This window comes from Caenibacillus caldisaponilyticus (assembly GCF_002003465.1).
GTDB classification, from domain to species: Bacteria; Bacillota; Bacilli; order Bacillales; family Sporolactobacillaceae; genus Caenibacillus; species Caenibacillus caldisaponilyticus.
Genome location: NZ_BDDQ01000033.1, coordinates 1 through 57,671 on the forward strand (window position 1 = coordinate 1; position 57,671 = coordinate 57,671).

The 57,671-nt window shown below is 54.4% G+C and carries 50 protein-coding genes, 1 tRNA gene, 1 pseudogene and 1 other annotated feature; of the genes and pseudogenes, 16 read left to right on the forward strand and 36 right to left on the reverse strand.

All coding sequences use genetic code 11. The features are described 5' to 3' along the window. From CCB157_RS10380 to CCB157_RS10390, 3 genes and pseudogenes are all read right to left on the reverse strand, one after another. Positions 1-1,353: pseudogene (locus tag CCB157_RS10380) on the reverse strand (IS1182 family transposase); the annotation flags it as partial. A gap of 253 nt (positions 1,354-1,606) precedes the next feature. Beyond that, a complete protein-coding gene (gnd, locus tag CCB157_RS10385) occupies positions 1,607-2,506 on the reverse strand; it encodes a phosphogluconate dehydrogenase (NAD(+)-dependent, decarboxylating) (protein WP_077615833.1) in 900 nt (299 codons plus the stop codon). Between the two features lie 246 nt (positions 2,507-2,752). Then, entirely contained in the window at positions 2,753-4,006 is a 1,254-nt protein-coding gene (locus CCB157_RS10390) for an MFS transporter (protein WP_077615834.1), read from the reverse strand. Between the two features lie 178 nt (positions 4,007-4,184). Between CCB157_RS10390 and CCB157_RS10395 the strand changes: the two genes are divergently transcribed. Next, a complete protein-coding gene (locus CCB157_RS10395) occupies positions 4,185-4,466 on the forward strand; it encodes a hypothetical protein (protein WP_077615835.1) in 282 nt (93 codons plus the stop codon). A gap of 55 nt (positions 4,467-4,521) precedes the next feature. Here CCB157_RS10395 and dat read toward each other — a convergent pair whose 3' ends face one another. After that, positions 4,522-5,370, reverse strand: a complete 849-nt coding sequence (dat, locus tag CCB157_RS10400) for a D-amino-acid transaminase (RefSeq protein ID WP_077615836.1) — start codon at positions 5,368-5,370, stop codon at positions 4,522-4,524. A gap of 268 nt (positions 5,371-5,638) precedes the next feature. On the opposite strand from dat, the gene CCB157_RS10405 reads away from it, so the two are divergent. Further along, complete coding sequence (locus tag CCB157_RS10405) at positions 5,639-6,223, forward strand: hypothetical protein (protein ID WP_077615837.1); 585 nt, start codon at positions 5,639-5,641, stop codon at positions 6,221-6,223. Positions 6,224-6,338: 115 nt separating this feature from the next. Here the strand turns inward: CCB157_RS10405 and CCB157_RS10410 are convergent, their stop codons facing one another. From CCB157_RS10410 to CCB157_RS10435, 6 genes are all read right to left on the reverse strand, one after another. Further along, positions 6,339-7,175 carry an SGNH/GDSL hydrolase family protein gene (locus tag CCB157_RS10410; protein WP_077615838.1) on the reverse strand — a complete coding sequence of 279 codons (837 nt, stop codon included), beginning with the start codon at positions 7,173-7,175 and terminating at the stop codon, positions 6,339-6,341. Further along, positions 7,172-7,486, reverse strand: coding sequence for a hypothetical protein (locus tag CCB157_RS10415; protein ID WP_077615839.1), 315 nt, complete (start codon positions 7,484-7,486; stop codon positions 7,172-7,174). The genes CCB157_RS10410 and CCB157_RS10415 overlap by 4 nt, the downstream gene beginning before the upstream one ends. 159 nt (positions 7,487-7,645) lie before the next feature. After that, on the reverse strand, positions 7,646-7,789 hold the full coding sequence (locus CCB157_RS10420; protein ID WP_369688672.1) for an FbpB family small basic protein: 144 nt from the start codon (positions 7,787-7,789) through the stop codon (positions 7,646-7,648). A 57-nt stretch (positions 7,790-7,846) separates the two neighbouring features. Further along, positions 7,847-8,395 carry a GNAT family N-acetyltransferase gene (locus tag CCB157_RS10425; RefSeq protein WP_158077281.1) on the reverse strand — a complete coding sequence of 183 codons (549 nt, stop codon included), beginning with the start codon at positions 8,393-8,395 and terminating at the stop codon, positions 7,847-7,849. Positions 8,396-8,568: 173 nt separating this feature from the next. Continuing rightward, entirely contained in the window at positions 8,569-10,254 is a 1,686-nt protein-coding gene (locus CCB157_RS10430; RefSeq protein WP_143287009.1) for a thiamine pyrophosphate-dependent enzyme, read from the reverse strand. Between the two features lie 31 nt (positions 10,255-10,285). After that, entirely contained in the window at positions 10,286-11,458 is a 1,173-nt protein-coding gene (locus CCB157_RS10435) for an LL-diaminopimelate aminotransferase (protein WP_077615843.1), read from the reverse strand. Positions 11,459-11,730: 272 nt separating this feature from the next. Here CCB157_RS10435 and CCB157_RS10440 point away from each other — a divergent pair, with 272 nt between their 5' ends. Both CCB157_RS10440 and CCB157_RS10445 read left to right on the forward strand, forming a co-directional pair. After that, positions 11,731-13,230: an aldehyde dehydrogenase family protein gene (locus CCB157_RS10440; protein WP_077615844.1), complete on the forward strand. Its 1,500-nt coding sequence runs from the start codon at positions 11,731-11,733 to the stop codon at positions 13,228-13,230. 108 nt (positions 13,231-13,338) lie between these two features. Further along, positions 13,339-14,505 (forward strand): saccharopine dehydrogenase family protein, encoded by a 1,167-nt coding sequence (locus CCB157_RS10445; RefSeq protein WP_077615845.1) that lies wholly within the window; start codon positions 13,339-13,341, stop codon positions 14,503-14,505. 352 nt (positions 14,506-14,857) lie between these two features. Here CCB157_RS10445 and CCB157_RS17320 read toward each other — a convergent pair whose 3' ends face one another. The 3 genes from CCB157_RS17320 to CCB157_RS10460 all read right to left on the reverse strand — a co-directional run bounded on the left by CCB157_RS17320 (position 14,858) and on the right by CCB157_RS10460 (position 17,982). Next, entirely contained in the window at positions 14,858-15,160 is a 303-nt protein-coding gene (locus CCB157_RS17320; RefSeq protein WP_143287010.1) for a DUF5316 family protein, read from the reverse strand. Positions 15,161-15,457: 297 nt separating this feature from the next. Further along, on the reverse strand, positions 15,458-16,648 hold the full coding sequence (locus CCB157_RS10455; protein ID WP_077615847.1) for an acyl-CoA dehydrogenase family protein: 1,191 nt from the start codon (positions 16,646-16,648) through the stop codon (positions 15,458-15,460). A gap of 143 nt (positions 16,649-16,791) precedes the next feature. Beyond that, positions 16,792-17,982, reverse strand: a complete 1,191-nt coding sequence (locus CCB157_RS10460; RefSeq protein ID WP_077615848.1) for a CaiB/BaiF CoA transferase family protein — start codon at positions 17,980-17,982, stop codon at positions 16,792-16,794. A 631-nt stretch (positions 17,983-18,613) separates the two neighbouring features. On the opposite strand from CCB157_RS10460, the gene uptA reads away from it, so the two are divergent. The 3 genes from uptA (at position 18,614) to CCB157_RS10475 (ending at position 21,942) form a co-directional block, all read left to right on the forward strand. Continuing rightward, complete coding sequence (gene uptA / locus CCB157_RS10465; RefSeq protein WP_077615885.1) at positions 18,614-19,180, forward strand: undecaprenyl phosphate transporter UptA; 567 nt, start codon at positions 18,614-18,616, stop codon at positions 19,178-19,180. A 62-nt stretch (positions 19,181-19,242) separates the two neighbouring features. Then, positions 19,243-20,613: a dipeptidase gene (locus CCB157_RS10470; protein ID WP_077615849.1), complete on the forward strand. Its 1,371-nt coding sequence runs from the start codon at positions 19,243-19,245 to the stop codon at positions 20,611-20,613. Positions 20,614-20,751: 138 nt separating this feature from the next. Further along, positions 20,752-21,942, forward strand: coding sequence for an MFS transporter (locus CCB157_RS10475; protein ID WP_077615850.1), 1,191 nt, complete (start codon positions 20,752-20,754; stop codon positions 21,940-21,942). 231 nt (positions 21,943-22,173) lie between these two features. Here CCB157_RS10475 and CCB157_RS10480 read toward each other — a convergent pair whose 3' ends face one another. The 3 genes from CCB157_RS10480 to selA all read right to left on the reverse strand — a co-directional run bounded on the left by CCB157_RS10480 (position 22,174) and on the right by selA (position 27,199). Next, positions 22,174-22,503 (reverse strand): CHY zinc finger protein, encoded by a 330-nt coding sequence (locus CCB157_RS10480; protein ID WP_077615851.1) that lies wholly within the window; start codon positions 22,501-22,503, stop codon positions 22,174-22,176. A gap of 326 nt (positions 22,504-22,829) precedes the next feature. Continuing rightward, positions 22,830-25,565, reverse strand: a complete 2,736-nt coding sequence (gene acnA, locus CCB157_RS10485; RefSeq protein WP_077615852.1) for an aconitate hydratase AcnA — start codon at positions 25,563-25,565, stop codon at positions 22,830-22,832. Positions 25,566-25,804: 239 nt separating this feature from the next. After that, positions 25,805-27,199: an L-seryl-tRNA(Sec) selenium transferase gene (selA, locus tag CCB157_RS10490; RefSeq protein ID WP_077615853.1), complete on the reverse strand. Its 1,395-nt coding sequence runs from the start codon at positions 27,197-27,199 to the stop codon at positions 25,805-25,807. Positions 27,200-27,300: 101 nt separating this feature from the next. Between selA and CCB157_RS18240 the strand changes: the two genes are divergently transcribed. From CCB157_RS18240 to CCB157_RS10505, 3 genes are all read left to right on the forward strand, one after another. After that, positions 27,301-27,426 (forward strand): hypothetical protein, encoded by a 126-nt coding sequence (locus CCB157_RS18240; RefSeq protein WP_274519634.1) that lies wholly within the window; start codon positions 27,301-27,303, stop codon positions 27,424-27,426. Then, entirely contained in the window at positions 27,406-28,425 is a 1,020-nt protein-coding gene (selD, locus tag CCB157_RS10495) for a selenide, water dikinase SelD (protein WP_238594668.1), read from the forward strand. Before CCB157_RS18240 ends, selD begins: the two co-directional genes overlap by 21 nt. A 418-nt stretch (positions 28,426-28,843) precedes the next feature. Next, the gene (locus CCB157_RS10505) at positions 28,844-29,380 is read left to right on the forward strand and encodes a GNAT family N-acetyltransferase (protein ID WP_077615855.1); all 537 of its coding nucleotides are present in this window, start codon (positions 28,844-28,846) and stop codon (positions 29,378-29,380) included. Positions 29,381-29,465: 85 nt separating this feature from the next. On the opposite strand, the gene selB is transcribed toward CCB157_RS10505, so the two are convergent. From selB to CCB157_RS10535, 6 genes are all read right to left on the reverse strand, one after another. Further along, positions 29,466-31,373 carry a selenocysteine-specific translation elongation factor gene (gene selB / locus CCB157_RS10510; RefSeq protein WP_158077282.1) on the reverse strand — a complete coding sequence of 636 codons (1,908 nt, stop codon included), beginning with the start codon at positions 31,371-31,373 and terminating at the stop codon, positions 29,466-29,468. A 335-nt stretch (positions 31,374-31,708) separates the two neighbouring features. Further along, the gene (locus tag CCB157_RS10515) at positions 31,709-32,044 is read right to left on the reverse strand and encodes a DUF3147 family protein (RefSeq protein ID WP_077615887.1); all 336 of its coding nucleotides are present in this window, start codon (positions 32,042-32,044) and stop codon (positions 31,709-31,711) included. Positions 32,045-32,064: 20 nt separating this feature from the next. Further along, positions 32,065-32,427, reverse strand: coding sequence for a DUF3147 family protein (locus tag CCB157_RS10520; protein WP_193432288.1), 363 nt, complete (start codon positions 32,425-32,427; stop codon positions 32,065-32,067). Positions 32,428-32,775: 348 nt separating this feature from the next. After that, a complete protein-coding gene (locus CCB157_RS10525) occupies positions 32,776-33,900 on the reverse strand; it encodes a YyaL domain-containing protein (protein WP_077615857.1) in 1,125 nt (374 codons plus the stop codon). Next, entirely contained in the window at positions 33,881-35,098 is a 1,218-nt protein-coding gene (locus tag CCB157_RS10530) for a glycosyltransferase family 4 protein (RefSeq protein WP_077615858.1), read from the reverse strand. The genes CCB157_RS10525 and CCB157_RS10530 overlap by 20 nt, the downstream gene beginning before the upstream one ends. Next, the gene (locus CCB157_RS10535) at positions 35,095-36,138 is read right to left on the reverse strand and encodes a nucleotidyltransferase family protein (protein WP_077615859.1); all 1,044 of its coding nucleotides are present in this window, start codon (positions 36,136-36,138) and stop codon (positions 35,095-35,097) included. The genes CCB157_RS10530 and CCB157_RS10535 overlap by 4 nt, the downstream gene beginning before the upstream one ends. Before the next feature lie 378 nt (positions 36,139-36,516). On the opposite strand from CCB157_RS10535, the gene CCB157_RS10540 reads away from it, so the two are divergent. Next, entirely contained in the window at positions 36,517-37,752 is a 1,236-nt protein-coding gene (locus CCB157_RS10540) for a Gfo/Idh/MocA family protein (RefSeq protein WP_077615860.1), read from the forward strand. A 430-nt stretch (positions 37,753-38,182) separates the two neighbouring features. Here the strand turns inward: CCB157_RS10540 and CCB157_RS10545 are convergent, their stop codons facing one another. From CCB157_RS10545 to CCB157_RS10560, 4 genes are all read right to left on the reverse strand, one after another. After that, positions 38,183-38,797, reverse strand: a complete 615-nt coding sequence (locus tag CCB157_RS10545) for a response regulator transcription factor (protein WP_274519633.1) — start codon at positions 38,795-38,797, stop codon at positions 38,183-38,185. After that, on the reverse strand, positions 38,794-39,897 hold the full coding sequence (locus tag CCB157_RS10550; protein WP_158077283.1) for a sensor histidine kinase: 1,104 nt from the start codon (positions 39,895-39,897) through the stop codon (positions 38,794-38,796). The genes CCB157_RS10545 and CCB157_RS10550 overlap by 4 nt, the downstream gene beginning before the upstream one ends. Before the next feature lie 2 nt (positions 39,898-39,899). Continuing rightward, entirely contained in the window at positions 39,900-40,736 is an 837-nt protein-coding gene (locus CCB157_RS10555) for an ABC transporter permease (RefSeq protein WP_077615862.1), read from the reverse strand. Positions 40,737-40,855: 119 nt separating this feature from the next. Further along, positions 40,856-41,500 carry an ABC transporter ATP-binding protein gene (locus tag CCB157_RS10560; protein WP_077615863.1) on the reverse strand — a complete coding sequence of 215 codons (645 nt, stop codon included), beginning with the start codon at positions 41,498-41,500 and terminating at the stop codon, positions 40,856-40,858. Between the two features lie 311 nt (positions 41,501-41,811). Further along, positions 41,812-42,020 (forward strand) — a binding site (T-box leader). Positions 42,021-42,253: 233 nt separating this feature from the next. Here CCB157_RS10560 and CCB157_RS10565 point away from each other — a divergent pair. Next, positions 42,254-43,255 carry a tryptophan--tRNA ligase gene (locus tag CCB157_RS10565; protein WP_077615864.1) on the forward strand — a complete coding sequence of 334 codons (1,002 nt, stop codon included), beginning with the start codon at positions 42,254-42,256 and terminating at the stop codon, positions 43,253-43,255. Between the two features lie 249 nt (positions 43,256-43,504). On the opposite strand, the gene CCB157_RS10575 is transcribed toward CCB157_RS10565, so the two are convergent. From CCB157_RS10575 to nagA, 6 genes are all read right to left on the reverse strand, one after another. Beyond that, positions 43,505-43,984: a flavin reductase family protein gene (locus CCB157_RS10575; protein ID WP_077615866.1), complete on the reverse strand. Its 480-nt coding sequence runs from the start codon at positions 43,982-43,984 to the stop codon at positions 43,505-43,507. A 461-nt stretch (positions 43,985-44,445) separates the two neighbouring features. Beyond that, positions 44,446-45,399 carry an L-lactate dehydrogenase gene (locus tag CCB157_RS10580; protein WP_077615867.1) on the reverse strand — a complete coding sequence of 318 codons (954 nt, stop codon included), beginning with the start codon at positions 45,397-45,399 and terminating at the stop codon, positions 44,446-44,448. A 316-nt stretch (positions 45,400-45,715) separates the two neighbouring features. Further along, a complete protein-coding gene (locus CCB157_RS10585) occupies positions 45,716-45,982 on the reverse strand; it encodes a phosphocarrier protein HPr (RefSeq protein WP_077615890.1) in 267 nt (88 codons plus the stop codon). Positions 45,983-46,044: 62 nt separating this feature from the next. Beyond that, on the reverse strand, positions 46,045-46,770 hold the full coding sequence (locus tag CCB157_RS10590; RefSeq protein ID WP_077615868.1) for a GntR family transcriptional regulator: 726 nt from the start codon (positions 46,768-46,770) through the stop codon (positions 46,045-46,047). Positions 46,771-46,789: 19 nt separating this feature from the next. Then, positions 46,790-47,521, reverse strand: coding sequence for a glucosamine-6-phosphate deaminase (gene nagB, locus CCB157_RS10595; RefSeq protein WP_077615869.1), 732 nt, complete (start codon positions 47,519-47,521; stop codon positions 46,790-46,792). Positions 47,522-47,558: 37 nt separating this feature from the next. Next, positions 47,559-48,797: an N-acetylglucosamine-6-phosphate deacetylase gene (nagA, locus tag CCB157_RS10600; RefSeq protein ID WP_369688673.1), complete on the reverse strand. Its 1,239-nt coding sequence runs from the start codon at positions 48,795-48,797 to the stop codon at positions 47,559-47,561. 393 nt (positions 48,798-49,190) lie between these two features. On the opposite strand from nagA, the gene nagE reads away from it, so the two are divergent. Beyond that, positions 49,191-51,152: an N-acetylglucosamine-specific PTS transporter subunit IIBC gene (gene nagE, locus CCB157_RS10605; RefSeq protein WP_077615870.1), complete on the forward strand. Its 1,962-nt coding sequence runs from the start codon at positions 49,191-49,193 to the stop codon at positions 51,150-51,152. 399 nt (positions 51,153-51,551) lie between these two features. Here the strand turns inward: nagE and CCB157_RS10615 are convergent, their stop codons facing one another. Next, positions 51,552-52,145, reverse strand: a complete 594-nt coding sequence (locus CCB157_RS10615) for a GNAT family N-acetyltransferase (protein ID WP_143287011.1) — start codon at positions 52,143-52,145, stop codon at positions 51,552-51,554. A 270-nt stretch (positions 52,146-52,415) separates the two neighbouring features. Between CCB157_RS10615 and CCB157_RS10620 the strand changes: the two genes are divergently transcribed. From CCB157_RS10620 to CCB157_RS10630, 3 genes are all read left to right on the forward strand, one after another. Then, a complete protein-coding gene (locus tag CCB157_RS10620) occupies positions 52,416-53,420 on the forward strand; it encodes an acyltransferase family protein (RefSeq protein WP_238594666.1) in 1,005 nt (334 codons plus the stop codon). Positions 53,421-53,568: 148 nt separating this feature from the next. Continuing rightward, positions 53,569-53,664 (forward strand) — tRNA-Sec (locus CCB157_RS10625). Between the two features lie 515 nt (positions 53,665-54,179). After that, positions 54,180-54,614 carry a DUF2621 family protein gene (locus CCB157_RS10630; RefSeq protein ID WP_077615874.1) on the forward strand — a complete coding sequence of 145 codons (435 nt, stop codon included), beginning with the start codon at positions 54,180-54,182 and terminating at the stop codon, positions 54,612-54,614. Between the two features lie 123 nt (positions 54,615-54,737). Here CCB157_RS10630 and CCB157_RS10635 read toward each other — a convergent pair whose 3' ends face one another. The 3 genes from CCB157_RS10635 to mnmH form a co-directional block, all read right to left on the reverse strand. Further along, positions 54,738-55,208 carry a CcdC family protein gene (locus CCB157_RS10635; protein ID WP_077615875.1) on the reverse strand — a complete coding sequence of 157 codons (471 nt, stop codon included), beginning with the start codon at positions 55,206-55,208 and terminating at the stop codon, positions 54,738-54,740. Positions 55,209-55,402: 194 nt separating this feature from the next. Then, positions 55,403-56,233 carry a M15 family metallopeptidase gene (locus CCB157_RS10640; RefSeq protein ID WP_077615876.1) on the reverse strand — a complete coding sequence of 277 codons (831 nt, stop codon included), beginning with the start codon at positions 56,231-56,233 and terminating at the stop codon, positions 55,403-55,405. A gap of 45 nt (positions 56,234-56,278) precedes the next feature. Further along, positions 56,279-57,358: a tRNA 2-selenouridine(34) synthase MnmH gene (gene mnmH, locus CCB157_RS10645; RefSeq protein WP_077615877.1), complete on the reverse strand. Its 1,080-nt coding sequence runs from the start codon at positions 57,356-57,358 to the stop codon at positions 56,279-56,281. Positions 57,359-57,671: the final 313 nt, after the last annotated feature.

A 57,671-nucleotide genomic window follows, 5' to 3' on the forward strand; every position in this document is an offset into this window, starting at 1 on the left:
TCCCATTTTTGGTTATATTGTATTCTTCGATGATGTCCTTCTTTTGCTTTGGTACATTGGGAACGGAACGGACAACCTGAACAGTCTTCACATTCGTAGACTTTAAATTCTCTGGTAAAACCGTTTCGGTCTGTGCGATGAGACCAATAACGGAACGTCAATTTTTGCCCGTTCGGGCATGTAAATGTATCGTCTTCCGCGTTGTATTCCCAATTGATGACGTTAAAAGGATTCTGCTTTTCTTTCTTTTTCTTCTCTTTTCGGTATGTATTGTAAGTGATGAGTGGTGTGCGTTTCCGATTCTCTAGAACATCTTTATAATTTTGTTCACTCCCATAACCGGCATCTGCGACGATATAGTTAGGGAGTTTGAAGAAGTGTTTCTCGATGTGATCCAGAAATGGGATGAACGTACGTGTATCCGTCGGATTAGGAAATACATCATAAGCGAGCGCAAATTGTCCTTCTGTCGCAATCTGTACATTATAACCCGGCTTAAGTTGACCGTTCTTCATATAATCATCTTTCATTCGCATAAAAGTGGCATCGTGATCGATCTTTGAGTAACTGTTACGTTCGCCGAAATTTCATGTCGTTTTGGTATTTTTGTTTGCGCTCCACAAAATCTTGAAACTGCTTGCGATATTGTTTCGGTACTTTGCGCTCTGAGCGAAGTTGTTTCCTTTCGTTTACATCTTCACTTGCTTCGATTTTTTTGTCATATTCTTCAACTTTTTCATCAAGCTTTTCAACAACCTCGGCGAGTTCTTGGATAGATAATTCCACTAAGTTTTCTCTTTCGATTTCTGGAATAATCTCTTTTTCTAATAATTCATCATACATTTGATTGGACTTTTCGACCAAAGCCGCACTGTATTTTTCAACGGCTTTACGCCAAACAAAGGTAAATTTATTGGCATTGGCTTCAATCTTGGTGCCATCAATAAAAATGGCTTCGTCGTCAATGAGTTTTTCTTTCACGAGCTGACAACGAAATTGCACGAAGCACTGGCGCAATAACTCTTGAACCTCGGGATGAACGCGGAAACGATTGATCGTTCGATAGCTTGGCTCATAGCCTTGTGCCAGCCACATCATCCGAACACTATCTTGGAGGAGGGCTTCGATTTTTCTTCCAGAAAATACGGATTGGCTGTAGGCACACAGAATAATCTTCATCATCATACGAGGATGATAGGAAGGACGACCCGTATCACGCAGGAAGGCTTCAAACGCTTCATCAGGAATCTGTTCGATGAGGTGGTGAATATGAAAGGCGATGTCATTTTCTTTTAATTTAATTTCTAAATCTAGGGGCAAAACCACTTGATTCATGTTATAATATTGAAACAAAAGGATACCTCCGATAAGTAAATTGGCTATATTTTAATTTTATCAGAAGGTATCCTTATTTGACTTCTGAAAACCAATAAAAAAGAGTGGTACCTTCACCAACATGTTTTGGTGGGTACCACTCTTTTCAATTTAGCCTACTGGGTTTTGTCCCAGCCTCTTTTGACTTTCATTCAGTTTTCAACCTCTTTGGGCAACCTCCCGCTTTACCGAAAGAAAACGATCCGCACACGCCGTGGCGCGCTGTTACGGCTCAGTTTTCTTTCTTCACGACTTCGTGCCCACCGAATTCATTACGCAACGCGGCGACGACCTTCCCTGTAAACGTGTCTTCTTCAAGCGACCGATAGCGCATCATCAGCGACAAGGCGATGACCGGTGTCGGAACTTGCAAATCCAACGCGGTTTCCACCGTCCATTTCCCTTCTCCAGAAGAATGCATCACCCCGCGGATGCTTTCGAGTTTCGGGTCTTTGGAAAACGCGTTTTCCGTCAGCTCCATGAGCCAACTGCGAATGACCGAACCATGATTCCAAACGCGGGCGACTTTTTCATAATCGAAATCAAATTCGCTTTTTTCGAGGACTTCAAAGCCTTCGGCGATGGCCGCCATCATGCCGTATTCGATGCCGTTATGTACCATTTTCAAGAAATGGCCGCCTCCCGGCTGTCCCGTAAAATGATAGCCGTTTTCGACCGCCGTGTCTTTAAAGAGCGGTTCGACAAGCGAAAAAGCTTTTTTGTCGCCGCCAATCATGTAACAGGCGCCATGGCGCGCACCCGACACGCCGCCGCTCGTGCCCGCGTCGATAAACGCGATGCCCTTCGCCTTTAAGGCTTCATATCTTTGCAGCGACTTCTTGTAATTGGAGTTGCCGGCTTCGATGACAATGTCGCCTTCCGAAAGCAGCGGGACCAAATCGTTCAACACATCGTCCACAAGGCCGGCGGGAACCATGAGCCAAACGATTTTTGGATTTTCCAGTTTTTCCGTCATTTCCTTCAGGGAATAGGCTCCGGTCGCCCCGTCCGCTGCCAGGCGGTCCACCGCCTCTTTATTAATATCATAAGCCACGATCTCGTGGCCGTGATCCATAAAATTCAGGCCGAGGTTATAGCCCATTTTTCCGAGACCGACTAATCCAAGTTTCATCAGCCTTCTCCTTTCTGTTCCATCCAGCGTTGTCGTCTGATATATTGGCGCAGCCGCTTTTTCCGCATCGCTCCGGCACCGCGCGCATCCAACGGAGCCATCCGCCGGCGACGGACGAGATGTGCTATGAACGATCCGGAAGATGGCCGATCACGCGGTCCCCCGCTTGCAGAGCCCCTCTAGAAAAGATGGCTCCAGCGGGCCAACAAAGCTGCGGTCTCTGACGCGGCGGCCTATTCTATCATATCATATTGGCTTTAATTTGCCTTCATTGGAAGGTCGCTCAGCAGGGGTTTCCTCTCCTTTATCCGATGACCCCGGCCGGATGGCGAATAAAGATAGCAATAAAGCGGCGGCGGCCGTTGCGGCGGCGACGAGAAACATGATCGGCACCGACACTTTCATGAGCGTGGCAAAAAGCGGCGGACCGACCGCCACGCCGATATAGCGCATGCTGCTGTACAAACTCGAGATCGTGCCCCGATTTTCCTTCTCAATCCCCTCCGTCACAAAGGAATCAATGCTCGGCAGCGTGACGCCGATGCCGATCCCGCCGATGAACAAATACAGCAAGAACAACCGGACGCTCGGTTGAAAGCTGAGCAGCACCATCGACGCGGCGAGGACGCCCATGCCGGATAGCGTCATCCATTTCATCAATCGTTTATTTTTGCCGATTTTCGTGCCGGTGATCAGGGAAGCGCCCGAGATCGCCACTAACGGAATGGCGATGACGAATCCTTTGCGGACGCCGTTAATGCCGTAATCGCTCTCGAGAATTTCCGACAAATAAAATAGCGTGCCGAACAAGACAAACATGATGATGCCGCCGATGACAAAAACCGCGATCAACCAGTGAGCCTTTTGTTTAAGAACGGCAAAGGTCTCGGCAACAAAGGCTCGGAACGGTTTCGGTTGCTCGTCCCTAGGCGGCACATCGACGGAATAACCGACCATGGCGATCGCAATCAAACAGAGGACGGGGATCGCCAAAAAAGGGGCATACCAGACGATCGCAGCAAAAAGCGAACCGAGGATGGGGCTGAGCACTTTGCCGAACGTATTGGAAGTCTCCAAAATGCCAAGCGCTTTGCTCACCGCTTTTTCATTATTAAAAAGATCCCCGATCAAAGGAATGACGACGGGAAAAGCCCCCGATGATCCGATGCCTTGAAGCAAGCGTCCGAGTAAAATGAACCAATACGGGTGCGCCAAAAACATGGCCGCCACCCCCGCGATGAGACCGCCAAGCCCCGAGAGCACCAAGCTGGGAATGATGACTTTTTTTCTCCCGATGCGATCTGACAAATATCCGGCGATCGGAATGAACACGATGGCGACGACGGAAAACACCGTAATAATCAAGCTGGACTGAAAAGGGCTGATGTCGAGTTTGTTTTGAATGATGGTTAACACCGGGATGAGCATCGAATTGCCGAGGGTCATGATCAACGGGATCGAGGCGAGCGCAGCGACCTCCATCGTTTTGTTTTCTTCCATCGGACATCCTCCAGCACAAATTGGATTTGGTTTAGTTTTCAAACATCCGCAACGGTTTATGCACGCACGGCAAAGGAAGAATCCGCCACGGGCACCAAAAACCTTTACGTTTCGGATGCTGCGCGCCGCGTCAAATTATAAAAGCCGGTATGCACTCAGAAAGAAAAGGAGGACGCACATGGTCAGTAGCGATCAGCTGCAATCGAAGAAAAAATTGAAACCGCTGCAAGAAACCCAGCAATACTTACAGGCCGCGCTCCAATCGGTCATCCATGCCCAGGCAATGGAAAACAACCGCGCTCACCAAGAAACCGCGCAAAACATACAAATGGCCCAACAAACGCTGACGGAAACGTTGCAAAACCTCAACGACGACGCGGAAAAAAAACATGTGGAAACCGCCCAGCAGCAACTTTTAAAGGCCCAACAAAAACTTCAAGAAGCCAAACAAATATTTTGATCAAATAAAAAAACCGGCATTCTATGCCGGTTTCATTCCATTTGCCCGCCGCTTTTTAAGACGACCGGTTGGCCGTTTCCCGAATCGCCGCTTCAAAGGCTTCTTGAAGTCGGCGCGTCCATGGGCCGACGGATCCGTCGCCGATCGGCCGCCCATCCACCGCGACGACCGGCATCACCTCTTGCGTCGTGCTCGTCACAATGAGTTCCTCCGCGGCCAGTAATTGCTCGACCGTGACGGCTTCTTCCTTGGCGGGCATATCGAGCTCTTGCATGATCCGCAGGACGGAGCGGCGCGTGATTCCGTCCAAGATCAAATGGTTCGCCGGATGCGTAAACCAAACCCCGCCTATTAAAGCGAACACATTGGAAGCGCTCCCCTCGGTCACCGTCTTGCCGCGATGGAGAATCGCTTCGGCACACCCTTTGTCAAGAGCCTCTTGTTTGGCCAACACGCTGCCCAAAAGGTTTAAAGATTTGATATCGCAGCGCAACCAGCGAATGTCCTCGGTCAAATGCGCGCGGATGCCTTCTTGCAACGCCTGAAGCGGGCGGTCCAACGTTTGCGTATAGGCGGTCAACACGCTATGGGCATTCTTCGGGAAACCATGGGTTCGCGGCGAGGCGCCGCGCGTGATTTGCAGATAAACAATGCCGTCGCCGAGCGCATTGAGGGTGATGAGGCGGCGAATCTTATCGGTGAGTTCATCGATTCCATACGGCGGCTCCAGCCGAATTTCCCGCAGGCTGCGGGCGAGCCGCGCCATGTGTTCATCAAGCAAAAAAGGCGCCCCGCCGTAAACGCGGATGACCTCATACACGCCGTCGCCGAACTGATATCCCCTGTCTTCGATGTCCACCGTCGCTTCGGTTCTCTCCACGAAGCGATCATTCACCAATATCATGACGATCCTCCTCGTCGCATCGCCGTCCCGCCGACACCGGGGCGTGATGTCATTAAATGCTTAATTCGCATAATCATGATTATTTTATCACGTTGCCGCCGCCATGGATATAAAATCTTTAAAAACCTTCCCATTCTCCCATATTTTCCGTTTTTCTTCCTTTTTGTCCCGCAAACTTTGGCAAGCTAATCTAAATCTTTCTTTACTTATATTAAATTTTGAATTATACTTTAGCCGTATGTTTACCATTTCAAGGGGGAGATCGTGTATGAATAGGTCCGTCAAAGGACTGGCGCTGTTCGTGATGGCGCTTGCGCTCGTCTTCGGCGTCGTTGCCTGCAACGACAGCTCCAACGGAAAATCGGACGACAAAAAAACGGAAGCCAAAAAAGAAAACAACACGGATAAGAAAAAACAATTGGCCGGCGAGCTCAGCAATTTTGCCTTTGATGTTCAAACAGCGATTTCGCAAGCTTATGCGCCCTATGCGGTATTGGACGGCTATGCCGGCGCTGAGGGCGATGCTTATGTCGCCCAAGACGTCAAAGACGCTTTCGCGCAAACGAAAGATTCCGCTTCGGCGCTTGACAACGTAACCGTTCCCGACTCGCTGTCGGATTACAAAACGGATCTCGAAGCCGCGTTAAAAGATTTGAAGGATTCCTTTGCCAAACGCGCGGAAGCCGCCGCGGCCAATGCCAATGTTAAAGACGGCAAAGCCTTGGCTGATGCCGTGACGAAAATCAGCAGCGCTGCGCAACCGTCGTTCGATTCCTTCCAAACGAAATTCAACGACGTCGCGAAAAAATTGGGCCTTGAACCGATGGATTTCACCAAAGCGCTGTCCAACTAAGCAAAAACCACCGCGCCTCTGCGCGGTGGTTTTTCTTTGCATGCCCGACATGGGGACGATTCATAGGAGATGAACGTCCCCCAGGCCGTTTGACTTGAATGCCAGCCAACACCGGCTACTTTTTCTCGATCACCTTGACCAAGCGATCGGCGATCAATTGATACCCTTCGGCGTTCGGGTGAAAATGATCGTCGGACAAAACATCCGGGACCTTCCCTTTAAACAGATCATAGGTCGGGATAAAGACCGTATTCGGATAAAGCTCGAGCACGGTCTTCGAACCTTGATTCCACTCGTTGATGATCGCCTCGATCTGATCGTTCAACTCCGGAAACAGATCCTCAAAAGGATTATAGAGGCCGATGTAATAAAGGGTGGCCCGATCGTTCAAATCCCTGATCGCCTTAAGGATTTTGTTTAAATTTTTCAGGTAGGCGACGCGGCGGTTTTCAAAATCGTCAAGTTGAACGGTCGTCAAATTTCGTTTCAACACATTGACGAGATCGTTGCCGCCGATCGTCATGAGGATGATGTCGGAGTTTCGAATGTCTTCTTGAACGTCGTTCCGGCTTAAAACCTTTAGCAGATCATCGGTCGTGTCCCCTTTGACGCCGTAATCCTTAAAAGACAGCCGGGACACCCAATCGGAGTGTTTCAGCTTATCGGCGGTCCGTCCCGCATAGCCCTCTTCGTTCGCATCGCCGACGCCCATGGTGAGCGAATCGCCGATCGCCGTCATGTGGAGGGAGATTTGTTTGGGCGGCAGCACCGTTTTGAACGTTTCATATGATTTTGCCCCGCGATCGACGAACGGGAGCGCATCGTGGAAAAAATAAATTCCGGTGCCGATGAGCAAAACCATGGCGAGAATAAGGAACCCGACGATGATGCGCTTTCGCTTTGATTTCGCCCTCCGTTTCGCTTCGCTGAGCCTTGTTTCGTGAAGCGTCATTCCCGGATTTCCTCCAAACGAAATCGATGAATTTGGTCCGTGCAACCTTCCGCACGCAAAATGTCCAATTGTTTTTTTCCCATTAAATCAAAATGGGGGTAGCGGTTTCGCTTGTCGATCCACTGCGGCTTCAATCCGTATTTTTTGCCCCAACGGATCAGTTTTTTCAAATTGCTGCAACCCGCTTTCGTCACCGTCCGGTATTGAGGAAAGCGGGGATCGTACCAATAATGGGTGAGCAACGCCACTTCCCCTTTTTCGACGCGCTCTTTCCACTTTTTTAATTCCTTCGGTTGTACCCCGAAAGCCATGCAGAAACTCATCTCCAATGATTGCGTTCCCGGTTCCGCGAGTCAGCTCTGCGGACCCGCCTCCATTTTACCATATCACTTATTTCGCCCGGATCCAAACCGTTTTTCTTTATGAAAGAAAAACAGCGGCAAGACGCCGCTGTTTTCGAGTCCGAACGGTCACGATTTCGATGTATGTTTTTTTTCAATTTTGGACTCGATTTTTTCCAACGCGATATTATCTTTTAATATTTCAGACTTATTTTTGGTGATTAATTCTTTGAAAGAAAGTCGCTTTCTCATGTTCATCCCCTCTTTCACCATCTATTATACATAACATTATGACCAAATGACCAGTCAATTATTACAAAAGTATGAATTTTAATTGACTCCACGGCGCCATTCGTGTTGCAATAGGCCGTATACTTTAAGATCGATCCAGCGACCGCCCCATCGTTCCCACTCGCGCAACCGGCCTTCCATGACAAAAGGACCGCGTTGCACCAGCTTTTCCGCGTCATGATTAAACGGCGACACCATCGCGGTCAACCGATGAAAACCCATGTTTTCAAAACCGAAGCGGATCAAGCGGTACATCGCTTCCGTCGCCAATCCCTTGCGGCGATAAGGCTTCAGCATTTCGCCGCCGATCTCCGCGCGGCGGTGATGCCAATCAATCTGGTGAAAACCTGCCGATCCGATAAAATGCCCGCCATCCTTTAAAACAACCGCCCAACGCATCGAACGGGCATCCGGCGCCAAATGCGTATAAGCATCGATCAGCCACTCGGCTTCGCTAAGATGTTTCATCGTTTCGCCGCCGTCAAATTTCATCGTTTCCGGGTCTGAAAAAAGTTTGAAGACGGCGGGCACATCCGCTCTTTGAAATGGCCGGAATACAAGGCGTTCTGAAGAAAACACCGGTAGCATACGCGCTTCCCTCCCCGTCTTATAATATGACGACGGCGCCATGTGGGAACGCCCCATGTTCGCCTTTCACCGTCCATGGGAAATGGGGCGAGGACGGAGCCTCGTTTTGGGGGATGCAAAAAAAATCGGCCGCTGATTCGGCCGATGTCCTTATCGCATCCTTCCGGCGATCTTCAAGGTTTTATTGAAGAAGCCCGCAAACCGGACAACGTCGCGTTCACGGCGATCGCGTTCGGATCCGTCTTGACCTCGATGAGAACGGGAGCGGTGAGCGGGTGGTCGACGAGACGCTCCAAGAACCGTTCAAACGCCTCCGATGAAGTGACGCGATGGCCATCCACGCCCAAGGCGCGGGCGGCGCCGGCAAAATCGACTTCGCTCAAGCCCGTGGCCACGACGCGTCCCGGATAGCGCATTTCCTGATGCATGCGAATGGTCCCGTACATCGCATTGTTAAAGACGAGCGCCAGCACCGGGATGCGATAATGGGCGGCGGTCGCCAACTCCTGCATCGTCATCGCGAACCCGCCGTCCCCCGAGAACGACACGACCCAGCGATCGGGGTGGGCCAGTTTCGCGCCGAGGGCGGCGGGAAATCCGTAGCCCATCGCGCCGGACGTCGGACCGACATACGTCTGCGGCTTGACGAACGGATAATACGTATGCAACCAGCCGGCGAAATTTCCGGCGTCATTGGCAATGATCGTATCTTTAGGCAATAACGCGCACAATATTTTCATGATGCGTTTCATATTGCAGCCGGACGGATCATCGTCTTCCGGTACATCCGTCAAGGCGGATGCTTCTTCATAGGCCCGGCGTCGTTCGCTTGTCCAATTTTTCCACTTGGACGGCGCTAGCTTGTCGCGTGCGGCAGCGCGTAAGGCTTCAAGCGCCGCGCGGGCGTCCGCGCCGATGCCAACGGCCACTGGAAAGACTTTACCGATCGCCTCCGGATCGATGTCGATGTGAATCAATGTTTGTCCGCGAGCGAGGATGCTGTAATCTTGTGTCGTCACTTCTGAAAGCCGCGTGCCGACCGCGACGACGACATCCGCATTTTGAAGCGTTTTCAAAATCGGGGATGGCGTCCCGAGCCCGACGTGCCCCACATAATGCGGATGATCGTTCGGAATCACGTCATGGCGGCGAAACGCCGCCAACACCGGAATCCCGGTCGCATCCGAAAACCGTTGCAAAGCGGTTTCGCCGGCGCTTGCCTTGACCCCGCCGCCGGCGATGATGACCGGCCGCTCCGCGCGACTGAGACAGTCGATGGCCCTCGCGATGTCCTGCGGGGATGGATGCGGCCGCAACGGTTGCGCCGCTTCGGCGAAGGCCGGCTCGATCTCAACGGGCAACAGATCTTCCGGAAACGCAAGGACGACCGGACCGGGACGGCCGGTTATCGCCGTACGAAACGCCCGCTGCACGAGTTCCGGCACGCGCTCCGGATCCCGGACCTCCGCCGCCCACTTGGCGATCGGGGCAAAAAAACGTTCGACATCCATTTCTTGAAACCCTTCGCGGCCGTAAAACCTTCGGTGCACTTGTCCGAGAAACACGACCATCGGCGTGGAGTCTTGGCGGGCGGTATGGACGGCGATGCTCAAGTTGGCCGCGCCGACTCCCCGCGTCGCCATGACGACCGCCGGACGGCCGGAAGCTTTCGCAAACCCCTCGGCCATAAATGCCGCACCGCTTTCGTGCCGCGCCGCAAAAAGTTGAATCGTCGGATGCTGATAAAGCGCATCCAAAATCGGCAAATAACTTTCCCCGGGGACACAAAAAGCATGTGTCACTCCTTCGATTTCCATACAGCGAACGATCGCTTCCGCTGCCGTCATCCGTTCGCCCATCCTCATCACCTCTCCTTGTGCCTCCATGACATCACGAGCGATCGGTCACCCGCCGGATGCGTTCGGCCGCTTCAACGAGCCGTTCGTCCGGAACGGACAAGGAAATTCGGCAATACCCTTCCCCATTCGGTCCGAACGCCGAACCTGGCGTCAAGATCACGCCGGCCTCTTCCAGCAATTTTTCACAAAACGAGGCCGACGTTTCGCCATCGGGGACTTTGGCCCAAAGGAAGATGCTCCCTTTTGGTTTTTGCAGCGACATACCGATCGCTTTTAAGGCTTGAATCATGACGTCGGCCCGCTTTTCATAAATCGCGTTCCTTGTCGCCAAAACGCTCAGATCGCTCGTCAACGCGGCGGCCGCCGCTTTTTGGATCGGCAAAAATTGCCCGGTATCGACATTGCTTTTCACGGTTTTTAACAGCTGGATCACGCGGCGATTGCCGACGGCGTATCCGATCCGCCAGCCGGTCATGTTAAAGGCCTTCGACAAAGACCCGAATTCGACGGCGACGTCCTTGGCCCCTTCCGCTTGCAGGACGCTTGGCGCTTGATAATCCCCGAACGTCACGAGGTTGTAAGCGGAATCATGAACGAGCCAAATGCCGTGTTCGGCGAAGAAGGCGACGGCCTCTTCAAAAAACGCGAGATCAACCGTCGCGCCGGTCGGATTCCCCGGATAATTTAAAAACGCCAGTTTCGCCCGTTTTAACACGTCCTGCGGGATGTCGCGAAAATCGGGGCGAAAGCCCAATGCTTCACGAAGTTTTAAGTCATATATGCGGCCGCCGGCAAGATGCGCGGCCATCCGGTAAACCGGATAACTCGGATCGGGAACGATCACGGCATCCCCGGGATCGACCATCGATAATACGAGATGAGCTAGCCCCTCTTTGGATCCGATGAGCATTAACACTTCCGTATCCGGATCGAGATCGACCTGGAATCGGCGCCGGTAAAAAGTGCTCACCGCTTCGCGAAATTCCCGGGTTCCGTCAAATGGCGAGTAGCGCATGTTGGCCGGGTCGTCCAATTCTTTGATCAAACGCTCCTTAATGAAGCCCGGTGTCGGCAAATCCGGATCGCCGATGCCGAGATCGATGATGTCCAGGCCCTGTTCGACCAAGGCCTTTTTCTTGGCTTGAATTTTAGAAAACGTATACGGCGGCAACGCCTCCGCCCGCTTGGCGGCAGGATGTTTCACGAAAACTCCCCCGTTTCAGATTGGCAAATCCTCTTTTTGCATGGAGATCCATACCCCCATTATATGGCACCCTACGGGAGTTTCAACTGATTTTTTGAATAAATCTCCTTTACTGAATTGACGTTCGCTTATCGATTTTCTGATAGATATTGATTCGGGGCGGCAATTATCATATAATGGAAATGTTCATATTGTTGCTCAATAGACAATCTTAAGAATCCATTTTTTGTAAGCGTTTTCTTATATTTTGTCGAAGGAGGGGCTTTTATCACATGGATGTCACCGTGAAAGCGACCGTCTACAAAAATTACATCAACGGGGAATGGAAAGCGAATCCCGACGGAGAAAAGGTGGCGAACATCAATCCGGCCAACGGTGAGGTGCTCGGTTACGTCACTTTATCGACCGAGCGCGATGTGGACGAAGCGGTCCGCGCTGCAAAAGAAGCGCAAAAATCTTGGGCGAAAGTGCCTGCCCCGAAACGCGGCGAATATCTTTTCCGCATCGGCGAAATTCTGCGCGAGCGAAAAGAGGCGCTCGCCCGCCTTTTGACGCAAGAAATGGGCAAAGTGATCGCCGAAGCCCGCGGCGAAGTCCAAGAGGCGATCGATATGGCCTATTTTATGGGCGGAGAAGGCCGCCGTCTCGCCGGGCAGACCGTGCCGTCGGAGCTCCCCGATAAACACGCGATGAGCTTGCGCGTTCCCGTCGGGGTCGCTGGACTGATTACACCGTGGAACTTTCCGATCGCGATTGCCAGTTGGAAGATATTTCCCGCTCTCGTCGCCGGCAATACGGTCGTTTGGAAACCGGCGACCGACACGCCGGCGCTCGCTTATGAATTCGTAAAAATTTTCGAGGCCGTCGGCCTGCCCAAAGGCGTCGTCAATCTCGTCTACGGGTCGGGCGGCACGGTGGGGCGCGCCATGGTGGAACACCCCGGCATCGACATTATTTCCTTCACCGGCTCCACGGAAGTCGGCAGCGAAATCAACGGGCGCGCCGGCAAACTCTTAAAGCGCGTTTCGTTGGAAATGGGCGGGAAAAACGCGGTCATCGTCATGGATGACGCCGACCTCGACCTCGCCGTCGACGGCATCATTTGGAGCGCATTCGGCACCGCCGGCCAACGGTGCACCGCGTGCAGCCGCGTCATCGTTCATCGCAACGTGAAGGCGGAATTGGAAGAACGCCTTGTCCGGCGCGTGGAAAGCCTGAAAATCGGCGACGGCCTCGATGAATCCGTCGATATCGGTCCGGTCATCAACGAGAAAGCCTTAAAACAAATCGAAGCCTACATGGACGTCGCCAAAAGCGAAGGGGCCGTTTTGTTGTGCGGCGGCCGCAGAGCCGAAGGCGGAGCGCTCGACTCCGGTTATTATTTTGAACCGACCATCTTCACCGATGTGACGCGCGACATGCGCATCGCAAAAGAAGAAATTTTCGGCCCGGTTCTCTCGATCCTCGCGGTGGACAGTCTCGATGAAGCCATCGAAATCAACAACGAAGTCAACTACGGCTTGTCGAGCGCGATTTTTACCCGAGACACGAATCAAACCTTCCGGGCCATGCGGGAACTGGATACGGGCATCGTCTACATCAACGCCGGGACGACGGGAGCGGAAATCCACCTCCCCTTTGGCGGCACCAAGGCGACGGGCAACGGCCACCGCGACTCGGGCATTGCCGCGCTCGACGTCTTTACGGAATGGAAAAGCGTTTACGTCGATTACAGCGGCAAACTGCAACGCGCGCAAATCGACAACAATTAAAACTTAAAGACGGAAAGGCGTTCAATCGGCATCGCCGGATTGAAAAATTGGGTCTTCAAGCGGTGCCCGATCTAGCGAAATCATCTTTGACAAGGAGGAATGGTTTTTATGAAAGTTGCTGTATTGGGAGCAGGTTTGATGGGAAAAGAAGCCGCGCGCGACCTCGTGAACAGCCCTGGGGTTGAACAGGTCGTCATCGCCGATATCGATCTGGCAAAGGCGGAACAAGTTTGTCACACTTTAAACCGTTCCAACATCAGCCCGGCGAGCGTCGATGCCAGCAATGACGCGCAGCTCAAGGATTTCATGAAGGACTTCGACGTCGTCGTCAACGCCCTGTTTTACGCTTTCAATGAAAAAGTCGCCCGCACGGCCGTCGAAGTCGGCGTGCATTCGGTCGATCTCGGCGGCCATATCGGCCACGTGACCGAAAAGGTGCTGGCGCTGCACGATGAAGCCGTCCAAGCCGGCGTCACGATCATTCCCGATCTCGGCGTCGCCCCCGGGATGATCAATATTCTGTCGGGTTACGGCGTCAGCAAGCTCGACCGCGCCGAAACGATCAAACTGATGGTCGGCGGCATTCCCGTCCGGCCCGAACCGCCCTTCGGATACAACCACGTCTTTTCCATTGAAGGCGTTTTCGACCATTACACCGACCCGTCGCTCGTCATCCGGGACGGAAAGAAAATGGAAGTTCCGTCGCTTTCGGAAATCGAAACCGTTTATTTCGAAAATTTCGGACCGCTCGAAGCCTTCCATACCGCCGGCGGCACATCGACGTTGTCCTTATCCTATCCGGATTTAAAAAACTTGGAATACAAAACGATCCGTTACCCCGGCCATGCGGAAAAATTTAAATTGCTCGTCGATCTCGGTTTAACTTCACGGGATAAAACGGTCGAAATCGACGGGCGGCCCGTCAGCGTGCGCGAGGTGATGCTGAAAGTTCTCGACCCGATCCTCGACCTCGGCGACAAGGATGACGTCGTCCTGCTCAGGGTCATCGTCTCCGGCGTCAAAGGCGGACAACCGCAAACGCACATCTTCGAAATGACGACTTATAACGACAAAGCCAACCGCGTGACCGCCATGGCGCGCTCAACGGCTTATACGATTTCGGTGGTCGCCCAGATGATCGGTTCCGGAACGATATCCAAACGGGGCGTCTATGCTCCGGAAAACATCGTTCCCGGTGACCTCTATATTAAAGAAATGGAAAAACGCGGCGTCATCATTAAAGAAAGGGTTGAACAATCCGTCGCGGTCGGTTGATCTCATCGAGGCGTGCGCAAAGCCCGACGCCAAAACCCGACAGCGGCTCAGCGCTTCGGCCCGAACTCCGCGGGCGGACCCGGCCTCGCCCCGCGGGGTCGGGCTTTACCGTTTTCCCTTTCCCATCACATCTTTTTAATGGGAAGAACGATAAAGCCATGCGGAGACGAAAACTCCGTTCGCGCGGTTTCCGTCCAATTTTACTCCCGCCGACGGCGGAACGCAACGCTTCGAGCGTCGGCACTACCTTTGCCGCTCTTCGCCATAAAAAGAAATGCCGATCACCCGCGCTCAGCCCGCAAAAGCGCAGGCGAAAGGCTTTAAAATCTTCGCGGCGATCGCCGGTTCTCGGTTACAGGGCATTCGGTCCGGTCAGATAAAGGAAAACAGCCGCGGCACCCGCCAAATTCGGCAGGGCAAACAAGCACGTGCGCACCGTCCATTTCCAGCGCATGTGCTTTTCTTTTTCGGGTTCGTCCGTTTCTTCGGCGCTTTGATCGTGGACAAACGCCCGCGAAAACGCTCCGCTCAACACAAGACAGACGAGGCCGAGTCCGCCGGCGAAAGACATCGCCATTTTTAAGTCACCTGCGACGATGGCGCTGAACAAAATGAAGAGAAACAGGACGACGCCGTAAAAAAAAGATTTCAACAACGCGAGACACCCCTTTTTCGACCTCACAACGAAGCGCGGGAACGGTTTGTTTTTCGTTATTGTACCACAGTCGGACATGTAAAAATGATGAAATCCGCCACAAATGGCGGATTCCAAAAAATGGTTACCTTCGACTCTCTTCTGTACGACGCGATGGCGTTTCCCGTTGCGGAGACCGCACATTCGAACCGTTGGCTCCAGGTGCCGGGTGTCGCCGCGCCGCGCGGAACGAGCGGTCCGTCACATCGAACCTTCGGCACGCTTTTCATCTCTATGGCGTTTTGTACCGGGTTCGGCTCACGCCCCTTCCCACGCCGGCAAATTTTTTCGCAGCGGTTTGTCCTTGCGGTAGCCCAGCACATAGTCGGCCTGCATCAGCGTATGGATTTCCCGAGTGCCTTCGTAAATGACCGGCGCTTTTGAATTGCGGAGATACCGCTCGACCGGATATTCGTTGGAATAGCCGTAGGCGCCGTGAATTTGGACGGCGTCGTTGGCGACTTCGTTCGCGAAATTGCACGCCTGCCATTTGGCGAGCGACGTTTCACGCGTATTGCGCACGCCTTTGTTTTTCAATTCGCCGGCCCGGTAGACGAGGAGCCGCGCCATGACGAGCTTCGCTTCCATGTTCGCGATCATCTGTTTGACGAGCTGATGCTCGCCGATTTCTTTTCCAAACGTCTTCCGTTCATGGCAATACTTGACACAGGCCTCGAGACAGGCGCTGATGATGCCGCAGGCGCCGGCCGCGACGGTGAAGCGCCCGTTGTCCAGCGCGGACATGGCGATATAAAATCCTTCTCCTTCTTCCCCGAGCAGGTTTTCTTTCGGCACCTTGACATTGTCCAGGAAGATTTGGCCCGTGTTTCCCGCGCGGATGCCGAGCTTTCCCTTTATGGCCCGCGACGAAAAACCCGGCATCGTCCGTTCGACGATGAACGCCGAAATCCCGCGGTGCCCCTTTTCCCGGTCCGTATACGCGAAGACGATGAAATGATCGGCGAGATCGCAGAGCGAAATCCACGTTTTTTCGCCGTTTAATACGTAGTAGTCGCCCGAGCGGACGGCGGTCGTGCGGATCGCTTTGACATCGGACCCGGCGTTGGGCTCAGTGAGGGCGTAAGCCCCCAATTTTTCGCCGCGCGCTTGCGGCACGAGGTATTTTTGCTTTTGTTCTTCGGATCCCCATTGCAACAACGTGAGGCTGTTCAAGCCGGTATGAACGGAAACCGCCGTGCGAAACGCCGTATCTCCCCGCTCAAGTTCTTCGCAGACGATCGCGAGTGAATTGTAATCCATGCCGCTGCCGCCGTATTTCTCAGGAATCGGCACGCCCATCAGCCCGAGCTCGGCCAGCCTTTTATATATGTACGGATCGGCTTCGCCTTTTTCATCCCATTCCTTAATGTTAGGCATAATCTCCTGATCCACGAATTGTCTGACCGTTTGGCGCAACATTTTTTGTTCCGGTGACAGTTCAAAATCCATCTTAAAGTCCTCCTCTGAAGCCTTATGATTAGATTTTTTATGGTTGAGGGTTCCGCCCCCGTTTCATGCCTGACCGCCGAAACGCCGCCATGGCATGACATGACAAAGGGTTAAGGAATCAGCCTGGCCGCTTGCCGGGAGCATCAGATGACGCCGCACCGGCGCCATTCTTGGATCTCCTCCTCCGAGAAGCCGTGCGCGCGCAAGATTTCATCGGTATGCTCCCCGGCGGCGGGCGGATGATCCCGATAGGAAACCGGCGTCGCCGACATCTTGATCGGGCTGGCGACGAGCGGTACCGTGCCGGCCGTCGGATGGCGCATGTCGATCTTCATCCCCCGGGCAACCACTTGCGGATCGCGAAACACTTGATCGAGCGTTTGGATCGGTCCGCTGGGGATGCCGGATTTCCAAAAAAGGTTCACCCAGTGCGCGCGCGGCCGGGTCGAAGTCACGGCGTTGATTCTTTTTTCCAATTCTTCGACGTGTTCCAGACGGCGGGGATTGGTGGCAAACCGTTCGTCGTCCGCGAGTTCCGGCATGCCGAGCAGCCGGCATAACGTTCGAAATTGCCGGTCGTTGCCGACGGCGATCGCCAGCTCGCCGTCGGCGGCGCGGAACGTCTGATACGGAACGATGTTCGGGTGTTTGTTGCCGAGCCGGCCCGGTATTTGGCCGGAGATTAAATAGTTGCTCGCCACGTTCACCATCGCGCTGATGGCACAGTCATACAAAGACAAATCGATTTCCTGGCCGGCGCCCGTATGAGCGCGGGCGAGGAGCGCCGCTTGAATCGCGACGGCGGCATAGAGACCGGTCAAGACGTCGGTGATCGCCACCCCGACTTTCAGGGGGCCGGTTTCGGCGGTTCCCGTGACGCTCATCAAGCCGCACATCGCTTGAATGACAAAATCGTAGCCGGGCAATTCCCGATACGGACCGGTCTGTCCGTAACCGCTGATGCCGCAATAAACGAGGCCGGGGTTTTCGGCGGAAAGCTCGCGGTACGACAACCCCCATTTTTCCATCGTTCCCGTTTTAAAATTGTGAATGAGAACATCCGCGTCGCGCACCAACGTTTTCAAAATCCGCCGCCCTGCTTCCTCTCTCAAATTGAGCGTCAGCGCCTTTTTGTTTCGATTGGCACAAAGATAGTAAGCGCTTACATCTCCGGCGAACGGCGGACCCCACGCGCGCGTGTCATCGCTTCCGCCCGGCGCTTCAATTTTAATGACTTCGGCGCCGAGATCGCCGAGAATCATCGTGCAATAAGGCCCGGCGAGTACCCTTGACAGATCGATGACCTTGATGCCTTCCAACGCGCTATCCGGCATGGCTTTCTCTCCTTTCATCGGGAACAAAAATAAAGCCGGACCGCGATCGCTGACAGGGATATCAACGTTCGACGTCCAAAAAATTCGGAAATCCGACTTCTTGCACCCGCGCGGACGGGAACTTTCTGGTCTTTACCAATTTTGATAATATTATAAACCAATGGTTCGGAAGGCGTCAACGCGTCCGGGCACCGGATGTGATCCACAAAAGCCGTCCCGTCCGTTTGTCAATGGCGGCATGATACCCCTTTCAAAAACGCGATCTGGGATCGCGCCTGCGGCAGCGGATGACCGCGCTTCAACTGATGCCGCCATACTGGCAAACGAACAACCGGCCTGACGGTTTCCGCTCATGCTCCATGACTTCGCCGCGCGTAAGGATTCTAAGATTTTATTCCAGCGCGTATTATTTTTAGAGGGACATTTTTGTTATAATTGATAATGTGGTTTTTGAACCGCTGCACCTGCACGGTCACCGGCGCCTCGGAGCAACGGGCGTCAGCCGGCAAAAGCGCGCAACGAGGCGTTCCGGCTCGATCTGAAAAAACTTTGCCACCATATCCAATATATAAAAAAAGAAAAGTGGGTTGGAAAATTGAAAGAGATTATCTTGCAATGGCTCGACGCGATCATGGGGCTCGGCTATTTCGGGATTGGGCTCGCCCTGATGATCGAGATCATTCCCAGCGAACTCGTCCTTTCTTACGGCGGGTTTATGGTCAGCCTCGGCCGCATTAATTTTTTGGGAGCGGTCATCGCCGGCACGATCGGCGCCACCGTCGCCCAGCTTTTCTTATACTGGATCGGCGCATACGGCGGCCGGCCGTTTTTGGAGAAATACGGAAAATATCTGCTCATACATAAAAAACATTTGGACGTATCGGAGCGCTGGTTTGAAAAATACGGGCCCGCTGTCGTCTTTTTTGCCCGGTTCGTCCCCGTCGTCCGCCAGGCGATTTCCATTCCCGCCGGAATCGCGAAAATGCCGCTTGCCAGCTTTCTTTTCTTTACGGTCTTGGCGACCGTCCCGTGGTGCCTCGTTTTCATTTATCTCGGCGAAAAGCTGGGGCAAAATTGGGACAAAATCAAAGAAGTCGCCGGGCCCTACGTCGACGTGGCCGGATTCGCCATCCTCTTGTTGTTCGGCGCCTTTATGGCCTTTAAATTTTGGAACCGCCGGCGCAAGTTCACGCCGTGAACCCGCCGCTCATTTTTTTGGTAAAATGATGAAAGATCTTAATTTACATAAGGAGTGATAGAATGTCCCAACGCGCGCTCGACTATTTGGAACAACACCGGGACGAAGCGCTGAAACAGCTCGGCGATTTTCTCAAAATTGAAAGCATCAGCTCCATTCCCGCCCACAAAGGCGATGTCCGCCGGGCGGCCGAATGGCTCGCCGAACGCTTGAAAGAAGCGGGCCTGGAAAACGTCAAAGTCATGGAAACGGCCGGCCACCCCGTCGTCTACGGGGACTGGCTGCATGCGGAAAACGCCCCAACCGTTCTCATTTATGGCCATTATGATGTCCAACCGGTCGACCCGCTCGACCTGTGGGAAACGCCGCCGTTTGAACCGACCATTCGCGACGGAAAAATCTATGCGCGCGGCGCCAGCGATGATAAAGGCCAAGTGTTTATGCACGTCAAAGTGCTGGAAGCCGTTTTGAAAAGCGAAGGCGCCTTGCCGGTCAACGTCAAAGTGATCTTTGAAGGCGAAGAAGAAATCGGCAGCCCGAACCTTGATCCGTTTGTCGAAAGCCATCAAGATCTGCTGGCCGCCGACGTGCTGCTCGTATCGGACACGTCGCTCCTTGAAAAGGGAAAACCGGCGGTCGTCTACGGCTTGCGCGGGCTTTGCGGCATGCAAATCGACATTAAAGGCGCCAACACCGATCTGCATTCCGGCGGTTTTGGCGGCGCCGTGCAAAACGCGATCCACGCACTGGTGAGCCTCTTGGCGACGATGCACGACGAAGAAGGACGCGTCACCATTGAAGGCTTTTACGATAAAGTGCAACCCTTGAGCGAAGAAGAACTGGCGACGTGCGCAGCGCTTTCCGACGACGAAAAGCTCAAAAAACAGCTCGGCGTCAACGAACTGTTCGGGGAACCGGGCTATCCGACGCTCGCCCGCATTTGGGGGCGTCCGACCCTTGAAATCAACGGCATTTGGGGCGGTTATCAAGGCGAAGGCGTCAAGACGGTCCTCCCCAATGAAGCGCACGCGAAAATCACTTGCCGTCTCGTTCCCGATCAAGACCCGCAAGAAATTTCCGAACTGATCCAGCGCCATATCGAAAAACATCTGCCGCCGGGCGTGACCGTGAACACGACCTTGTTCGATCAAGGCAAACCGTTCTTGACGGCTTACGATCATCCGGCCATTCAAGCGGCGGGACGGGCGTTGGAAACGGCTTACGGCGTGCCGACGACCTATACGCGCATGGGCGGATCGATCCCGATCGTCGAAACCTTCAACCGCGTGTTGAACTTGCCTGCCGTGTTGATGGGATTCGGCCTCGAGGACGAAAACATCCATGCGCCGAACGAACACTTCCATCTTGAAAACTTCGACAAGGGCATGGTCGCGCTCGTTCATTATCTGTATGAATTAAAAAACGCCTTATGACGCATAAACGGCGGACCTTTCAAAAGGTCCGCCTTTTTTGTGCAGACGTGCTCAAGAGCAAGGATTTTGAATGAACGGCATCCGAGCGTTATGATGAAAACGTCCATTATCTTAATTTTATAACAGAAGGTGACCCCATTGGATTACATCGAAAGCGGCACGCGCGCGTTTCGCCACGCGAGTCTCGCCTTATTTGCCGGCGGGTTCGTCACTTTTTCAAATCTTTATACCGTCCAGCCGCTCATGCCGATCTTCACAAAGACTTATCACATATCCCCCGCGGTCGCGAGCCTGTCCCTTTCCGTTTCAACGGCGACGCTCGCCGTTTTTATGTTGTTTTCGGCCGTGTTGAGCGATGCGATCGGCCGCAAACGCATCATGTCGATCTCGATGTTTGCGGCCAGCCTCATCGCGATCGCCACGGCGTTTGCCCCATCCTTCCGCGCATTGATCGCCATGCGCCTGTTTCTCGGCGTCGCGTTGGCCGGGGTACCGGCGATCGCCATGGCCTACATCGGCGAAGAATTTCATAAACGCAGCCTCGGCCGCGCGATGGGGCTGTACATCAGCGGCAATTCGATCGGCGGTCTGTTCGGGCGGTTGGCGACGGGAGCGCTCACCGATTGGTTCAATTGGCGCATCGCCCTCATCGCTTTGGGGGCATTAAGTCTTTTATTTAGCCTTTATTTTTATTACGCCTTGCCGAGGCCGAACCATTTCCGCCCGAAACCGACTTCTTTTAAAGACACGGGGCGCAAATTCATCGGCCATTTAAAACATCCGGGCCTCGTCGCCCTGTTCATCTGTGCGTTTTTGCTGATGGGTGGCTTTGTCACGATGTTCAATTACATAGGTTTTTTGCTGACGAACCCGCCATACCGCGTCAGCCAAACGCTCATCGGTTTGATCTTTCTCGTCTATTTGACGGGAACGTTCAGTTCGACTTGGATGGGGAAATCGGCCGACATCATCGGAGCGGCACCGGCCATTAAGCGATCGCTCGCCATCATGTTCTCGGGAACCGTCATCACGCTGTTTTCGCCAGTGATCGTCAAAATCATCGGCCTGGCCGTTTTCACCTTCGGCTTTTTCGGCGCCCACGCCGTCGCGAGCGGCTGGGTCGGGGAGCGCGCGCGGGCGAACAAAGCCCAGGCTTCTTCCCTTTATCTCTTGTTCTATTATGCGGGCTCAAGCCTCGTCGGCGCCTTCGGCGGATTTTTCTGGAGCGGTTTCGGCTGGATCGGCGTCACCGCCCTCATCGCATCGTTGATCCTTTCGGCGTTCATCCTGACGTATGCGTCTCAACGCTTAGCGGAGCGGGAAGTTTGAGCGCATGGAGCCTTCGAGACGGAATGGCCGCGTTTCAAAGCGAGCGCTCCGACGGCTCATGATCGGAAGAAACAAATCGCGCGGTGACAAAACAAGCATGACGCCGATCTTTAAACCGAACAGCCGGGCCAAGCCGGCCGTAGCGCCAGCATTACCCCGCCTGCGCCATCAAAGGCGTTGCACAGACCCTGGGGAAGAAGGGCACTCCCCTGCCCTTCCGCAGGGCGGCCGTTAACGCTCAAAATACAGCGCGTAATGGTCGGCACATCCCGGATTAAAATGCGCCCCGCAATGCGGGCAGACGGACCGGCAGGCCAAATATTCATGAATCGATAATTCCGTTGCGCAATTCCCGCAAAGAATCGCCTTTTCCTCAAACTCTTCCTTTTTCCAGACTTCGATCGGATGGTCCGCCAGCGCCTCGTGGCATTGGTAGCAAGGGTAGTAAGTGTTGCAGCAACGAAACTTGATGGCGATGATATCCTTTTCCGTATGATAGTGGTGGCACCGGGTCTGATCATCGACATCGACGCCGCGAACGGTGATCCCGTTAATGTGCATAGCAACCTCCTCCTTCACGTCGCTCCACGTTGCACGCTTGAAACCTTCAATGAATCGAATGCCCGCCTCTCGCACCCAGGGTGCAGGATGGGGTGTCATCCAAACGCCGGGCGGCGCAGTGAAAGCTCGGCCGCCATCCGGCCTGCTGCCGGCAGCCATCTCAACGGCTCCGAAGCCGATTTCCGAACTTACTATTATGTAAAAATTAAACACTGGCCCATGAAACCATCCGCATGAACTCTAAAGCGGCGAGGCCATGGTTTCTGCGGCGCAAGTGGATAAGCAAACACCCGGCGAGTTTGTCCGCCGGGTGTTTCATTATCGGATTACTGTTTGCTTTCTTGGAACTTGCGGCGCAAGACCATTTGCAGGATGCCGCCGTTCCGGTAATAGTCGATTTCGACTTCGCTGTCGAAACGGGCGATGACTTCAAACGTTTTCACGTTGCCGTCTTCATCCGTCGCGGTGACTTTGACGAGCTGTTTCGGCTTAATGTCGTCAGCGATATCGATGTTGAACGTTTCCTTGCCGGTCAATCCGAGCGTGTCGGCATTTTCCCCTTCTTTAAATTGAAGCGGGAGCACGCCCATGCAGACGAGATTGGAGCGGTGGATGCGTTCGAAGCTTTCCGCGATGACGGCTTTGATGCCGAGCAAGTTCGTGCCTTTGGCCGCCCAGTCGCGGGAAGACCCCATGCCGTAATCGACGCCGGCGATGACGACGAGACCGGTGCCGTCCTCTTTATATTTCATCGCCGCATCGTAAATCGGCAGGATTTCGCCCGTCGGCCAGTACGGCGCATAACCGCCTTCGGTACCCGGTGCCAATTGGTTGCGGATCCGGATGTTGGCGAACGTGCCGCGCATCATCACTTCGTGGTTGCCGCGGCGGGAACCGTAGGAGTTGAAATCGCGCGGTTCGACACCGTGTTCAATGAGGTATTTACCCGCCGGGCTGTTTTTCGCAATCGCGCCGGCCGGCGAAATGTGGTCGGTCGTGACGGAATCGCCCAGCTTGGCGATGACACGCAAGCCTTTAAGCGGTTGGATCGGATCCGGTTCGGGCTTCAAGTTTTCGAAGAACGGCGGGTTTTGAATGTAAGTCGAATGTTCATCCCATTCGTAAAGCTCGCCCGTGCTCGTTTCCAAGCTGTTCCAACGTTCGTTTTCATCAAAGACGCGCGCATATTCTTTCTTGAACATTTCCGGGCTGACGGACTGAGCCATGACTTCTTCGATCTCTTCGGACGTCGGCCAAATGTCTTTAAAGTAGACATCGTTGCCGTCTTTGTCTTTGCCGAAGGAATCGTTGAGCAAGTCGAAGTCGACCGTCCCCGCCAGCGCATAAGCGACGACCAGCGGCGGCGACGCCAAGTAGTTCGCGCGCACGAGCGGATGGATGCGCCCTTCGAAGTTGCGGTTACCGGACAGCACGGAAGCGACCGTCATGTCGTTTTTCGTGATCGCTTCTTCGACTTCCGGAAGGAGCGGACCGGAGTTCCCGATACACGTCGTGCAGCCGTAACCGACGAGGTTGAACCCGAGTTGTTCAAGATACGGGAGCAGGCCGGAATCTCTTAAATAGTCCGTCACGACTTTGGAACCCGGCGCCAAGCTCGTTTTGACGTAACGCGGGACTTTCAACCCTTTTTCCACGGCTTTTTTCGCAACGAGGCCCGCGCCGATCATCACGCTCGGGTTGGACGTGTTCGTACAGCTCGTGATCGCCGCGATGACGATGGCGCCGGTTTTCAATTCTTCTTCGGCTCCATCTTTGTAATGAACGGTCGACGTTTTACGGATTTCGTCTTCGCCGAGGCCGAATCCATGCACGCCGGCTTCCCGGGTCAACGCCTCGCGGAATTCTTTTTTCATATCGGAAAGATAGATCAAGTCTTGCGGGCGTTTCGGGCCGGATAACGCCGGTTGCACGGTGCTCAGATCGAGTTCGAGCACTTTAGTAAAGCGGGGTTCCGGTTTGTCCGGCGTGTAGAACAATCCGTTGGCTTTGCAATAGGTTTCAACGAGTTTGACGTGTTCTTCGCTGCGGCCCGTCAGGCGCAAATATCTGAGCGTTTCTTCGTCGACTGGGAAGAAGGTCGTCGTCGCCCCGTTTTCCGGCGACATGTTGGAAATCGTTGCGCGGTCGGCCAGCGACATTTTCGACATGCCCGGGCCGAAGAATTCGACGAATTTGCCGACGACTTTTTCTTCGCGGAGCATTTGCGTCACTCGGAGCGCCAAGTCGGTCGCCGTCGTTCCGCTCGGAAGCTCTCCGACCAGCCGGACGCCGATGACTTCGGGAACCGGGAAATAAGACGGTTGGCCGAGCATGCCGGCTTCCGCTTCAATGCCGCCGACGCCCCAACCGAGCACGCCGAGGCCGTTGATCATCGTCGTATGGGAGTCCGTACCGACCAGCGTATCGGGATAAGCGATGTATTCGCCGTCTTCTTCGACGCCGTGGACGACGGACGCCAAATATTCGAGGTTGACTTGGTGAACGATACCCGTGGCCGGCGGAACGGCGCGGTAGTTTTCAAACGCGGACTGCGCCCATTTCAAAAATTTATAGCGCTCAATGTTGCGTTCGAATTCGCGTTCCATATTGTATTTCAACGCATCGTTGGTCGCGTAGCGGTCGACTTGGACCGAGTGGTCGACGACGAGGTCTACCGGTTTTTCCGGGTTGATTTTCCGAGGGTCGCCGCCCATGTCCGCCATCGCTTTGCGCAAGGACGCCAAGTCGACGATCGCCGGCACGCCGGTGAAGTCTTGAAGAATGATGCGAGACGGATTAAACGGCACATCGACGTCCGGATCCAGCTCGTCCGTTCCCCATTTTGCAAGATTTTCAACGTGTTCCTTTTTAATCACTTTTCCGTCATATTGGCGCAAAACAGATTCGAGCAAGACCTTAATCGTATAAGGCAGCCGATCGATGTCACCAAACTTCTTCAGAGCGTCGAGCTTGTAATAGTGGTACGTCTTGCCGTTCACTTCAAACGTATCGAGCGCGTTGTACACATCGTACTTCGCTCTTTCCTTTAAAGAAGTCGGCATCCATTGTCACTCCTTTGGTGCATCTCTGTGCATAGGGTTACATGTACATCATAATCCAAGCTTTGACATAAGTAAATGACGAAGCTTTTATTAAGTATTATAAGTAATACTTATAACAAAAAATAGAATAGGCGGACGGGAGAAGCGAAGCCCGGCCCTTCCCTAATTATTCATACAAAACGAGACGATTAAACATCTTTTTCAGCGGCACCAAGGAATGCGCGTAGATGCCGACGCGATTAAACAAGCGACTGAAAGGCTTCGACCACGAGTTCCACTTCTTCCGCCGTGATGGTCCGGCAGTCCAAAATCAATGCATCCCGTTCAATTCTCCCGATCACGGCAGGATCCGTTTTCCTTAACCGCCTGGCCAATTGTGTGGCGGACAGTTCAGCGTGACCGACCGCCACGCCCCAGCTGGACAATTCGACATCGGGCATCGTTCCGCCGCCGACGCGAGCGGTCGTCTCGACGGGACGAACATCGAGACCGTCAACCGCATTGAGCTGTTTAGCAAGCTTTTCCGCTCGCGGCCGGATCGTTTCGGCCGCAGCCGTAATGTCGCGCACGGTCGGAATCAGATCGGCCGTCGCTTTCGCGAACAAGTATTGCTGCAAGGTCGCCGTTAAGGCGGCGAGCGTCATTTTATCGACGCGCAGCGCACGGGCCAGCTGATGCTGGCGCAAGCGGTCGATCAGCGCTTTTCTTCCGAGGATAATGCCGGCTTGAGGGCCGCCGAACAATTTATCGCCGCTCGCGGAAACGATGTCGACCCCTTCTTTTAAAATATCAGTAATGACCGGCTCATCGCCAATGGCAGCCGCCTTAAAATCGTAAAACGCGCCGCTGCCAAGGTCTTCATAAAAGATAAGCCCGTGCTCCCCGCTGATCTCGGCAAGTTTCATGCGGGGAACGTCCGAAGTAAATCCGTGCATGGAAAAATTGCTGCGATGGACCTTAAGAATCATCGCGGTGTCGGGGCCGATGGCCCGAAGGTAATCGGCTTCGTGGGTTTTGTTTGTTGTCCCGACTTCCACCAGCTTTGCGCCGCTTTCTTCCATGATGGAAGACACGCGAAAGGAGCCGCCGATCTCGACGAGCTCCCCGCGGGAAACGATCACTTCTCGGCCGTAACTTAAGGCTTTCAAAACAAGAAACACCGCGGCCGCATTGTTATTGACGACGAATGCGGCTTCGGCGCCCGTCAATAAGGTGAGCAGCTCTTCCACGCGCTTATACCTCGAACCGCGCTCACCGGTTTCCAAATCGAATTCCAAATCGCTATAGTTTTCCGCAACGGCTTCCACCGCCTCCATGGCGTGCCGGCTGAGGCGGGCGCGCCCCAAATTGGTATGTAAGACCACCCCGGTGCCATTGATGACCGTCTTATACGGCGGGTTGAGCAAGCGGCGAACGCGGTCGTTGAATCGCTCCATGATGTGCGTAAAGAGGCGATCCTCGGCCGCGTCCCATGCGTTTTCCCTTAAATCGCGCCGCGCTTCCGACACGATGCGTTTCGCGATTTCCGTCAAATAACGTTCGTCGATCCCGTAGACCGACAGCCATCGTTGAAAATCGGGGCTGTCTTGTATTTTTTTTATGGATGGCAAGAGTCTCAACGGGTTGGTCGTCATGTTTTCACGCCTTTCGCTCTTCCGTCAAAGAGGGGGCATGGTGGCTTCCGGCAAGCCTTTCACCCCGGTGCGATCCGATCCTATTATTGGATGATCGCCGTTTGGTCGTGTATTATATTTTAGAACAAACCTCTTTTGTTCGCAAAAGAGGCTACAGCTGCGGAAAAGAGGTGACGGCCATGACGGACATCAAGCGTTTGACGCACATGTCCTCCAAAGCCGGGTGAGGCTGCAAGCTCAGTCCTCAGGACTTGGCGCAAGTTTTGCGTCACTTACCGAAACAAAAAGAAAATCCGAACGTGCTTGTCGGAACCGATACGTCCGACGACGGCGGCGTGTTTAAGTTGACGGATGATCTCGCCTTGATCCAAACGGTGGATTACTTTACCCCGATCGTCGATGATCCCTACATGTTCGGACAGATCGCGGCGGCGAACGCCCTGAGTGATATATACGCGATGGGCGGCGAACCGAAGACGGTGTTGAACATCGTCGGTTACCCGATGTCGGTGCTAGGTCCGGAAATGCTCGCCGAAATCTTGAGAGGCGCCGGCGAAAAAGTCGACGAAGCGGGCGCCGTCACGATCGGCGGCCATTCCATCGACGACAAAGAGCCGAAGTTCGGGCTGGCCGTGACCGGAACGGTCCATCCCGACCATATTTATAAAAATGTCGGCGCCAAACCGGGCGACGTGCTCGTCCTCACTAAGCCGATCGGGGTCGGCATCCAAACGACGGCCATCAAACGCGATCGGTTGTCCGAGGACAAGATCGAAAAAGTGACCCGGGTGATGGCCGCGCTTAACAAAACGGCGGCCGAATGCCTCAAACGGCATTCCCCTTCGGCGGTCACCGACGTAACGGGATTCGGTTTGCTCGGCCACGCCTATGAAATGGCGTCCGGCAGCGGCGTCACGTTCCGAATCAGCAGGGACGCCGTGCCGATACTGTCGGGAACGGAGGCGCTGGCCAAGGATGGCGTCGTGCCCGGCGGCTCGAAAAACAACTTGAAATGGTTGGAAGGCAAAGTCGCTTTCCCCGATGACATGCCGGAATACGAACGCCTGATACTCGCCGATGCGGTCACTTCGGGAGGACTGCTCGTCAGCCTATCCAAACAGGAAGCCTCCGCTTATGTCACGGCGCTCCACGATCGGGGCATCACAGATGCGGCGATCATCGGCGAGGTTCTGGAAAAAGGCGAACGCCCCATCCTCGTCCGTTGACGACAAGCCGGCCTCGCCACTTCCCAATGACCTGAACGCACGAATGGCGCGGCAGACGGATACCCGTTTGCCGCGCCATTGCCATTTTTTGATGAAGGACTCTTCACTTATGGCCGCAGAATTGATAGGATGGTAAAAGAAACCTTTCTTCGCAAAGATCGGTTTTTTGTGTCAATATATAAGGAGGCCTCGATTTCCATGTTCGACTTTTTGGCCAATTTATTGAGTTCCATCGCAACGGCGCTCATCGGCCGCATCCGCAAGGAATGAAGTGGTTTCCACAACACGGAGCTCTGCAGAAAGGCAGTCATCCAAAAGGTGCCGAAAAAACGGCGGACGGCCCGATGAAGGATCGGCTGGAAAACCTGGCCGATCCTTTGACCATGCCATTTTTCATTCGCGATCCCGGAGGCGCCCAATGGTCATCTTTGAAAATGAAAAGTTAAAGGTCAGGCCGTTGGAACTCGACGACAAGCCGCTGCTCGTCCAATGGCTGACCGATCCAACGGTCTTGGCTTATTATGAAGGCCGGGACCGGCCTCATGACATGGAAACAGTCCATGCCCATTTTTATGATCGCAAGGACGAAGTGACCCGCTGCATCGTTGAATACGATGGCCAAGCCGTCGGCTATATTCAATTCTACCCGCTGGACGCCCCGGCCAAAGCCGCCTATGGATATGCCCAAGACGACGTCATATATGGTACCGACCAATTCATCGGGGAGCCGACGTTATGGAATCGCGGCATCGGCTCGCTTCTCGTTCGCTCGATGACGGCGTATTTGATTCATAAAAAAGGCGCCAACCGGGTCGTCATGGACCCGCAAACGTGGAACGTGCGAGCCATCCGCAGTTATGAACGCTGCGGTTTCCAAAAGATCAAGCGGCTTCCCAAACATGAATGGCATGAAGGCGAACTCAGGGATTGTTGGTTGATGGAATACCGGCCATAATCCTCCCGCAAAAGAAATCTCCAGGCTCAATCCGATTCAAGTGAGAACGTGGGACGCCTGCCCCGCTTCCTTCCGATCCCTTCCATCATTCACGACACCATGCTTTTACAGACTCCATCCATACCCGGACGTTATCCTCCCGCTTCGTCACGCCAAGCCGGTCACAAAGCTCCAAAAACGGGATGGCAAATTTCCGCGTCAAGCCAAGGATGGTTTTGGCTTCGACGATCGTAAATCGATGCCCCGTCGCCGCTTTCAGGCGTTCGATCCCTTGCCGGACCGCACGGACCGCGATCAAGCGATCCTCGGAAAGGCGCAACGCTTTGCCTTGTTCCAACAAGTAATGATAGAAATCGGAAGCGACGGTTTCCTTTAGCCCTGCTTCATTGACCAAATCCGCCCACGCGGCGGGCATGAGTCCTTGCGCGGTCAGTTTTTTTTCAAGCGCCAGCAGCGGTTCGCGCCATGCGGCGGGAGCGTGTGGGGAAAAGGAAGCCAAGCGCACGAGATGCCCTTGGAGCGCGATCGTGCCTTCTCTCTTCAAACGCCGTTCCGCTTCTTCCACCAAGGCCGCCGGCACGTCATGAAGTTCCCGCCAATCCGCGAGCGACATCCCCGATCGCAGAGGAAACCGCTCATGAAAGGCGGTAAGCCGATCCACGAGGCGCGCTTGCACCCGTTCCAAAGCGAAGCGCGAGGCATAGAGGCCGGCGCCCGTTTCAACGACCTCTCCCTGAGCGATCAAACGCTTCAGGACGGAGTCTCTAGACGCTTCATCCAGCCCGGTCATTCTCAAGATCGCTTGGCCATCCATGATTTGGTTTTCCTTCAGAGCCGCTTTGATCCAGTCCTCGGGCTCCCCTTCGGCCAGCTTTTTAAGTTCCCGAACCGTCTCCGCCCGGTGGCGGTGCTTTTCAGCGACCGGGTTGATCACTTCCCCGCCGCCGAGCGTCTCGGCGGGAGACGGCCGGCGCACGATAAACCGATCCCCTTTTTTCGCCACGACCGGGCGGGATAGTTCAATTTGCCCATACACCGCTTCCCCCGGCTCCCAACGGTTGCGGTCGTAAAAAATGAGCCGGCCGGGAATCGCGGCCGCGGCCAAATGGAACATGATTTCCGCCCGCTGTTTTAACGGTTTGGACATCTCTTCGAGGGCTTGCAAGCGGACGTCGAGGCGCAGCGACGGCACATAGGTGCCTTCTGCGGCAAGGACGTCGCCGCGCTTGACCTCGTCGCGATCCACCGCCGCCAGATTCACGGCCACGCGCCCGCCCGCCCCGGCTTCCGACACTTGGACATGATGCGCTTGCAGCGCTTTGATTCGGACCGGGCGATTTTCCGGCAACAAAACATAGGCGCCGTCTTTTCGAATCGTCCCATTAAAGATAGTGCCGCGGACGACCGTCCCGTGTCCGGGTACGGTAAAAACGTCGTCAATCGGCAGGCGCAGCGGTTCTTTTTTGGAAATGCCCTTATATGTCCGCGCAAACGAGACGAGGGCGCTGCGGAGTTCGTCAATCCCTGCACCGCTCAGGCTGTCCACTTCATATATCGGCGAACCTTCATACTCCGTGCCCATCAAAACCGCTTGCACGGCGCTGCGCACGTTCGCCAGGCGGATGCGGTCGACCAAGGCGGTTTTCGTCAGCGCGACGACCATTTTGGGCACGCCGAGCAAGCGGCAAATCGCCAAATGTTCTTTCGTCTGCGGCATGATCCCCTCATCCGCGGCAACGGTCAAGACAACGAGCTGAATGCCGGCGACGCCGGCGATCATCCGCCGGATGAAGCGTTCATGGCCGGGCACGTCGATGACGGCGACGCGCCGCCCTTCCCCGACGTCCAAAAAAGCATAACCGTTTTCTATGGAGATTTGCCGCCTTTTCTCTTCGATGAGTCGATCGGTTTCGATGCCGGTCAGCGCCTTGGTCAACGCCGTTTTGCCGTGATCAATATGTCCGGCGATTCCAATGGCGATCGCGTGATCCAATCCCACCGCCTCCTTTTCATATCCCCCGTCCAGTTCCATCGGCCGTTCGCATAGCAGATGGAGGGAAACCGACGGCGAATCCCGCGTTCGATTCAACCGTTTGGCTTTTTCTCTTTTTTATGAACGGCCTCTTGCGCGCAGACGGATGCTCATCGGGATGAGCATCGTGCATACGGTGTTATTTACATTGTATTACGGTCCCGTTCGCCCCGCCAAGCACGGAAAACATGAGGATGTTCAAAAAGAAAGTCCGATCAAGCCGGTGTCGCCGCCAAACGGATCCCTAGCATGAACGCCCTCGCCTTAACGCGTCCGTCGCACCCGGCGTTTTCGTGTTATCTGTGGGCCAGAACGAGCGAACTCGTCAACCACATCAGCAGCCCTAAGATCACGCTTATCCCCCAGTTTTGAGTGGTTTTAAGAGTAAATAACAACGTCATGACACATATGAGACCGCCAATCATCCCATAAACCGAGCCCCGGGCGGTTTTGGCCGCTTCTTTCGACCCTTTCTTCCATCCGACCATCATGACGGCGACGACCATCACGGCCGGAAAGGTCGCGAAAATCCCGCCGATCGCTTTCCACGGCAATCGTTGCGCCGTGACATAGCTCAAGACGACGGCCGAGCCGCCGAGTATAAAACGAAGGAGTAAATCACGTATCACCATTTCAATCACCTGATCCACAATCAAAAATATCCCGATAAAACGGCATAAACCAAGGAGACGAAAAACCAGCCGGCCAAAGCTTGGGTCAACCCGCGCTTCCAACCTTGCTTCGTCGAAAAGTAAACGACGGCCATGGCACAAAAAATGTCGATCAGCATCCCGATCACGGCCCCTTGGGAGAGTTCAACCGATTTTTTCACCAATGCCTCGCCCGTTGCATCGAGCCTAAGCGCCAAAAGCGCCGCCAAAAAGACAGCGGGGAAGGCCGCAAAAACTCCTCCCCATTTTGAACCCAATGTTTTCGAAACGAGATGACAGGCGACCACGGCGCCCCCGCCTAGCAAAAAACGAAGGATGATTCCACTGATTGATAAAGTCGCCAAGACAGCTGCCTCCTTTCTCTGGCTGTTCTCAAGTTAACATAATGTTTAGGAGGGCATAAAAAATGGCCGGGATAACGATTTTACATGTCTATGGTAGTACGCGATGACCGCGACGCTTGTGAACTTTTATTTAATTCTTCGGCTGTTGCGCTTACACTTCCAAAAATGTGGCAAAAACTTGACGGGAATTCCGTTTGAAAATTGTGATGGCCCGGCGCACACATAAGAGAAAATCGAGGCCTAAAAAAGAGAAAAGGCGCTTTCGCCCCCGACGGTGTTGTCCGTGAGGGTTTGCGCCTTAATTTTACCCGACGCTTTTCGCTTCAGGTATGGAATCCATTTAACCGTTTAAACATGGGAAACGACTGCACGATCGAAGCGATTTTCGACGTCTTCCTCGAAGCCCAACGATCGGGCAATGGCCTCCGTCAACAGGTAGGAAAGCGTCGATTCGGCGCCCCGATTCGGATTCGGTCCGTCCGGGTTCAGGCCGTCACAGCAGCTCCCATCGCTCGGATCCGCTAGGGGCGTGCCGAGGTCATTGTCGCCGTAAAACCAATTTCGGCAACGGCGAACGACTTCGCGATAGGCCTCGTCTCCCGTGGCGCGATAAGCCTCGCGCGCAGCCAAAGCCAACTTCATGACATCGATGGGTTGTTGGTCCCAGTCGGCCCGGCGCTCGGCGTCGCACCAGCCGCGATTGCCGACGGGGCGAATGACGCCGTCGCGCCCGCTCATCTTGGTCAAAAGGAAGTCGAAGCTCTCTTTGGCGACTTGCAACGTTTCCCGTTTTCCATGGTACCGATAGGCCACAAACAGCGCCCATGGCAAGAGCCCGTTGGCGTACGTGATTTGCGGCTCAAACCAACGCCAGTCCTCCGTCCTGTGCGCGCGATAAGCGGCGAGCAAACGCTGCTCAAACGTGTTCGCCAATTCGGCGAGGCCATCTTCCGTAACACCGGAAGGCAAGGCCGAATCCCCGCTTCGCTCGTTTAAAAGCAAACCGCAAGTCGCGAGCCCCCAGGCTTGGCCGCGCAAAAACCGGAGCTCGCGGCCGGCCGCAAGCGATCGCCTTAGAATCTCGGCGGCCACGCGCTTCCGGGCCATATCGCCGAGCTGGACGTAAGCGACCGCCGTGGCCCAAAGTGAGCGGCCCAAGCAGTCATCCGATCGCGTTTCCGATTCCGGGGTACGGTCAAAATAAAAGTTGTTCTGAAACCAACCGTCCTCCCTCTGCGCCCAGAGCAAGAAGGCTAAATACCTGTCCAGCAGCCAGATTAATCGCCGGCGTTCGTCAAGCGCATCGTCTCCCAACAGATCGAGCCACTCCAGGCACAGCCAGATGGCTCGCGCGTTGTCGTCGGTCGAATACCCTTCGCGGCGGCGCGGAATGCGCCCTAAACTGTGCTCAAGCAACCCCGTGTCGTCAGTCATGCGTTCCAAATGATCGAACTTAACGACTGACGGAGACAACGGGCTTCACCTCACCTTCCCGTCGTTCGGCCGCTTTTTCATGGCCGTCCGTTTCGCCGCTGAGCCGTTCAAACAGCTGGAGGTATTGCCCGCCGACGCGGGGCCAGTAGGTGTTCGCGCCGATCTGTCTGATTTTCTCCTGCCAATGCCGCATCGCCGCGTCATCGGACAATAAGCGGCGGAGCTGCTGCTCCCAAGCGGGGATATCGTTGTACGGCAAGAGCAGTTCCTCGCACCCGCGCAGCAGATCGCGGGCATGTTCATAGGGCGTCGAGAGGACCGGACGGCCGACGCCGACCGCGTAGGCCAACGTGCCGCTCGTGATTTGCTGCATGCCGGGATACGGCGTAATGTAAAGGTCGCACGCCGTCAAGTAAGCGACCAGTTCTTCCTCGCTGACATAGCGATCGACCATCCGCACGTTCGCCTCCAGCCCGAGGCGGCGAATCATGTCCAGCAATTCCTCGCGATACGCTTCTCCTTCGCGCTTTTTCACTTCGGGGTGCGTTTGGCCGGCGATGACATACAACGTCTCCGGCACTTCGCGGACGACACCCGGCAAAGCGCGGATCACCGATTCAATGCCTTTGCCGCGGTTGAGCAATCCAAAGGTGAACAGGACTTTGCGCCCTTCAAATCCGAGCTCGCGCCGGAGTTGATCGCGCTCCTCGTCGCGCGGTTCCGGAGCGCCGTGCGGAATGTAGATGATTTTTTGTTCCGGCAAGTTAAACGCATGGGTTAAGTACGGGATCGCCCGGCGATTCATGACGACGATCGCGTCGCTTGCGTCGGCGATTTCTTGTTGAATCCGCCGATAAGGCGGCTGCGGATCGGCAAAGATGGTGTGGAACGTCGTGACGAGCGGTTTTTTTAAGGCGTGAATGAAATCCAATATGTATTCACCCGCTTCGCCGCCGAAAATGCCGAATTCGTGCTGCAAAACCACGACCGACACATCGCTGCGGTTGACCCGTTCAGCCATCTGTTTATACGCCGAGCGGTCTTGAGCCGCCAGCGGCCAGAACTTCGGATCGTTCCGATAGGCCGCATCTCCGTCGTTTTCGTTATAGAGCACGATCACCGGGTCGTCGTCGCGCCGGCTGCCGGCTACGCGCACGCTGCTTCGAAGATGCTCGGTGAACGTGGCGATGCCGCAGCGGCGCGGGGGATACGTGCTGACATAGGCAATCCGCTTCATGCTTGCATCACCTCTCCGGGATCGTTGATGATCGAATTTTTGAACACCTCGCCGGCAGGCGCCACGGTCCGGTACCCGAAAATGCTGTTGCTGAGACGGCTGCCGTCGCGTACGACCGAACGATCCCACAAGATGGAATTTGAACAATGGACGCGGGCGCCGATGCGGCAATTGTCGCCGATCACGTCATAAGGACCGATCACCGCTTGGTCGCCGATCTTGACTTTGTTGCCGATCAAAACCGGCGGCACGAACAGCACCCCTTTACCGAATTCGACGTCTTCCCCTGCCCATACACCGGGCTGAACCTGACGTCCTTGCATGGGAAGGGGAAACCGTCGGTCGAGCACATCCCAATGAACTTGGCGGTAACGGCTCGGCGTTCCCATATCGCGCCAGTAGCCGCGGCTGACCATGCCATAGACGCCGGCACTTTCTTGAATCAAACGCGGGAACGTTTCGCGTTCAATGGAAACTTCGCGCTGCGCCGGAATATATCGGAAGACGTCCGGCTCGAGGATGTACAAGCCGGCATTGATCCGGTTGGACGGCGCTTCTTCAGGACGGGGCTTCTCGACAAACCGAAGGATCCGTCCGGTATCGTCTTGTTCGACGACCCCGTACGAAGTCGGATCATCCACTTCCGTCAAGGCAATGGTGGCGACGCCGCCGTGCTGGCGGTGAAATTCGAGCAGCGGGATCAGCTCCGGCAGATGGACGATGTCGGCGTTGAACACCAGGAAGCAGTCATCAAAGAAGCGTTCCGCGTTTTTGATGGCTCCGGCCGTCCCCATGGGGAACGGTTCAACCGCGTACTCAATCTTCACTCCCCAGCGGCGGCCGTCGCCGAAATGGCGACGAATCACATCAGAGCAGTGGCGCGCCGCCATGACAAAGTGGTCGACGCCTTGTTCACGCAAATGGGTGATGAGATGTTCCAACCAAGGGCGATTCGCGATGGGCGCCATCGGCTTCGGTAAATTTTCGGTTAAAGGACGAAGTCGAGTGCCCAAACCTCCGGCTAAAAGCAATGCTTTCATTTTGCCATCCCTCCATTAGATTCGAGATTCGTGCCGTACGAAGACCGAAACAGATGGATGAATGAGAAAATGAAAGACGTGAGGCTTGTGAAAACCTTTTATTAGCACTCAACAGTTCTGGATGCTAATAGTATACATAATATTCCCATGGAATGGCAAGTCAAACGCTTTGACACCCGGTATTTCCCCGTACCGTCGTTGGCGCTGGGCGTCGCCGCGGTCCTGCTGATCCCTTGTCTGGCTTTAACTCTGCCGCCTAACCGTCCTTAGCGGGAACGGCTCTCAAACTGGGAATACGGCGGTCCGTGTCTGCTTGACCATTCATGTTGTCGACATAATGTGGTATATTATGCAGAATGGAGGGAGGTGAAGACGCCGATGCCTACTCCGCATCCGCCCTATCGCGTCGGCATTGCCGGCGCGGGCGCTTTTGCGACATTCCTAGCCGGCGCGCTCGCCCCGTTGCCTGAATTTGAATTGGCAGCCGTCGCCGGCCGCACGGACGAAAAACGCCAAAGCGTAATAAGCGCCTATCGCCTTCACCGCTCCGAGGCCGGACGCCCGCGCGAATTTCGGGAAGCTTCCCAGCTTATCGAAGATCCGGATATCGACGTGGTGATCTTGACCACACCGCCCCGCCTTCATGCGCCGCTCGGCGAACTGGCGCTCAAGCGGGGCAAACACCTGCTTGTGGAGAAACCGGGCGCGCTGAATGCAACCGCTTTAGAAAATCTTGCCCGGCTCGCGAAGAAACAGCGGCGCGCATTCGCCGTCAACCTGGTTTTGCGGTACAACCCTCTGGTGGAAGCGGCTGAAAAGATCATCCGCCACCGCCTGTTGGGCCGGGTATACCACGCCAGTCTGCGCAACAGCGCACACCGCGTCGCATCCGGCCATTGGTTCTGGGACCGTGAACGGAGCGGGGGGCTCTTCATCGAACACGGCGTTCACTTCTTTGAAGTCGGCCGCCATTGGTTCGGCGACGCCGTAGAAGCCCAAGGCTTCGCCTTAACGGAAGCCAACGGGGAATCGTCGCGCATGTGGGCGAGCGTGCTTCACCGCGATCGGACAGGGCGGGATGATTTACAAGAAGGACAAAACACGAGGCAAGAGACAGGGGCTCCGTCTCCTCATGAGTACATCCCGGTCCACTACTACCACGGTTTCGTCATGGACTCGGACGCACCCGAGTCGACGCAATGGGATGTCTACTGCGCGCAAGGCCGAATCGTGCTCGACGGTTGGATTCCCCAACGGCTGTATATCGAAGGTACGCTGACGGCGAGACAGGTGGACTGGATCGACGCTCTGCTCGACGCCGTGCCCACCCAACCGTCGGCAGAGGCCGTCGAAAAAGTCCGGGCTGCAGCGGCTTCAATATCGGCATCCGGCCATTCAAAACACTTGTCAGCCGGCCGCCGGCCCTATCGGCGGACATTGGAACTCACGGATCGGCAGGGTTGGTATGAGGCGATGGCGCAGGCCCGCTTTCTGGAGGTGTGCCGGATGATCCAAGACCCTGATTGGAGCGGACTGGTGACGTCCGCCGATGCCGTGGCGGATTTGGCCTTAGCCGAGGCCTGTACGGCTTCGACGGGGCGGTGTGAAGAATAAAAGCCGCGCGGCGCGGGAGACTGTTTGCGAACAGACGGGACGGCTTGTGCGGAGAAGCCTGATCGAATCGTGCCGCACGAGCCGTTTTGAGCAAAATCACGTAAAAAAACCGCCAACCGATTAGGGGTTGGCGGTTTTCGCGTTTGAAACCGAGGAGCGAACAAAAACAGTCTGTACGTTAAGAAAAAGAAAAAATCCTTTCCCGCATGCGACGCTTCCATGTCGATGATAGGAACGACATGCCGGCCGTCACGGCGGCTTGGGTGTCCACGAGGCGCTGCCAAACGAGGCTGTTTTAAAAGCGGAAATTATCGCCGACGCTTTCATTCCGTCTCAAGAAATCTTTTCAAGACGATGCGTTATAAAGCGGCCAAAGCTCTTAAAACATGACGGCGTTGCAGTTGATACTTCGAAAGAACGGAAACGGTTTTTAGGGCAGCCATCCGTTGTTTTTGGCAATCGCGATCGCTTCCACACGGTTTTTCGCACCCAGCTTCTGCAGGATTTCGGACATGTAGTTGCGCACCGTCCCGTTGGAAAGGTACAACGCGCCGGCGATTTCGGCGGACGTCTTCCCGGCCGCGGCCAACTGCAAAATTTGCAGCTCCCTTTCCGTCAACGGCGGCTCTGCTTTGATCCACTCAAAGGATAAATCCGGGCTGAACACGCGCCGGCCGTTATGAATGAGGCGGATCGCTTCGGCCAGTTCATCGCTCGGCGTATCCTTGAGCAAATAACCGTGGACGCCCGACTCTAAAGCGGCGCGGAAATAACCGGGGCGGGCGAACGTCGTCACGATGATGACCTTCGTCTCCGCGCCGATTTCTTTTAATCGGCGGGCCACTTCCAGCCCGCTCATGCCCGGCATTTCGATGTCCATCAGGCAAACGTCCGGCTTCTTGTCCTCTATCAACGCCAACGCTTCGGCGCCGTCCGACGCTTCGCCGACCACTTCCAAATCGTCTTCCAAATTGAGGAGCGTGGCGATCGCGCTGCGCAGCATACCTTGATCTTCCGCGATGACGATGCGAATTCTCTCCCTCACTCTGAACGCCTCCCCGCTTGCGCCGCTGTCACGGGTACCGTAATAACGGCGCGCGTGCCGCGGGATGTCGGTTCATAGACGAGCGCGCCATCCACCATGGCGAGCCGTTCCCGCATCCCGATGATGCCGCTGCCGCCGCTCGATGTTTCTGAAAATCCGATTCCGTCATCCTCGACAATGAGAAAAATGGTTTCAGGCTCGTGACGGATCGTGATGGAACAAGTCTTCGCGCGGCTGTGTTTCACGATGTTATGGACGAGCTCGCGCAAAATATAGCTTAATATGCTTTCTTTTAAAGGGGACCACCGGGGCAGGCCCGTCCGCTCATAGCGGCAGACAATGCCCGCCACATCTAAAATCTCCCGCGCCGAGCGGATTTCGTCGTCCCACGACGTCGTTTTCATCGAGCTGACAATGTGGCGGACATCTTTTAGCGCCGCGCGCGCCGTTTGATGAACGTCGGCGATTTCCCGCTTTGCCCGTTCCGGATCGCGATCGATCAGTTTACCGGCCAGTTCGCTTTTTAACGCCATCATGGACAGCAACTGGCCGAGCGTGTCATGCAAATCGCGGGCGATGCGCTGGCGTTCTTCCTGTTTGACCAGCGCTTGAATCTTTTTGTTCGCCGCCTCCAGTTCATTCGCCACTCTTATGTATTGAGATAGCGAACGCACAACCACGGGCATCAAAAGCAACATCAGAATGGTCGGAACGCTGCTCAAGAAAAAATTCACATCGTGCGGAATGCGGCCGAAGCTGTAAAGAACGGCGACCGCGAAAAACACCGTCGCATAAACATAGTAACTGGTCCTCGGACGCGGGTCGTTTCCTGAGAGCGATACCGGATAGATGAACAAGGAAAAATATTCGGCTCCATATAGCCAAGTGAACGCCGCGATGATGACGCATTGAAGGAAGAGATAGCGAAAGCGAATCGCCCAATCCTGGTAGCTCTTTCGGTAGAAATAGACAAAAAGAATCAAGGCGGCGTAACCATATACCGCTTCGGAAAACGGCCGGCCGATCAAATCGCACACCGGAAAAAACAAATAGACGAGCCAGATGAGCGGGTTTAATTCCGCGCGAAGCCGCTGCCACACGCTCATCCCTCTTTCTTTCTTGCAAGGCTATAAATCGATAATACGACAAAAATGAGAAAATAGACAACAAGGAGTCCGATATCCATGGCGGACGGCGCTTCACCGGACAGCAGCCGCCAGGCTCCGTCCCCGTAGCGAAAGGAGGGGAGCCATACGCCGATCGCCTGCAAGGCTTTGGGTAAATAGGGGAGCGGCGTCCATAACCCGCCCGCCAAGGCGAGCCCGAGATACAAAACGTTGGTTAAAGCGTTCGACAATTGTGCGTTGGCCGCCGTTCCGATAAAAAGGCCGAGCGCCATAAAGGTCAAACCGCCTGACCAAAGCCATACAAAGCAACCGATCCATGCCTCGACCGGCAGGCGGACGCCGTTGACGACTGCGCCGGCGAGAAAAATGAACAAAAGGATAAAGGCGTTAAGCACCATTTGCGCGAATATCTTGGACAGCAGGTGCCCGCCTCTCGGCAGCGGCGTGACCCATAACCGGCGTGCCCATCCGCTTTCCTTTTCCTGGGCGAAACGAAGGCTCAACCCGCTGAGCGACTGGGCCAGGATGCTGAATGAGGCCATCGACATGAGAAAAAACGCCGCCCAACGGACGCCGCCGTACCGATTCGGAACCGCCACGACATCCGTATAGATAAAATAAAACAACAACGGCCAAAACAAGGACGGCCATATAAAATATTGATTTCGAAACGTTTTCAACAGTTCGATGCGGCATAAATACAGCGTCGCGCGCACCATTCTTCCCCTCCTTTGCTTCCCGGGTTTCTCGCAGCCAGGCTTGAGCCGCACAAATTCCTCGATGGCGGCGGTATTCCCCGTCGACCGCTTCATTCCGTCCCATGGCTCCTTCCCATCTTCGTTTACTTTGTTTCGATCCCGCGCAACGTCCGGTCATTCCAATCCGCGGCCGGCCAAGGCGGTGGGTGTCCCGCCCGTTCCAAACGGGCCTATCAGGCGCTTGGATCCCCGACGGCAACGAGCCGCCCGGCGTTCAATACGATCAGGCGCGTCGCCCACCGCGCCGCTTCTTCAGCTGAATGGGCGGTGAAAAGGACGGTTCTTCCGCTTCGTCCTAGACCGCAAACGATTTCCCAAAAACGCGTTTTTGCGGCATCATCCATCCCGTTCGTCGGCTCATCCAAAATCAAAATGTCGGGATCGCCGGCCATCGCCAACGCAAACTCAAGCCGGCGCTTCTGACCGCCGGAAAGCCGACGGGCGTATTGATCGGCGACATTGCTCAAACCGGCCATTTCAATGAGCGCATCCGCCGTTAACGGCTTTCGGTAAAAGGCGCGCCATAGGTCGATCATCTCCCGGACTTTGATGTAATCAATGAACGGCGCTTCCTGAAAAACCGCGCCGATTTTGGCTCGCGCTTCCGGATGACCGGGCGGGCGGCCGGCGACCGTCACGTTTCCCCGCGTCGGCCGCCTGATGCCGAGCAAGATCGAGAGGAGCGTCGTTTTGCCCGCGCCGTTCGGTCCAACGAGCGCCGTCACGCCGCCTTTTTCGATTTCAAAGCTGAGATCGTCGAGAATCGTCTTTCCCTTTTCGATCTTTGTCACTTTCTCTAATTTCACGACCGGACACATCGGTCCCCCTCCTTTATCGCCAGCATAAAAAAATAGGCCCCACGGCGGCCAGTGGGGGTTGTCATCCGTTCATCATGACAAAAGTCACCTCATGGGCGATCTTTGACGCCTTCATCCAGGGGCCTCATCAGGCGCAGCCATTAGCCTTATAAGGAACCCCGAAACCTGCCTCGGCCCCGGCGCCCTTTCACGGAGCGCCGGACGATGGGCGCTCTTTTCCCGGCAACGCCTTGACTTTTCGCCAAACTTGGCTTAAGATTACTGAGCAAAAGAAGTGCATCGTTGTAGGATGGCGCACAATCGAACATAAGGCATCAGCGATGACGAAGAAGAGTAAGCGAAATCCGGATATGATAGAGAGCCGGCGGCGGGTGGAAAGCCGGTATATCCGTTTCGCCGAATGGGCTTCCGAGCTCCGACCCGAACGTTCAGTAGGCGTCGGCGGTTCAAACCGTTATGACAACGAGCGCGTTCGCGATGAACGAATGAAGGTGGCACCACGGGTTCCCCCGTCCTTTTTTCAGGGCGGGGGTTCCATTATTTAACGGGGCAAACAATTGGAACCCCCACGCGTTGCCGAATACCCGCTTCCTGCAAAGGAATGCGCTCGACTCTTCCGGGAGGTTCCGATCGTCGAAAGCATTCCGTGCCGTAAACCGGTTAACCTGTAAATGGCTACCCGCTTTTTCCTTGTTGATCCCGCATAAACCGTGGGGCCGTTCAAAATAGAGGTTTCGAGGAGGTTGATTGCAAATGGAAGGAAAAATTGTATTAACGGGAATTAAGCCGACGGGCGATTTGCACATCGGCAACTATGTCGGCGCAATCCGTCCGGCCATCGAGCTGACCCAAGAGCCCGGCGTCAAGCCCGTCTATTTCATCGCGGATTACCACGCGTTAACGACGATGCGCGATCCGAAAGAACTCCACGACCGCACTTATGAGATCGCGGCCGCTTGGATCGCTTTCGGGCTCGATCCCGATAAAGTCCTGTTTTATCGGCAATCCGACATCCCTGAAATTTTCGAGCTGACGTGGATTTTGTCGTGCCTGGCGAGCAAAGGGCTGTTGAACCGCGCCCACGCCTACAAAGCGAAGGTCGAGGAAAACTTGGAAGCGGGGCGTGATCCCGATACCGGAGTGAACATGGGATTGTTCAACTATCCCGTGCTGATGGCGGCCGATATCCTCTTGTTTAAAACCGACCTCGTCCCCGTTGGAAAAGACCAAATTCAGCACGTGGAAATCGCCCGGGACATCGCGGAAAACTTCAACCGCACCTACGGCGAGACCTTCCGCTTGCCGGAGGCGCTCATCGATGAAGCGACCGCCGTCATCCCCGGTCTGGACGGCCGCAAGATGAGCAAAAGTTACGGCAACGTCATTCCGCTTTTCAGCGATGAAAAGACGTTGAAAAAATTGATCTTCCGCATTAAAACCGATTCCAAGCCGCCGGAAGAACCGAAAGATCCGGAAGAATCGACGTTGTTTCATATTTACAGGGGTTTTGCGGAAAAAGAAGAAGTCGAAGCGCTCGCTCGCCGTTATCGGGAAGGCATCGGCTACGGCGAAGTGAAAAACATGTTGTTCGAACTCTTAAACCGCAAATTGGCGGAACCCCGCCGCATCTATCGCGAATTGATCGACGACAAAGCGAAGCTCGACAAGTGGTTGGCGGAAGGCGCGGAAAAAGCGCGTGAAATCGCCCGTCCGTTCATGAACGACATCCGCAAAAAAATCGGCCGCCTTTTATAAAAAACGGCCTGCCGTGGTACCGGCCCGTTGCAAACCGTTCGGGTCTCCGCGGGAATAAATGAACCGCTGATGGGGGCGGCGATGAAAGCCTTTCTTTTGGATGGCGCTGGCGGCGGGGCCGTGAGGCGGCTCCGCGGCCGGCGGCGACAAACATGTACATTTGCACGGAAGCAAACCCGCCAAGCGCTTGCCGTACATCAGCCGGTACCGGGACAAACATGTACTTCTTCACGGAGGCAGACCCGCCTCCTATTTTTTATCTTCCATGTCCTGCAACGCATGATAGCGGCCTTGATAAAAGATTAGCGGCCGCCCGGGGCGAGCCCATAAATGCTCGACCTCGCCGAGGAACAAAACGTGGTCCCCCGCTTGACGGGCATCATGAACTTTGCAAGCGATGTATGCCAAAGCGTTTTTGATGACGGGCCACCCCATGAACCAATCGAAGTCGACCGTCTCTTTACTTTGTCGTTGTCCGGCAAAATGCTGGGACAGCGCTTTTTGCTCGCTGGAAAGAATGCTGACAGCAAAGTTGTTGGCCGCCCGCACTTTAGCGAGCATGCTCGCTTTTTCGTCAATGGAGATGAGAATCAGCGGCGGTTTCAATGAGACCGACATCACGGCATTGGCGGTCATGCCGTGGACTTGATCCTTCCACACCGTTGTAATCACCGCGACGCCGGTCACCCATCTTCCCAAAACGTCACGAAACGATTTGTCATCGACCACTTGGTCCCTCCTCACATCACATTGCCCGATTTACGGTGATCGCCGATCGACGGATGCCGTTCGGAACACACGGATCGGACCGCCGTTTTCCATCCCGGAAGCGTTCATTCGGTGAATGGCGGGCGCCAAGCCCATGTCATCTGCGTCAAGGCGGCAAGCCCTTCCGGTTTCGTTCTCTACAATATATTCGTCACCCCATCCCCATGCATCCCATAATTAGACATGAAAGCGGGCGTTGCCCATCAAGAGGCCCTCTCTTTGCAATTGAGAAGGGAGTTTTTCCGCCGACGTTCCGCGCCCCGTGCCTTTTCTTCAGCCCCGTGACGGATGAATCGCAAATAAAAAAGAACCCTTCGACACCTTGCCGCCAAAGGGGTTGGGTACCATTCGAGTGGACCTTTGACGACAAGGCGTTGGAAGGATTCCTTCAGAAAAAACGGATTTCACTTTTTTGCGGACGTTTAAAAGTAGTTCGCGACGTTCTTCAAGGAATTTTTCAGGACGTCGGCCGATTTGGCGAGCAGGGCTTTTTCTTTTTCGTCCAAATCGAGTTCGATGATTTCGCGAATGCCTTGGCGGTTGACGACGGCCGGCAAGCCGATGCAGACATCGTCGAGGCCGTACGAACCGTTGGCTAGCGTCGAGACCGTCAGAATCGAGTTTTCATTGCGGAGAATGGCCCGCGTCAGGCGGACAAGCCCCATGGCGATGCCATAATACGTCGCGCCTTTAAGATTGATGATCTGATATGCGGCGTCGCGCACGTCCGTAAAGATTTGGTCCATTTTGGCCGCGTGATCGCCGCCTTCTTTCTTGAACAAATCCAATACCGGGCGGCCGCCGATGTCGGCCTTGCTCCAGACCGCGAGCTCCGTATCCCCGTGCTCGCCGATGATATAAGCATGGACGTTGCGCGGATCGACGTTAAAGTGCTGTCCCAGAAGGAAGCGGAAGCGGGCGGTATCGAGAATCGTACCGGAACCGATGACCCGATCATGCGGCAAGCCGGAAAATTTCCAAGTGGCATAAGTCAACACATCGACCGGATTGGTGGCGATGACGAAAATGCCATTGAATCCGTTCTCCATGACATTGGAGACAATCGTCTTAAAAATGCCGATGTTCTTTTGGAGCAAATCGAGCCGGGTTTCTCCGGGCGCCTGATTGCTGCCGGCGGTGATGACCACGAGGTCGGCGTCACGGCAATCGGCATAATCCCCTTTCCATATCTTCATCGGGGCGCTGAACGGCAGGCCATGATTTAAGTCGATGGCATCCCCTTCAGCTTTTTTTTCATTGACGTCGATGAGGACGAGTTCATCAGCGAGATTGTTGTTTAATAGAGCGAAAGCATAAGAGGACCCAACCGCCCCGGTACCGATGAGGACGATTCGTGTCTTTTTCTCTGTTGCCATGAGCATGACCTCCAATGCGATTGGCTTTGTTTTCTGCCTTTATTCTAATCCACCCTCAGGCGCGCCAATGTGACATTTGCCACACCGAAGAGGCGGGCAATCGCTTGCTTTCGTGGCAATAATTTGTCGGTTGCTCCCTTCATCGGTTTTAGTCTATCCGATCGCGCGGACGTCTATGAGCCGGAACCGGTTGCCGCCGCTTCGCCCCTCTTGTTAAACTAAATAAAACAAGGCGAAGGGATCGTTGCGCCGAAAAAACCTAAGCCGAGGTAAAAAAAGACGGCCGAACGTGTCAGAGTCGGCCGTCTTTTTCGGCTTATTCGCCAAGTTTTTCTTTTTTCAGCACTTCTTCGATGCCGGCGATCGCTTCTTTTTCGTCGTTGCCTTCAGCGGTGATTTCGATGTCGGCACCTTTGGCGACGCCGAGAGACATAACGCCCATGATCGATTTAAGGTTCACGCTTTTTCCGGCGTAATGGAGCTGGATCTCCGATTGATATTTGTTTGCGGCGTTGACCAATACGGTCGCCGGACGCGCATGCAATCCGGATTCGCTTGTGATTTTAAAGTTTCGTTTTTCCATGATGATCACTTTCCTTTCCCTGTACAAGATAATACAAAATCGCGATTCATGCAATCCTCATTTTAATCCCGCTTCAAGCTGATGACAAATTTATATCGATCGCCGCGGTAGGCCGAGTCCACCCATTCCAATGGTTGTCCGTTTTCCAAAAAAGTCAGGCGATGGATGCGCAAAACCGGTGAACCCGGCGCCATGTTCAAATGCTCTATTTCATCATGCCCCGCCGTCGTCGCTTCAATCACTTGGTCGGCGTGGGCAATGCGGTAGTGCAGCACGTTTTCGATGTAAGCGTAGAGCGACTGCTCGAAGATGTCGGCCGTCAAGCCTTGGACGAGTTCGGCCGGCAGATACGTCCGTTCCAAAGCCATCGGCTCGGCATCGGCAAAACGGATGCGCTTGATCTCGTAAATCGCTGCTCCGGTTCGGATATCCAGCTTCTGCGCGATGCTTTCATCCGACGGAATCTTGGAAAAGCGCAGAATTTTGGCGCCCGCCTTCATGCCGCGCCTTTGCATGTCCTCCGTAAAACTCGTCAACCCTTGAAGAGGCTGTTCGATTTTCGGCTCGGCGACAAACGTCCCCTTTCCCTTTTTGCGAATAAGCAAACCGGCGTTCACGAGATCGGTGATGGCTTGTCGAACCGTCATGCGGCTGACTTGAAACGCTTCCGTCAGTTCGCGTTCGGAAGGAATGGCATCCCCCGGCTTCAACTGATGGGTGTCGATCATTTTTTTGATGTGCTCTTCGATTTGATAATAAATCGGGACGGGCGAACGTTTGTCAATCATCGAAGGGACTCCTTTCCAGTCAATCGACGAGCGAAAGCGCCGCTTCATCGGCGATCACGGTCACATCGTCATGCAGATGAAGGCAGGAAGCGGGAAATGCTTCGGTGATTTCACGTTGATTCAAAAGCCGCGCCATCGCTTCGGCCTTGGCCGGCCCCGATGCGAGCAAAAGAATGCGTTTGGATTCCAAAATGTTTTGGATGCCCATCGTGATGGCCGACGTCGGGACGGCATCCAAGGACGGGAAGAAACGGGCATTCGCCTTCCGCGTATCTTCCGCGAGCTCGACGACGTGGGTTCGCGTTTGAAAAGACGTTCCCGGCTCATTGAAACCGATATGACCGTTTCTGCCGATCCCGAGCAATTGCAAATCGATGCCGCCGACGGAACGGATGAGGTCGTCATAGCGGCGGCATTCCGCTTCAAGGTCCGCCGCTTCCCCGTTCGGCAAGTGGGTGTTTTCACTCGCGATATCAATGGCCTCAAACAATTCCTTCTTCATGAAATAATGATAGCTGTTCGGATCCTCCGGCGAAAGACCGATGTATTCATCCAGATTGACGGTCGTGACTTGCCGGTAGGATGTGCCGTTTTCCTTATGGTCGCGGATCAATTCCCGGTACGTCGTCTGCGGCGTGCTGCCGGTGGCGAGCCCGAGAACGGCATCCGGTTTGGCTTTCACGTGTTCGATGATGATCGCAGCCGCTTTTTTTCCCAACTCTTGATAGTCTTTGACTCGGATGACTTTCATGGCGCTTCACGTCTCCCGTGATGTATTTTCGAAAACTTCACGACGCCTTGTGTCTGTCATAGGCGACGGTTCCGTTGCAAAGCGTGAGGACCGGTTCATCCCGTTCATTCAGGACGACGAGGTCGGCGTCTTTGCCCTCACGGATGCTGCCTTTCCGGTCATAAACTCCGATTTGGATGGCGGGATTTATCGCCCCCATCTGAATGACATCGGCCAAATCCGCGCCCGTAAAACGCATCATATTGCGGAGGGCTTGGTCCATTTTCAGGACGCTGCCGGCGAGCTGGCCGCCGCTTAAAGTGGCGACGCCGTCTTTAACGTGCACCGCTTGGCCGCCGAGATCGTACGTCCCGTCATCCAGGCCTTTCGCGCGCATCGCGTCGGTGATCAAGATGATCCGATCTTTTCCCTTGAGGCGATAGGCGATGTCGACCGCTTCCGGGCTGATATGGACGCCATCGACAATCATTTCGGCAAACAATTCCTCGTGCAGGAAGGCCGCGCCGACGACGCCGGGATGGCGGTGGTGCAGGCCGTTCATCCCATTGTAGAGATGGGTGACGTGGCGGGCGCCGGCGCGCACGGCTTCGGTCACTTCCGCAAACGAAGCGGCGGAGTGGCCGATCGAGGCCACGATCCCCAGATCGCGCAAGCGTTTCACGAGCTCCATGCCGCGATCGATCTCCGGAGCGAGCGTCACCACCTTAATCCGGTCGCCCGAGCGTTTTTGCCAGCGTTCGAACAAGTCGGGATCGCCGCTCTTTATGTATTCAATCGGTTGCGCGCCCGCTTTCGCCGCGTTGATGAAAGGCCCTTCCAAATGCACGCCCAAGACTTCGGCCGCGCCCGCCGGCTGGTCGTCCATATAGGTTCTGACGTTTTCCAGCGCGCTTTCGATCGCTTCCGGTTTTTGCGTGATCGTGGTCGCGAGAAAGCTTGTCGTGCCTTCTTTCGGAAGAGCTTTGGCGATGGTCATGAGCGCATCCGGAGTGGCGTCCATCGTGTCCGCACCGGCCGCCCCATGGATATGAATGTCAATCATGCCGGGGATCAGTTTGTGTTTTCCGTCAAATCGCACATGTCGGCCGTACCGTCCGGCGTCGTTCGGTTCGCCCTCCCCGATCGCCGCGATTTTTCCGCCGTCGATCACCAGATAACCGTTTTCGATCAGGCGATCTTCGGCGTAGATGGTCAACCCCGATAACAGCATGGTATCTCCCCTTTTCGGCCGTTTGATTTCTTCTTGCCGGCCGCCAGCCTTTCGAATGCCACGCATGGGCGTCGATCATGCGTGTGACTTTTGGTTTCACGGCGTACTGGCGAAAAAGCCCGACCGGCATGCGGCCGCTTTCACTGTGAGTGTAACATGTTCCCTCCGACTTGTCTAGACGACCGTATGATACGACGACATTGCCACCGTAAACGCCCGAACTTTGATTGAAGATCGGGGATAAACAAGCCGGGCTTGACATAGGCTGGTATAGACATATATAAACAAAGTAAACCGCAGCACGGATTTCACAAAACTTTCATTTTGTCGAAAAAAATGTAAGCGCTTTACTAAAGGGAGGGATGCGCGGACGGATTCTTGCTTTCAAAAAGGCGAACCCTTTTGCTATTATGGAACAGGGCCGCGGGACTTCATTTTTCAATCAAGGAGGAGGATGGCATGCTCGCCTTCTTTCAAAAGATCGGCAAATCCTTAATGCTGCCGATCGCCGTATTGCCGGCCGCGGGATTGCTGCTGCGCCTCGGCCAGCCGGATTTGCTCAACATCAAATTCATCGCCGACGCCGGCAACTCCGTGTTCGCTTCCATGTATTTGACCACCGGCGACAACGCGGTCGCCGTGTTCAGCAACTTGGCGTTGATCTTCGCGATCGGCGTCGCCATCGGCTTCGCCAAGGACAACAACGGCGCGGCGGCGCTGGCCGGTGCCGTCGGCTATCTCGTCTTGACGTACGGCTGTCACGCCATCAATCCAGACGTCAATATGGGCGTGCTCGGCGGCATCATCGCCGGGATTTTGGCCGGTGTCCTTTACAACAAGTACAACGACATCAAACTGCCCGAATGGCTCGCCTTCTTCGGCGGACGGCGGTTCGTCCCGATCGTCACCGCCGCTTCAAGTTTTGTGATCGGCTTTATTTTCGGTTACGTCTGGCCTTATGTTCAAAATCTCATCAATTCGCTTGCCCATTGGATCACCGATGCGGGCGCATTGGGCGTCGCGGTCTACGGCTTTTTGAACCGCCTGCTCATTCCGCTCGGGTTGCATCACATCATCAACACGCTTGTCTGGTTTGATTTCGGCTCTTATAAAGCGGCGGACGGCACCGTTTATCACGGGGACATCACCCGTTTCCTGCACGGCGATCCGACCGGCGGCACCTTCACGGCCGGCTTCTTCCCGATCATGATGTTCGGATTGCCCGCCGCCTGTATCGCCATGATCTTGACGGCAAAAACCGCCCGCCGCAAAGCGGTGTACGGGTTGTTGCTCGGCGCGGCCTTGACGTCGTTCATCACCGGGATCACCGAACCAATCGAATTTTCATTCATGTTCTTATCGCCGCTTCTTTACGTCGTCCACGCCCTACTCACCGCAAGCTCCATGGCGGTGACGTATTGGCTCGGCATTCACGACAGCTTCACGTTCTCGGCCAGTTTGATCGATTATTTGCTCAACTTCGGCATCGCGACGAAACCGATCTTGTTGTTGGTCGTCGGCCTCATCTACGGCGTCATTTATTTCGTCGTCTTCTACTTCCTCATCAAATGGCTTGATTTGAAAACGCCGGGACGGGAGGACGAAGCCGAAGGCGCGGAAGTAGCATATCGAGGAGAAGCCGGAGGAGACCGGAGCGCCGCACAAGCGGCCCATTTCCTGCGCGCGTTGGGCGGCAAAACGAACGTGAGCGAAATCGACAACTGCGCCACACGGCTGCGCCTGACCGTCAAAGACATGGCGCGCGTCGATGAGGAAGCGCTCAAGCGCCACGGCGCCCGCGGCGTCGTCAGGACCGGCAAGAACACCTTGCAGGTCATCGTCGGGACATCCGTGGAATTCGTCGCCGACGCGATGAAACAATTGGATGACCGCGATATTGAAAAGCACGCGCAACCGCCGTCCGCGCCGGCCGGCGACGCGAAGGACGAAGCTTCACCGTCTTTTGATCCGGCAGCGTTCGTCGCCCCGATAAACGGCACCTTGCTCGCGCTTGAAGCGGTGCCCGACGAAGTTTTCTCCAAAAAGATGATGGGCGACGGATTCGCCATTGATCCGTCCGACGGCGTCGTCGTCTCGCCGGTCGACGGAACCGTCAAAACCGTGTTTACGACGAAACACGCGATCGGCATCGAGGCCAACGACGGGAGCGAAATTTTGCTCCACTTCGGCATCGATACGGTCAATCTGAAAGGCGAAGGGTTTACCGTCTATGTCGAAGCCGGCCAACAAGTCCGGCGCGGCGATAAACTGGCGGAAATCGACCTCGCCGCCATTAAGGACAAAGTCCCATCCGTGATCACGCCGGTCGTCTTCACGAACCTTCCGGGCGGAGCGCGCGTCGTCTTGAAAAAATCGGGTCGCGTCCAACAAGGTGAAGCCGGCATCATCAATATTGAATAACCCTTACGATGCGTTTTTCCATCCGTAATAAGAATGAATGCCGGCGAAACCGCCGCCTTCCATGACGGACGGCGGGATCGATCGAATCGAAAAAACTCCCGAAGCGCTCTGCTTCGGGAATTTTTTTGCCTTCCGGCAAGTGCCACTGTCATGCCGCTCATGATCCGGAACGGCGGTCCGCCGCGGCGCGCGACCGGAAGGAAAGAACGGCCGATGCCGGCCAACCTGATGGCCGTCCTTTGTCCTATAAGGGGAATCGATAGCGTTCCCGTTCCGCCCATCCAACTTTTCTTCTAAAAGAATGGCGCAAAACGCCGGTTTTCCGGACGGGGAACGGGCGCTGCGCCGCTCCCTTGCCCCAGCCACGGCATCATTCAAACGGCAATCGGTTTATCCTGCTCAGCTCGTCGCTTCCACCGGCCGGCCGTCGAGGATTTTTTTCTTCAACAGCGGGCGTTTTTCCTCCCATTCTTCCCGAAGCATTCCGTACCGCACGGAATCGTAAAACTGCCCTTGATACAACCGACATTTGCGAATCCGGGCTTCCATGACCATTCCGAGCTTCTCTCCGACCTTCAGCATGCGCTCGTTTCCCGACCACGTCGTAAAGCCGATGCGGACGATCGGCATTGTTTTAAACAAGTGGTCGATCCAGAGAAAAAAGGCTTCGGTTCCATAACCGCCGTTCCAATGGATCGGATCGAAAATGACGATGCCGATTTCAAGCCAGTAGGAAGGCTGATGCTCCCAATAATAAGTGACCATGCCGATGATTTCGCCTTCCTTCAAAATGACCCAGCGCTTGCCCTGCTCGCTCTCCTGCAGCATTTGATGCCGGAACGTCCGGTATGGGGGTTTGCGGTACGAAAAATAGGGCGCATCCCATTTTTTCCATTCGGGAATTTCGCCGTTTTTGGCATGCATACGCTCGTACAAAACGGGGATATCCGATTTCTCAATCGGTTTCAGAACGACTCTGTTTCCTTTTAACAATACCGATTCCTCCAAATTTTCAAGTCGCCTTTTTCATCGCAATTGTAGCACATCTCTTTTAATTTTGTCCGAACCGCACCTTGATGTAAAATAAAGGATGCTGCCGGGCATGACATCGCCTTTGAAATGTAAAATTTATATGACATTCCGTCTATGACTATGACGATTGGGTTAAAAATAAACATGAAGGCCCCAAATACGGCGCAACGAGACAAAAAACACACCGTGGGGACGAAGGAATTATACAAGACGACCGAGGAGGAAAAAACCGTGAAACAACGAGAGGCCTTTTTTGACAATGCAAGGTTTTTTCTCATCCTGCTCGTTGTCTTCGGCCATTTGATCAGTCCGCTGAAGGGCGATAGCGATTTATTAAACGGTATATATACATTCATCTATCTTTTTCACATGCCGGCGTTTATCCTCATTTCCGGTTACTTTTCGAAAGGCTATGATCAACCCGGGTACATACAAAAGGTCTTTCGGAAGACGTTGATCCCCTATTTTATTTTCCAAATCATCTATTGCTTTTTTTATTATCTAACGGGATACGAAGATAATCTGACGTTGACGTTGTTCGATCCGCACTGGACGCTGTGGTTTTTGTTGAGCCTCTTCTTCTGGAATCTGATGCTCAAAGTTTTTGCCAAGCGTCGTTATGCGCTCCCGCTTGCGTTTCTGTTGGGAATCGCCGTCGGTTACCTGCCGCTGGACGCCTCGTACTTAAGCGTGGAACGGACATTTACGTTCTTTCCGATTTTCTTGCTCGGCAATTTAATGGATAAAAGGCATTTTGAAAAGTTGAGCCGGAAATCGTTTCGAATTCCGGCCGTCTGTTTTTTGTTCCTTACCCTCATCGCCTGTTTTTACGCCTTTCCGGATGAGGCGAGCGATTGGCTGTTAGGTTCCAAAACCTATGCGGACATGGGCGTCTTGGACTGGTCGGCGGGCTTTTACAGAGCTTTGACGTACGCCGTTTCCATTGCGACAACCCTCGGCTTCCTCGCCGTCGTCCCGAAAGGCCGTCACAACTTTACCGTATACGGAGCGCGGACGTTGTATATTTACCTTCTTCACGGCTTTATCATCAAGCTCATCGGACTGTCGAAAGTCTATAATCAAATGGACGCCCTCTATCAATACGCCGCCCTTTTCATCGGAGCCCTCCTCCTCTGCCGAATTCTCGGAAGCGGAGTGGTCAAAGAAGTCGCGAAACCCATGATCGAATTAAAAGCGCCGAAATTTCTGCATAAAATCTCCCTCAATCATCATTAAAACGTGAGGTTCAGCCCCCGTCCGTTCTGCGGCTGAGCGGCGGCATGAACGGATGGGGCATTTAATTTACATAAAATTTTTATGGTAAATATATGCATTGAACTTGTCATTTCGCCGCGTCCGGGTATAATTAGTTACCGGTGCACACGGGGCTGGTTGCTCAGCTGGTGCTGGCCGGGGTCTTCAAAACCCTTGGGAGGCGCGTGACGTCTCCGGTGGGTTCGATTCCCATACAGTCCCGCCAAAAAACCGCGATGTGACGCCGATTCTCTTGTCAAGCGCGGATGGATCTTGGTGCTTCAGTCGAATGCTGCACGGGGTTTTGAAATACACCGTGAAGCCCGAGGTGTATTCCCTAGGTCTACAAACAGCGCCCGATGATGGACGCTGTTTTTATTTTTTCGCCAAAGTGAATCCTTTCATTTCAATATCATAGTTCCGATCTATTCATCGTCACTTATCGCCTTCGGATGATCGTTTGCTATCATCGAATCCTTGTCACCTGTCACGCGCTGCCATCGCGTCCCATAACCAAGACGGCTCGTTTCTCCGTTTCAGCAGGGAGCCAAATTTAAGCGCTTTTCCGATATCAGGCGATGCGCCGCATATGATCGCTGTGCCGTCCCGCCCGAAGAGGCCGCATCTTTGCCTCCTTACAGAAGGACATCCGCAACGCTGCTCGCAACCCTTTCAGCCTTGCGTCTTTTATGAATGCGCTTATATAATAAGTGTAAGCAACGATCGTTTCGGGGTGGTCACATGTCCTTCGGCTTTTGGTTTTTCATCGTTTTATGGTCCTTCCTCCTTCTCGGCTTTATGGGGATCGGCGGATTTTTTATGTTTCGCAAATTTTTAAAAAGCCTTCCCCGAAGCGACGGAAAGTCGATTCTCGATTGGCAGCGCTATTACATCGATCAGACGCGCCACCTGTGGACGGAGGAGCAGCTCTCCTTTTTGGAAGAACTGGTCAAGCCAGTGCCGCCGTTATTTCGTGACGTCGCCAAGGAAAAAATCGCCGGAAAAATCGGAGAGCTGGCTTTAAAGCGCAACGCGAAAAAAATGACGGAAGAACTGATCATCGAAGGTTATATTAAAGCGACGCCGAAGCGCGATCACAAATATTTGCGAAGAACGCTCGAACGCCATCACATTGATTTGGAGCGTTATGAGCCGTTTTTTAAACACGGTTCTTAAAGGGGGAGCATCCGGCCGAAGCACCCCCTTTTTATCCACGAAGAAAGCCGTGACCGTATGGAGACCCGAGAACTTCGAAACCCCTTCGCCTGCAAGCGAAGGGGTTGTGTCATGGCGCGGCCATCAGTTGCCGTTCATTTTTTTCTCCATGCGTTTGTACATTACAAACATCGCGATCCGCCACGGCAAGATCATGCCGAAAGCGAGGGTGAAAAACAATCCCGCCGTTTGGCCGAGTTGGATTTCTTCTTCCAAAAAAATTTTCATCAGCGTGCGCAAGATGAACAATCCGATGATGATAAAAATAAAGGCTTTCGACCGTTTTAAATAGATTTGCCCGTCGCGTATCGAAAATTTGGACGTCCAAATCAGAAACACCGAAAACACGGCGCCGACAAGAAACGCTTCCAACAATTCAGAAATCGGCACCCGGAATTCAGGCACAACGAACATCAAAAAGCCCGTCGACATAAAGAGCGGCGGCAGCAAGATTTTCTTGGCATTGGTCGGCTTGTTCTGCGCCCTTAATCGAATGGCGATAATGCCTAAGGCAAAGATAATCCCGATGAGAAGGCTCAATACGTGAGTCCACATCCGTTCATCGACCTCTTTTACGTTTGAAGCTTCATGATCCCATTATAAAGCATCACGCGGCAGAAAAAAACGGACCGGACAACGCCGATCCTCTCGCCCGCCGCGGTGCCGCATCCGCCGCAGCGGATGCGGCCGCGCCAGGCCCTCCACGGCCGAGGCGCCAACACGCCGCTTTCGTTGAAAACGCGGATCATCTACTTGTTGACTTTATCCGCTTCCACATATTGTTCTAAAGTAATATTGTGGTCATGGATGTATTTTGCGGCTTTCTTACCGACATAACGAATGTGCCACGGCTCGTATTCATAACCGGTGATGTTTTCTTTCCCTTTCGGATACCGGATGATAAAGCCGAAACGATAGGCGTTGGCGGCCACCCATTTGCCGGCTTTCGTTTCGCCGAATTTCGCCGTGAGCGGATCACCGGCGGACAACATATCCGCTGAGGTGATGTCGATCGCGAGCCCGGTCTGGTGCTCGCTCGTCCCGGGATAGGCGCTCACCATCGCCGCTTTGTCCTTGCCGTGCGTTTTGACGTTCTGTTCATAGATGGCGACTTGGCGATCATAGGAGCGATAGCCCGATTCCCCATAAAGGGTAATGCCCGCGCGGTCGGCGGCGGCGAACATTTCTTCCAGGGCGTGAGCCGCGACGGCCCGCAATTTTCGTTTCTCGATCTTCTCTTTATATGGGAAACGAACATTCGGATAAACTAAATCTTTTGGAGCATAACCGTCAGGCAATTTATGGGTTTTATTGACGAGCACGAGGATGGATGACGGATTGTTGACCACCGTGATCGCCTTTTGGTCGCCGTTCGTCTCCGTCCGTGACGATTGGTTGTTTTCGTCATTTTGAGCTTGTTCTTTTTCTTTGGCGGATTCGTCCGTTACGACCCGCTCCTTTTTCGCCGAATCGTTCTTAGAAGTCGTCCCGCGGTCGTGCGAGCCGCCCGCCGTCCCGCACGAGATTAACAGAAATAAAGCACAGATCGCGGCCAAAAGCCGCGCAAAAGATTTCCACATCTCTTCTCCACATCCTTAATCCATCAACATCCAGCTTACCATGATTCATAACGGCTGACCAGAAGCGATCGCAGAAAATTTTGCGCCCCACTCATCCAAATGAGGGATGAGTTTTTCCACCGCTTCTTCGACCGACGAAGCCGCAATGACCGTCGACTTTTGCTGATATTCCTTGTGCTTGTGGCGATAACGCGGGTCGTAATAATTTTCGAGCAGCAAGCGGATGACGCGCTCCCAATCGCGCGTGGAAAAAGCTTCGTCCAGTTCGGCGGCCAGGCGACCATCTAAATATTTTCGCAGGCGAACGTAAGCTTCTGAGAGTTGGGTGAAGTTCTTTTCGGGATCATAGGCTTCATAAATCGCGCGAACGCGTTTTTCAAAGGGATACTCAATAAAAAAGTGAACGCCGGTCTCTTTCCCTTTCATGATAAAGTCTGGGAGGACAACGCGACCGATCCGCTTGCTTTCACCTTCGATGATGTAATAAGGCGCATCGTCCAATTCTTTCAGGCGCCGCCACAGATCGCGATCAAACGCTTTTTGCGATTTCGGCGACAGTCCGACGGAACCGAAAATCGACCCGCGATGGCCGGCAAGCCCTTCCAGATCAAGCACCGGATACCCTTTTTTCATGAGCGCTTGCAAAATGTCGGTCTTTTGGCTGCCGGTATAACCCCGGATGACGATAAAAGGTTTTCGGAGCGCAGCGTAGCGCTCCAGCTCGGCAACGATCAATTTGCGGTAAGAGCGAATGCCGCCTTTTAACTGTAAACAGGGCGTGCCCATCATCGTCATAAACATCGCGAGGCTGCGGCTGCGCATGCCGCCGCGCCAGCAATAGATGACGGTTTCATCGCTCGTTTCGCTCAACACCTTCACGCGCCGGTACAACTCCGGCAATTTCGGCGAAACGATCTCAAGCCCGCGCGCTTTCGCCGTCTCCGGACCCTTTTGTTTATAGAGCGTACCGACTTCAGCGCGTTCTTCATTGGTAAAGAGCGGAAGGTTTTCGGCGCCCGGGATGTGAAATTCTTCAAACTCGCCCGGCGAACGCACGTCGATGAGCGCCACTTTTTTTTGGGATTCCAACAGATCGTTGATTTCGATTTGCTTCAACTCAGCCATGTCAACACCCTCATCAAAAAGAAAAAAGATCAGTGGGCATTGGAATCATGAAGCGGGTGATCCGATATCCGCGCTTCAGCCTGCCGGATTCACGGCATTTGCCCGCATCGGAAAACAGATCAGATCTTCCAAAACTTAGGTACCACTGTTCATTATTGAACATCCGACGCCGTTCGTCAAATCGTCTGAACATCCCGCGGGCTTCGACAGTCCGCCGCTTCAGGCAACGATTGAAAGCGATTTCTCCATTTCAAAGATGACGGTTCTTGCGGAATTTTATTCAATCGGACATTTAAATATTGACACATTTTTC

What these genes read in the sequence shown, in the direction of transcription:
- CCB157_RS10640 (WP_077615876.1), bottom strand. Translation starts at nt 56,233, where the DNA reads ATGTGGAAATCTTTTGCGCGGCTTTTGGCCGCGATCTGTGCTTTATTT.
- nagB (WP_077615869.1), bottom strand. Translation starts at nt 47,521, where the DNA reads ATGAAAGTCATCCGAGTCAAAGACTATCAAGAGTTGGGAAAAAAAGCG.
- CCB157_RS10560 (WP_077615863.1), bottom strand. Translation starts at nt 41,500, where the DNA reads ATGTGTCCGGTCGTGAAATTAGAGAAAGTGACAAAGATCGAAAAGGGA.
- CCB157_RS10420 (WP_369688672.1), bottom strand. Translation starts at nt 7,789, where the DNA reads ATGGTGAAAGAGGGGATGAACATGAGAAAGCGACTTTCTTTCAAAGAA.
- mnmH (WP_077615877.1), bottom strand. Translation starts at nt 57,358, where the DNA reads ATGGCTGAGTTGAAGCAAATCGAAATCAACGATCTGTTGGAATCCCAA.
- CCB157_RS10415 (WP_077615839.1), bottom strand. Translation starts at nt 7,486, where the DNA reads ATGGCTTTCGGGGTACAACCGAAGGAATTAAAAAAGTGGAAAGAGCGC.
- CCB157_RS10405 (WP_077615837.1), top strand. Translation starts at nt 5,639, where the DNA reads ATGAATAGGTCCGTCAAAGGACTGGCGCTGTTCGTGATGGCGCTTGCG.
- CCB157_RS10395 (WP_077615835.1), top strand. Translation starts at nt 4,185, where the DNA reads ATGGTCAGTAGCGATCAGCTGCAATCGAAGAAAAAATTGAAACCGCTG.
- CCB157_RS10630 (WP_077615874.1), top strand. Translation starts at nt 54,180, where the DNA reads ATGTCCTTCGGCTTTTGGTTTTTCATCGTTTTATGGTCCTTCCTCCTT.
- CCB157_RS10535 (WP_077615859.1), bottom strand. Translation starts at nt 36,138, where the DNA reads ATGAAAGCATTGCTTTTAGCCGGAGGTTTGGGCACTCGACTTCGTCCT.
- CCB157_RS10440 (WP_077615844.1), top strand. Translation starts at nt 11,731, where the DNA reads ATGGATGTCACCGTGAAAGCGACCGTCTACAAAAATTACATCAACGGG.
- CCB157_RS10390 (WP_077615834.1), bottom strand. Translation starts at nt 4,006, where the DNA reads ATGGAAGAAAACAAAACGATGGAGGTCGCTGCGCTCGCCTCGATCCCG.
- CCB157_RS10590 (WP_077615868.1), bottom strand. Translation starts at nt 46,770, where the DNA reads ATGATTGACAAACGTTCGCCCGTCCCGATTTATTATCAAATCGAAGAG.
- nagA (WP_369688673.1), bottom strand. Translation starts at nt 48,797, where the DNA reads ATGCGTGGCATTCGAAAGGCTGGCGGCCGGCAAGAAGAAATCAAACGG.
- dat (WP_077615836.1), bottom strand. Translation starts at nt 5,370, where the DNA reads ATGATATTGGTGAATGATCGCTTCGTGGAGAGAACCGAAGCGACGGTG.
- CCB157_RS10515 (WP_077615887.1), bottom strand. Translation starts at nt 32,044, where the DNA reads ATGGTGATACGTGATTTACTCCTTCGTTTTATACTCGGCGGCTCGGCC.
- CCB157_RS10445 (WP_077615845.1), top strand. Translation starts at nt 13,339, where the DNA reads ATGAAAGTTGCTGTATTGGGAGCAGGTTTGATGGGAAAAGAAGCCGCG.
- CCB157_RS10430 (WP_143287009.1), bottom strand. Translation starts at nt 10,254, where the DNA reads ATGGGCGAACGGATGACGGCAGCGGAAGCGATCGTTCGCTGTATGGAA.
- CCB157_RS10460 (WP_077615848.1), bottom strand. Translation starts at nt 17,982, where the DNA reads ATGCCGGATAGCGCGTTGGAAGGCATCAAGGTCATCGATCTGTCAAGG.
- CCB157_RS10505 (WP_077615855.1), top strand. Translation starts at nt 28,844, where the DNA reads ATGGTCATCTTTGAAAATGAAAAGTTAAAGGTCAGGCCGTTGGAACTC.
- CCB157_RS10565 (WP_077615864.1), top strand. Translation starts at nt 42,254, where the DNA reads ATGGAAGGAAAAATTGTATTAACGGGAATTAAGCCGACGGGCGATTTG.
- CCB157_RS10425 (WP_158077281.1), bottom strand. Translation starts at nt 8,395, where the DNA reads ATGCTACCGGTGTTTTCTTCAGAACGCCTTGTATTCCGGCCATTTCAA.
- CCB157_RS10585 (WP_077615890.1), bottom strand. Translation starts at nt 45,982, where the DNA reads ATGGAAAAACGAAACTTTAAAATCACAAGCGAATCCGGATTGCATGCG.
- CCB157_RS10530 (WP_077615858.1), bottom strand. Translation starts at nt 35,098, where the DNA reads ATGAAGCGGATTGCCTATGTCAGCACGTATCCCCCGCGCCGCTGCGGC.
- CCB157_RS10480 (WP_077615851.1), bottom strand. Translation starts at nt 22,503, where the DNA reads ATGCACATTAACGGGATCACCGTTCGCGGCGTCGATGTCGATGATCAG.
- uptA (WP_077615885.1), top strand. Translation starts at nt 18,614, where the DNA reads ATGGGGCTCGGCTATTTCGGGATTGGGCTCGCCCTGATGATCGAGATC.
- CCB157_RS10455 (WP_077615847.1), bottom strand. Translation starts at nt 16,648, where the DNA reads ATGGATTTTGAACTGTCACCGGAACAAAAAATGTTGCGCCAAACGGTC.
- selA (WP_077615853.1), bottom strand. Translation starts at nt 27,199, where the DNA reads ATGACGACCAACCCGTTGAGACTCTTGCCATCCATAAAAAAAATACAA.
- acnA (WP_077615852.1), bottom strand. Translation starts at nt 25,565, where the DNA reads ATGCCGACTTCTTTAAAGGAAAGAGCGAAGTACGATGTGTACAACGCG.
- gnd (WP_077615833.1), bottom strand. Translation starts at nt 2,506, where the DNA reads ATGAAACTTGGATTAGTCGGTCTCGGAAAAATGGGCTATAACCTCGGC.
- CCB157_RS10555 (WP_077615862.1), bottom strand. Translation starts at nt 40,736, where the DNA reads ATGAAGCGGTCGACGGGGAATACCGCCGCCATCGAGGAATTTGTGCGG.
- CCB157_RS10410 (WP_077615838.1), bottom strand. Translation starts at nt 7,175, where the DNA reads ATGACGCTTCACGAAACAAGGCTCAGCGAAGCGAAACGGAGGGCGAAA.
- CCB157_RS10470 (WP_077615849.1), top strand. Translation starts at nt 19,243, where the DNA reads ATGTCCCAACGCGCGCTCGACTATTTGGAACAACACCGGGACGAAGCG.
- CCB157_RS10580 (WP_077615867.1), bottom strand. Translation starts at nt 45,399, where the DNA reads ATGGCAACAGAGAAAAAGACACGAATCGTCCTCATCGGTACCGGGGCG.
- CCB157_RS10635 (WP_077615875.1), bottom strand. Translation starts at nt 55,208, where the DNA reads ATGTGGACTCACGTATTGAGCCTTCTCATCGGGATTATCTTTGCCTTA.
- nagE (WP_077615870.1), top strand. Translation starts at nt 49,191, where the DNA reads ATGCTCGCCTTCTTTCAAAAGATCGGCAAATCCTTAATGCTGCCGATC.
- CCB157_RS10540 (WP_077615860.1), top strand. Translation starts at nt 36,517, where the DNA reads ATGCCTACTCCGCATCCGCCCTATCGCGTCGGCATTGCCGGCGCGGGC.